This is a genomic window from Marinisporobacter balticus, from assembly GCF_004345705.1.
Classification (GTDB): domain Bacteria; phylum Bacillota; class Clostridia; order Peptostreptococcales; family Thermotaleaceae; genus Marinisporobacter; species Marinisporobacter balticus.
Genome location: NZ_SLWV01000005.1, coordinates 1 through 57,671 on the forward strand (window position 1 = coordinate 1; position 57,671 = coordinate 57,671).

General features: G+C 31.7%; 55 protein-coding genes and 1 pseudogene (1 of these 56 running past the window's edge). 10 read left to right on the plus strand and 46 right to left on the minus strand.

The genetic code is table 11. The features are described from left to right. Positions 1-1,036: 1,036 nt before the first annotated feature. Genes EV214_RS05310 through gvpO form a run of 5 tightly spaced genes read right to left on the minus strand, consistent with a single transcriptional unit; the run spans position 1,037 to position 3,763 of the window. A complete protein-coding gene (locus EV214_RS05310) occupies positions 1,037-1,276 on the minus strand; it encodes a gas vesicle protein GvpG (protein ID WP_132243475.1) in 240 nt (79 codons plus the stop codon). Between the two features lie 2 nt (positions 1,277-1,278). Beyond that, positions 1,279-1,998: a GvpL/GvpF family gas vesicle protein gene (locus EV214_RS05315; protein WP_132243477.1), complete on the minus strand. Its 720-nt coding sequence runs from the start codon at positions 1,996-1,998 to the stop codon at positions 1,279-1,281. Next, a complete protein-coding gene (locus EV214_RS05320) occupies positions 1,991-2,545 on the minus strand; it encodes a hypothetical protein (RefSeq protein WP_165916250.1) in 555 nt (184 codons plus the stop codon). The genes EV214_RS05315 and EV214_RS05320 overlap by 8 nt, the downstream gene beginning before the upstream one ends. Before the next feature lie 49 nt (positions 2,546-2,594). Continuing rightward, on the minus strand, positions 2,595-3,488 hold the full coding sequence (gene gvpN, locus EV214_RS05325) for a gas vesicle protein GvpN (protein ID WP_165916251.1): 894 nt from the start codon (positions 3,486-3,488) through the stop codon (positions 2,595-2,597). 20 nt (positions 3,489-3,508) lie between these two features. Further along, complete coding sequence (gene gvpO, locus EV214_RS05330) at positions 3,509-3,763, minus strand: gas vesicle protein GvpO (protein WP_165916252.1); 255 nt, start codon at positions 3,761-3,763, stop codon at positions 3,509-3,511. A gap of 337 nt (positions 3,764-4,100) precedes the next feature. On the opposite strand from gvpO, the gene EV214_RS05335 reads away from it, so the two are divergent. The 5 genes from EV214_RS05335 (at position 4,101) to EV214_RS05355 (ending at position 10,432) form a co-directional block, all read left to right on the plus strand. Further along, positions 4,101-4,643, plus strand: a complete 543-nt coding sequence (locus EV214_RS05335) for a hypothetical protein (RefSeq protein ID WP_132243485.1) — start codon at positions 4,101-4,103, stop codon at positions 4,641-4,643. Positions 4,644-5,506: 863 nt separating this feature from the next. Beyond that, a complete protein-coding gene (locus EV214_RS05340; RefSeq protein WP_132243487.1) occupies positions 5,507-6,184 on the plus strand; it encodes an ABC transporter ATP-binding protein in 678 nt (225 codons plus the stop codon). Further along, a complete protein-coding gene (locus EV214_RS05345) occupies positions 6,181-8,649 on the plus strand; it encodes an ABC transporter permease (protein WP_132243489.1) in 2,469 nt (822 codons plus the stop codon). The genes EV214_RS05340 and EV214_RS05345 overlap by 4 nt, the downstream gene beginning before the upstream one ends. Positions 8,650-8,741: 92 nt before the next feature. Beyond that, complete coding sequence (locus EV214_RS05350) at positions 8,742-9,419, plus strand: response regulator transcription factor (protein WP_330571268.1); 678 nt, start codon at positions 8,742-8,744, stop codon at positions 9,417-9,419. Between the two features lie 2 nt (positions 9,420-9,421). Then, positions 9,422-10,432, plus strand: a complete 1,011-nt coding sequence (locus EV214_RS05355; RefSeq protein WP_330571269.1) for a sensor histidine kinase — start codon at positions 9,422-9,424, stop codon at positions 10,430-10,432. A 508-nt stretch (positions 10,433-10,940) separates the two neighbouring features. Here the strand turns inward: EV214_RS05355 and EV214_RS05360 are convergent. The 10 genes from EV214_RS05360 to EV214_RS05405 form a co-directional block, all read right to left on the minus strand. After that, positions 10,941-11,771, minus strand: a complete 831-nt coding sequence (locus tag EV214_RS05360) for a transporter substrate-binding domain-containing protein (protein WP_132243495.1) — start codon at positions 11,769-11,771, stop codon at positions 10,941-10,943. Positions 11,772-11,822: 51 nt separating this feature from the next. After that, positions 11,823-12,488 carry an amino acid ABC transporter permease gene (locus EV214_RS05365; RefSeq protein ID WP_132243497.1) on the minus strand — a complete coding sequence of 222 codons (666 nt, stop codon included), beginning with the start codon at positions 12,486-12,488 and terminating at the stop codon, positions 11,823-11,825. Beyond that, positions 12,489-13,244 (minus strand): amino acid ABC transporter ATP-binding protein, encoded by a 756-nt coding sequence (locus EV214_RS05370; RefSeq protein ID WP_132243499.1) that lies wholly within the window; start codon positions 13,242-13,244, stop codon positions 12,489-12,491. It lies immediately after the preceding gene. A 461-nt stretch (positions 13,245-13,705) separates the two neighbouring features. Further along, the gene (locus EV214_RS05375; RefSeq protein WP_132243501.1) at positions 13,706-14,023 is read right to left on the minus strand and encodes an antibiotic biosynthesis monooxygenase; all 318 of its coding nucleotides are present in this window, start codon (positions 14,021-14,023) and stop codon (positions 13,706-13,708) included. An 84-nt stretch (positions 14,024-14,107) separates the two neighbouring features. Then, complete coding sequence (locus tag EV214_RS05380; RefSeq protein WP_132243503.1) at positions 14,108-14,932, minus strand: helix-turn-helix domain-containing protein; 825 nt, start codon at positions 14,930-14,932, stop codon at positions 14,108-14,110. Positions 14,933-15,069: 137 nt separating this feature from the next. Continuing rightward, entirely contained in the window at positions 15,070-15,945 is an 876-nt protein-coding gene (locus EV214_RS05385) for an AraC family transcriptional regulator (RefSeq protein ID WP_132243505.1), read from the minus strand. Positions 15,946-15,960: 15 nt separating this feature from the next. After that, positions 15,961-17,070: a C45 family autoproteolytic acyltransferase/hydolase gene (locus tag EV214_RS05390; RefSeq protein ID WP_132243507.1), complete on the minus strand. Its 1,110-nt coding sequence runs from the start codon at positions 17,068-17,070 to the stop codon at positions 15,961-15,963. Positions 17,071-17,210: 140 nt separating this feature from the next. Beyond that, the gene (locus EV214_RS05395; protein WP_132243509.1) at positions 17,211-17,492 is read right to left on the minus strand and encodes a PALP domain-containing protein; all 282 of its coding nucleotides are present in this window, start codon (positions 17,490-17,492) and stop codon (positions 17,211-17,213) included. A gap of 676 nt (positions 17,493-18,168) precedes the next feature. Beyond that, a complete protein-coding gene (locus EV214_RS05400; RefSeq protein ID WP_243116561.1) occupies positions 18,169-19,068 on the minus strand; it encodes a DMT family transporter in 900 nt (299 codons plus the stop codon). A 113-nt stretch (positions 19,069-19,181) separates the two neighbouring features. Further along, positions 19,182-19,607, minus strand: a complete 426-nt coding sequence (locus tag EV214_RS05405; protein ID WP_132243511.1) for an Lrp/AsnC family transcriptional regulator — start codon at positions 19,605-19,607, stop codon at positions 19,182-19,184. 441 nt (positions 19,608-20,048) lie between these two features. On the opposite strand from EV214_RS05405, the gene EV214_RS05410 reads away from it, so the two are divergent. Beyond that, a complete protein-coding gene (locus EV214_RS05410; protein WP_132243513.1) occupies positions 20,049-21,134 on the plus strand; it encodes a GerAB/ArcD/ProY family transporter in 1,086 nt (361 codons plus the stop codon). 286 nt (positions 21,135-21,420) lie between these two features. On the opposite strand, the gene EV214_RS05415 is transcribed toward EV214_RS05410, so the two are convergent. The 4 genes and pseudogenes from EV214_RS05415 to EV214_RS05425 form a co-directional block, all read right to left on the minus strand. After that, the gene (locus EV214_RS05415) at positions 21,421-21,726 is read right to left on the minus strand and encodes a hypothetical protein (RefSeq protein WP_243116562.1); all 306 of its coding nucleotides are present in this window, start codon (positions 21,724-21,726) and stop codon (positions 21,421-21,423) included. A gap of 3 nt (positions 21,727-21,729) precedes the next feature. Continuing rightward, positions 21,730-21,840: pseudogene (locus EV214_RS19635) on the minus strand (MerR family DNA-binding transcriptional regulator); the annotation flags it as partial. 212 nt (positions 21,841-22,052) lie between these two features. Beyond that, positions 22,053-22,886 carry a class I SAM-dependent methyltransferase gene (locus tag EV214_RS05420; RefSeq protein WP_132243797.1) on the minus strand — a complete coding sequence of 278 codons (834 nt, stop codon included), beginning with the start codon at positions 22,884-22,886 and terminating at the stop codon, positions 22,053-22,055. Between the two features lie 735 nt (positions 22,887-23,621). Continuing rightward, positions 23,622-24,527: a PhzF family isomerase gene (locus tag EV214_RS05425; protein WP_132243517.1), complete on the minus strand. Its 906-nt coding sequence runs from the start codon at positions 24,525-24,527 to the stop codon at positions 23,622-23,624. Positions 24,528-24,691: 164 nt separating this feature from the next. Between EV214_RS05425 and EV214_RS05430 the strand changes: the two genes are divergently transcribed. Next, positions 24,692-25,051 (plus strand): winged helix-turn-helix transcriptional regulator, encoded by a 360-nt coding sequence (locus EV214_RS05430; protein ID WP_132243519.1) that lies wholly within the window; start codon positions 24,692-24,694, stop codon positions 25,049-25,051. Between the two features lie 194 nt (positions 25,052-25,245). Here EV214_RS05430 and rlmH read toward each other — a convergent pair whose 3' ends face one another. The 14 genes from rlmH to nhaC form a co-directional block, all read right to left on the minus strand. Further along, positions 25,246-25,725 carry a 23S rRNA (pseudouridine(1915)-N(3))-methyltransferase RlmH gene (gene rlmH / locus EV214_RS05435; protein WP_132243521.1) on the minus strand — a complete coding sequence of 160 codons (480 nt, stop codon included), beginning with the start codon at positions 25,723-25,725 and terminating at the stop codon, positions 25,246-25,248. A gap of 45 nt (positions 25,726-25,770) precedes the next feature. Then, positions 25,771-25,986: a CxxH/CxxC protein gene (locus EV214_RS05440; protein WP_243116563.1), complete on the minus strand. Its 216-nt coding sequence runs from the start codon at positions 25,984-25,986 to the stop codon at positions 25,771-25,773. 36 nt (positions 25,987-26,022) lie between these two features. After that, entirely contained in the window at positions 26,023-26,829 is an 807-nt protein-coding gene (locus EV214_RS05445) for an MBL fold metallo-hydrolase (protein WP_132243523.1), read from the minus strand. 242 nt (positions 26,830-27,071) lie between these two features. Next, entirely contained in the window at positions 27,072-28,328 is a 1,257-nt protein-coding gene (locus EV214_RS05450) for a UDP-N-acetylglucosamine 1-carboxyvinyltransferase (RefSeq protein WP_132243525.1), read from the minus strand. A 297-nt stretch (positions 28,329-28,625) separates the two neighbouring features. Further along, positions 28,626-29,447, minus strand: coding sequence for a two-component system regulatory protein YycI (gene yycI, locus EV214_RS05455; protein WP_165916253.1), 822 nt, complete (start codon positions 29,445-29,447; stop codon positions 28,626-28,628). 15 nt (positions 29,448-29,462) lie between these two features. After that, the gene (gene yycH, locus EV214_RS05460; RefSeq protein WP_132243529.1) at positions 29,463-30,938 is read right to left on the minus strand and encodes a two-component system activity regulator YycH; all 1,476 of its coding nucleotides are present in this window, start codon (positions 30,936-30,938) and stop codon (positions 29,463-29,465) included. 11 nt (positions 30,939-30,949) lie between these two features. Beyond that, complete coding sequence (locus EV214_RS05465; RefSeq protein WP_132243531.1) at positions 30,950-31,444, minus strand: hypothetical protein; 495 nt, start codon at positions 31,442-31,444, stop codon at positions 30,950-30,952. 103 nt (positions 31,445-31,547) lie between these two features. After that, a complete protein-coding gene (locus EV214_RS05470; RefSeq protein WP_132243533.1) occupies positions 31,548-33,338 on the minus strand; it encodes an ATP-binding protein in 1,791 nt (596 codons plus the stop codon). A gap of 1 nt (position 33,339) precedes the next feature. Continuing rightward, complete coding sequence (yycF, locus tag EV214_RS05475; RefSeq protein WP_132243535.1) at positions 33,340-34,029, minus strand: response regulator YycF; 690 nt, start codon at positions 34,027-34,029, stop codon at positions 33,340-33,342. A gap of 151 nt (positions 34,030-34,180) precedes the next feature. Then, positions 34,181-34,987, minus strand: a complete 807-nt coding sequence (locus tag EV214_RS05480) for a peptidase MA family metallohydrolase (RefSeq protein ID WP_165916254.1) — start codon at positions 34,985-34,987, stop codon at positions 34,181-34,183. A 273-nt stretch (positions 34,988-35,260) separates the two neighbouring features. Beyond that, on the minus strand, positions 35,261-36,595 hold the full coding sequence (locus EV214_RS05485; RefSeq protein ID WP_132243539.1) for an AfsR/SARP family transcriptional regulator: 1,335 nt from the start codon (positions 36,593-36,595) through the stop codon (positions 35,261-35,263). A gap of 19 nt (positions 36,596-36,614) precedes the next feature. After that, a complete protein-coding gene (locus tag EV214_RS05490; RefSeq protein WP_132243541.1) occupies positions 36,615-38,168 on the minus strand; it encodes an amidohydrolase in 1,554 nt (517 codons plus the stop codon). A 146-nt stretch (positions 38,169-38,314) separates the two neighbouring features. Continuing rightward, positions 38,315-39,526, minus strand: a complete 1,212-nt coding sequence (locus EV214_RS05495) for a M20 family metallopeptidase (RefSeq protein ID WP_132243543.1) — start codon at positions 39,524-39,526, stop codon at positions 38,315-38,317. Between the two features lie 24 nt (positions 39,527-39,550). Further along, a complete protein-coding gene (gene nhaC / locus EV214_RS05500) occupies positions 39,551-41,005 on the minus strand; it encodes a Na+/H+ antiporter NhaC (protein ID WP_132243545.1) in 1,455 nt (484 codons plus the stop codon). 236 nt (positions 41,006-41,241) lie between these two features. Between nhaC and EV214_RS05505 the strand changes: the two genes are divergently transcribed. After that, the gene (locus tag EV214_RS05505; protein WP_243116564.1) at positions 41,242-42,597 is read left to right on the plus strand and encodes a S8 family peptidase; all 1,356 of its coding nucleotides are present in this window, start codon (positions 41,242-41,244) and stop codon (positions 42,595-42,597) included. Positions 42,598-42,637: 40 nt separating this feature from the next. Here the strand turns inward: EV214_RS05505 and EV214_RS05510 are convergent, their stop codons facing one another. Both EV214_RS05510 and EV214_RS05515 read right to left on the minus strand, forming a co-directional pair. Next, a complete protein-coding gene (locus EV214_RS05510) occupies positions 42,638-44,032 on the minus strand; it encodes a M23 family metallopeptidase (RefSeq protein WP_132243549.1) in 1,395 nt (464 codons plus the stop codon). Between the two features lie 178 nt (positions 44,033-44,210). Continuing rightward, positions 44,211-45,728 (minus strand): M1 family metallopeptidase, encoded by a 1,518-nt coding sequence (locus EV214_RS05515; RefSeq protein ID WP_132243551.1) that lies wholly within the window; start codon positions 45,726-45,728, stop codon positions 44,211-44,213. 147 nt (positions 45,729-45,875) lie between these two features. On the opposite strand from EV214_RS05515, the gene EV214_RS05520 reads away from it, so the two are divergent. Both EV214_RS05520 and EV214_RS05525 read left to right on the plus strand, forming a co-directional pair. Then, positions 45,876-46,922 carry a DnaD domain-containing protein gene (locus EV214_RS05520; RefSeq protein WP_132243553.1) on the plus strand — a complete coding sequence of 349 codons (1,047 nt, stop codon included), beginning with the start codon at positions 45,876-45,878 and terminating at the stop codon, positions 46,920-46,922. 14 nt (positions 46,923-46,936) lie between these two features. Further along, positions 46,937-47,920 carry an ATP-binding protein gene (locus EV214_RS05525; protein WP_132243555.1) on the plus strand — a complete coding sequence of 328 codons (984 nt, stop codon included), beginning with the start codon at positions 46,937-46,939 and terminating at the stop codon, positions 47,918-47,920. A gap of 71 nt (positions 47,921-47,991) precedes the next feature. On the opposite strand, the gene EV214_RS05530 is transcribed toward EV214_RS05525, so the two are convergent. The 11 genes from EV214_RS05530 to EV214_RS05580 form a co-directional block, all read right to left on the minus strand. After that, the gene (locus EV214_RS05530; RefSeq protein ID WP_132243557.1) at positions 47,992-49,083 is read right to left on the minus strand and encodes a glycerol dehydrogenase; all 1,092 of its coding nucleotides are present in this window, start codon (positions 49,081-49,083) and stop codon (positions 47,992-47,994) included. Positions 49,084-49,115: 32 nt separating this feature from the next. Beyond that, positions 49,116-50,144 carry a PocR ligand-binding domain-containing protein gene (locus EV214_RS05535; protein WP_132243559.1) on the minus strand — a complete coding sequence of 343 codons (1,029 nt, stop codon included), beginning with the start codon at positions 50,142-50,144 and terminating at the stop codon, positions 49,116-49,118. A gap of 182 nt (positions 50,145-50,326) precedes the next feature. Next, positions 50,327-50,875: a BMC domain-containing protein gene (locus tag EV214_RS05540; RefSeq protein ID WP_132243561.1), complete on the minus strand. Its 549-nt coding sequence runs from the start codon at positions 50,873-50,875 to the stop codon at positions 50,327-50,329. 30 nt (positions 50,876-50,905) lie between these two features. Further along, complete coding sequence (locus tag EV214_RS05545; protein ID WP_243116566.1) at positions 50,906-51,754, minus strand: hypothetical protein; 849 nt, start codon at positions 51,752-51,754, stop codon at positions 50,906-50,908. Between the two features lie 30 nt (positions 51,755-51,784). Then, positions 51,785-53,122: a 4Fe-4S dicluster domain-containing protein gene (locus tag EV214_RS05550; protein WP_132243563.1), complete on the minus strand. Its 1,338-nt coding sequence runs from the start codon at positions 53,120-53,122 to the stop codon at positions 51,785-51,787. Between the two features lie 16 nt (positions 53,123-53,138). Continuing rightward, on the minus strand, positions 53,139-54,539 hold the full coding sequence (locus EV214_RS05555) for an aldehyde dehydrogenase family protein (RefSeq protein WP_132243565.1): 1,401 nt from the start codon (positions 54,537-54,539) through the stop codon (positions 53,139-53,141). Between the two features lie 64 nt (positions 54,540-54,603). Continuing rightward, positions 54,604-55,581 (minus strand): cob(I)yrinic acid a,c-diamide adenosyltransferase, encoded by a 978-nt coding sequence (locus EV214_RS05560; RefSeq protein WP_132243567.1) that lies wholly within the window; start codon positions 55,579-55,581, stop codon positions 54,604-54,606. 13 nt (positions 55,582-55,594) lie between these two features. Then, entirely contained in the window at positions 55,595-55,864 is a 270-nt protein-coding gene (locus tag EV214_RS05565) for a EutN/CcmL family microcompartment protein (RefSeq protein ID WP_132243569.1), read from the minus strand. 17 nt (positions 55,865-55,881) lie between these two features. Beyond that, the gene (locus EV214_RS05570) at positions 55,882-56,682 is read right to left on the minus strand and encodes a flavoprotein (protein WP_132243571.1); all 801 of its coding nucleotides are present in this window, start codon (positions 56,680-56,682) and stop codon (positions 55,882-55,884) included. Positions 56,683-56,692: 10 nt separating this feature from the next. Further along, positions 56,693-57,514 carry an ethanolamine utilization protein EutJ gene (eutJ, locus tag EV214_RS05575; protein ID WP_132243573.1) on the minus strand — a complete coding sequence of 274 codons (822 nt, stop codon included), beginning with the start codon at positions 57,512-57,514 and terminating at the stop codon, positions 56,693-56,695. Between the two features lie 6 nt (positions 57,515-57,520). Beyond that, positions 57,521-57,671, minus strand: partial view of a phosphate propanoyltransferase gene (locus EV214_RS05580; RefSeq protein WP_132243575.1) — the final stretch only. Its footprint extends 503 nt past the window's final position; only the last 151 of its 654 coding nucleotides appear in the window; its start codon lies off the right edge, out of view; it ends in the stop codon at positions 57,521-57,523.

Genomic DNA, 57,671 nt, shown 5'->3' on the forward strand with positions numbered 1-57,671 from the left:
ATTTTATATAAAAATGAGCTCTAATGATAAAATTTATGGATTTTTAATGTATTGCATAAAAATTAAATTTTATACATTAGTTTCCGTGACTACTCATTACATTAGTAGTTGATTGCGAAATGCTCTATCCCGCATCAAATCAGCACTTACATCTATCGAAATGGCTTAGTCCCCCCGTTTTGGGTGTATATATAATGACCAACTGTGTATAACCCATAGTTAAAAAACGAAACAAAAAAAGGGGAACCTTATGCCAATTTCATCTAAACAATTAACCTTTTGTAACTTTTCTTCCGATTTTGATACATTCTTTAATCAAAATTAAAGCAATTTAATTTCCTTATTAAACCATTTTATGAATATCAGTAAATTTATGCATTTTTCTTTTTACCAATCTTATTATTCAAAATTTAGTCGCAAAAAAGATTTTACTATAGACCTTCTAATTTCTCTGTTACATATTTATTCTGAAATGCGTAATTGTTGTGGCTTTTTAACCGTTCCTGATAAATCTCAATTTTCTCGTTTTAAAACTGCTTTCTTTCACAATTTAAATGATTTATTTCATAACCTTGTTGATTACTCTGAAGATTTTTGCCAACAAACTAATCCTTTGTTATCTTCCATTCTAATTACTAATGCTACTTTATGTTATTGAATTTTTCGTACAAATATTTTTTAGGTGATTCGGGTTTTGACACTGATGAAAACTATGCCTATTTACACAATAGAAAAATAATGCCTATTATCAATTTAAACCCTCGTAACTCATCAAATTTACTTCACCCTAATTTAAATAATTTAGGCGTTCCCTGTTGTCCTAATGATACTTCTTTATCTATGGTTTAGATGGTATCACTAGAGAAAAAGGGCGTGCTGATAGATAAAATATATCTGCCCTAAAGTTAATAAAACTAGATTAAGTAGTAAATACATGCCTTTTACGTTGCGATAATCCTTTGGATTTTTATATGGATAAATTCTCACTCTATTTTGCAATTACCTACATTACATTAGTTTTTCTAATAATCCTAAATCATTCAAAAGTATCCTCTTCATCTTCAATAAGCTTCTTTTTATACTCACGAATATCCATCATTCTCTGTATTAGCTGCTTTTCTCTGTTTGTATATTCTTCAACATCTATTTCCTCCATTTCATATTTCAACCTTAATCTTAATAGTTCTTTCTTTACTTTATTTTCATCGTAATACTCTTTTTCAATATGCTCCTGTATTACTTCAAGTACTTTGATAAAACTATTTAATCCAAACATATCTACTTAATTACAAAGGTTTCTTCAATAAAATTGTATGGAGGCCATGGTCCTGTATATTTAAAAATCAGCGAATCTCTATATTTATCAAATAAAGTGTTCATAAGTTTATCAAATTCATTTTCTTTGTCTTTATCTATTAAAAAAGCACTGTTTAATACCATTCTTGGCGTATGAGCAATATTTAATTTACTCTCATATGCACTTTGGGAGAGTTTTTTATGAATTTGATCTACATAATAATCCCTTATTTTATCTACCCTTTCTTCTACTAATCTACCAACCTCTGATATTCTCAATTGACTAGATCCTTGATTTTTCATTATTTCCTCTTTTAATTTTTTGATTTTTTTATCTTCTACTTCCTGTGAAAACGCGTCCTCTGTCCAGTACACTTTTAAACCTACTTCCATTCGCTTTTCAAATCTCTCAAATAAACGGATAAGCTTATTATAATTATTCTTTAAAAAACTTTCTATTTCTTCCTCTGTTTTACATATGTTTCCAAAACTCATTGGAATTATTGGTGCTTTTTTCATAATGCTTTCGATCGTTGTTTCATGTTTTAATATTTCTTCTCCTGTAGGAAAAATTTCATCTTCTTCAATATCTTTTACTACCATAGTAATATCTTTATAATTTACTATCTCTAAATCTTTGTTTTCTAGAATTTTATCGTTGTCCTCAGTATGTTTAACTACACAAAAACAATATTTATTCATTCTTCTTATCACCTCTCGAATTTGAATTGGGAACTAATGTTACGAACAAATACGGAAAATTATACTCTATACCTTCTATCCTATAATTTTCTTTATTAAAACCTAATTTTTTTGAATATTCCTTCTCCTCATTTATTTGAATGCACACTGCTTCAATTTGGGAAAATTTAACTTTCTCTTTTAAAATATTTTTGAATTTAAATTTAATAATAGTCTTCCCATCATGCTCAATGATTTCAATTTTGGGTATTGGTTCTTTTTCTGATGCTATACTTTTGTTTTTAGATTGATTTTGTTCTTTTAAATCTAAATCTCCTACTTGAATACCAAATTTATATAATCCTTTAATATTTTCCCCAGTATTACTAGTCTTGTTTATCGCTCCCTCATATTGTCTAAAATCTTCTTCATTTTCCATCATATCCGAGCAGATATTAACTATTCCAGATATCCCTTTTATTAGACTTCCTAGAGGGGTATTTATTTTATTTTTCTGTACTTTTTTATCATCTTTATCTATTGGGGTTAAATCATTATCATTTCGCATAATATTAATCTCCTCCAACTTAATAGTTTGAGCTTTTATGTTTATCATTTTAATTATAAGTGATCTGTTCGAGTAAAACTTTTGCTTTCTTTTTCTCTTCTAAACTTACTTGGCTATTTGAACTTTCAGAAAGCAAAATATCCTCAAATATTTTTATTTCTAATTCTTTATCTTTCGATAAATTTATTTTATTCATTTTCATTATGTTAGCAATCATAATACTGGATCGAATTGTCGGATGAAATTTGCTACTAGAGCTTTCTCTGAAGTTTCTCACTACATCTACAATATATTGAGCAGTTCTTTTATCAACCTCTGTATTTTTCAGAACAATTTCTAACTCTGTATCTACATCTGGAAAATCTAAATCTATTGTGATCATTCTACTTTTTAATGCATCCTGAGCTTTATATATACCAGAATATTCTTCTGGATTACTAGTAAATATAATTCTAAAATCAGGATGTACCTTAACAAATCTTGTTTTTTCTCTATTTAGAGGTACTTCTACTACACCCTCCTCTAATATAGATAATAAAACATTATTTGCCTCAGCTCTAGATCTAGTAAATTCATCATAAATAAGTGTTGCACCTGTTTTACAAGCATTCAACAGTCTTCCATCAATCCATTTCTGATTATAGTCTATTTGATGTTTCATTACTGAATGTACATAGTTATCTTGAACAATTTTTTTCGTAACACCAAAGTTCCCGCCAATCAAGTCAGTTCTTCCAAATTCTTCATTTCCAAATATGATTTGGTATGGTTTATCCATACGTTTTGCTATATACATTGCTAGCGAAGTTTTTCCTGTACCTGATGGTCCTTTAAAGTGTATTGCATATCCTGTATTTAGATATAACATTGCTCTCTTTGCTATGTTTTTGATATACTCTGTTTCAACAAAAGGTTGTTTTAAATCTACATTTTCTAACTTCATCATAATCCTCCTATTAGTACTTATTCTATTGAACCTCTCTCCTTCAATTCTTTTCGATTATATGAAATCACTTTAAAATTATTATCCATTTTTGCTTCATAAACAGCTATAATATCCTTTCTTCCTCTTTTTCTCATATATTCATCTTCTTGAACAATTTCAAGTTCTGCATCATAACCATCCTCACTTGGCATAATAGAGGTAATTCTGCTATCTCTATCAAAAAGGTCATAAAAAAAATTCTTTAATTCTTCTATAGCTACATTTATAGACATACCTAGCTCTCCCTTCATTGTAAAAATTTACATACTTAACTACTATAAAATATGCATTAATTGCTTAAAATGTTCTAAAAATATATAAAATTAACCCCTCTTAATAAATCTGCTCACTTCTCAATACCTGCCTAAGCGGTATTTAATTTTATCTATTTTCTTATATATATATTTCTTTCATCTCATTTTATGCATATTCCATTCCTATTGTCACTTATTTAAGATGGAAACCTTTAATATTTCCCATTCCCACTAAAATTTTACTCATTACTAAGTAACATGTCCTTTATCTCTGTAATACAATATACTACCAAAAGAAGAAAGGAGGTGTTAACGTATGAACAATGATCAAATTCAAAGTAGTAATTATAAATGCAAGCCCATTCCAGATAGATTAGTAAACGCACTTGTTAAAGAAGTAATCTTCAAAGAAGTACAGGTTAAAGAGATTGAAGAAGTAATAAAAATATGTAAAAACATTAAAAGTATTGAAGGTTGTAATTTAGAGGTTTGTAGAATAAACGTTTATGATTCTGAAGATAAAAACGATTGGATTATTTTTATAGAATTTAAACTAACGATTTCTTATATGTCAAAATATGGATATTCAAGTTCTGTTAAAAAAGTCATTTACTATGAAAAAGAAGTTCCTAAACCACTTCAGGTCAAAAACTATGAAGAAAATTACGAATTCGCTGAATTGTTCCCTTGCGTTTCTATTCCTAGAGCAGAATGTCTAGCTGTTGATTTTGATAACGTTAGCTATTTTTGCCTAATTACTGCAGTAATAGAGTTTAAAGTCAGTATCACTGTAATAGCAAAAAAAGAGTTACTAGTAATGTCTTATTTGCCAGATGCCCTCAATTCCACTAAAGACTAATCTCATTTTAGTTCTACCAGTGATATTTTATTTATCGCATCAAATTCCTTACTGTATAGAAATTAAAAGCTCCACTTTGTAAAAACTTTCTGCTAGCAGAAGGCCTACTATTAATAATAATAATCTGATATTTATACTACACTACTATCTTCACATATTCATTGAAATTCAAATGCCATAATTGGTTTTAAAATTTCCTCCCTAGTTCATTTAGGCATTTCCATTGGTTCTCCCTTATGCTTCCTGATGCCCTAGGTACTTTAGATAGAGAAAAGGCTTCATCAATTATGCTGAAGCCTTTCATCTTTGAGGCGAGAGTGAGATTCTAATCCGCAGTACACTTCGCTAACGTTGCCCTCACGGCGTCGTAACGACGACCACAACTACCTCTTTTTCAGAAGCAAATCAAAACTAACTGAAAATCCCCCACAAAATAGAAAACCTCACTGTCCTTGAAGATCCAAGGAAAGTATCCAAAAAAATATCCGTCCGTATCCTCTCCAATTCCAATTAACTGGATGAACCTCTGCTACCCTCAAATCCTTAAATGAAGTTAGCGGTAAATTTGCAGTTCTTCCAGAACTATCATACAACCCTACATGAAGAATTACACTTCCATTCTTTTCTTCTTTTCACTGTATAATATGACGCGCTTTATAATGTATTCCTGTAGAAAATAATGATTTATCTAAAAATTTGTTTTTCATTACTTTTATTTAAATAAAATCCTTCTTTCCTTCTTCTATCAATTCTTGCTTTTTTAGAAAAAAATAAAAATTGTCACAAGATTGTAAGACGTATCCTTTATAATTCAAATTGTATTATAAAACTACAATCTAAAATTTAAAATGGAGATGATTTTTATGTGTATATTAAAAACAGAAAAACTAAAAAAATATTATGGAAAAGAACTGAACATGGTCAAAGCCCTTGACAGTGTAGATATTGCAATCGATGAAGGGGAGTTTGTATCTATCGTAGGAACATCTGGGAGTGGTAAAAGCACACTTTTACATATGCTTGGCGGATTGGATCAAGCAACGAGCGGAAGTGTACAGGTGGGTAACAAAGATATATTTTCAATGAATGATGAGGAACTCACCGTATTTCGCCGTAGAAATATAGGCTTCATATTTCAAAACTACAATCTTATCCCTGTATTAAATGTGTATGAAAATATTACATTACCGATAGAGCTAGATGGCGGTGTGATCGATCAAAGCTTTTTAGACAACATTATAAAAACCTTAGGTCTTGAAGGCAAACTGAATAATATGCCAAACAATCTTTCTGGTGGTCAGCAACAACGTGTTGCAATCGCAAGAGCATTAGCCACAAAACCAGTAATCATCCTTGCTGATGAACCTACCGGAAATCTTGATAGTAAAACAAGTATGGATGTTATCGGCCTTTTAAAAATGACAAGTAAAAAATTTAATCAAACCATCGTTATGATCACCCACAACGAAGAAATTGCACAACTTGCCGACAGAACGATTCGCATTGAAGATGGTAAGATCGTAGGAGGTGAACGCCAATGAGATTTGCAAATAATAATAAAGCCATCATTAATAAACTGACAAGAAAAAGTATACAATCAAATAAACTAAGAAATCTATTTGCAATTGTTGCGATATCACTCACAACCCTTTTATTCACATCCCTTTTTACCATAGGAATGGGTATGATCGAATCAATGGAACAGCAAACGATGAGACAGGTCGGCGGATATGCGCATGGTGGTTTTAAATATCTTACCAAAGAAGATTTTAACAAGATTAAAGACCACCCTCTTATCAAAGAATATGGTTATTCAATTATGTTAAATATGGCAGAAAACAAAGAATTTTTAAAGCATCATACAGAAATTAGATATGCTACGGATCAACAAGCAAAAATGTTTTTTAGTGATCCCACAACAGGCAAAATGCCCCAAAATGAAAATGAAATCGCAACCGATACAAAAGTCCTTGATTTATTAGGAATACCCCATAAAATCGGTGAAAAGCTTACCATTGAATATACGATAGGCAAAGAAAAGTTTTCTAAAAAATTTGTTTTATCTGGCTTCTGCGGACATGATAAAAGTTCCCCTGCAAGCATGATATTTGTATCTCATAAGTTCATCGATAAAAATCTTACAGATGTAACTATTGATCCAGCAAATCAGAAATATATTGGAACAGGTCTTATTTTTTTAGATATAATGTTTGAAAACAGTAAAAATATCGAAAAAAACTTAGAAAAAATACTCATCGATTGTGGTTACAGTAGTGATGAAAATGCTCAAAATTATATTCCTATAGGGGTAAACTGGGCATATCTATCCACCAACTTTGACATGGATTTGCCAACGATCATTAGTGTTTCAAGTGCAATCCTTTTAATTATCTTTACAGGATATTTGATTATTTATAATATCTTTCAAATATCTGTCATGAAAGATATTCATTTTTATGGTTTACTAAAAACTATTGGCACCACACCTAAGCAGATTAAAAAACTTGTAAAAAAGCAAGCACTTTTATTATCCATTATAGGAATTCCTCTAGGTCTTGTGATTGGTTATTTATTAGGAAATGTACTTTTACCCATTATTATGCATACATCCACTATTGAAACAACTTATATTTCCTCTAGTCCTATTATTTTTATAGGTGCTACAATTTTTTCTGTTATTACCGTATTTATCAGTTGTAGAAAACCTGGTAAAATGGCTTCAAAGGTTTCTTCTGTAGAAGCAACAAGGTATGTGGATGTTACGACGATTCATAAAAAAAAGAAACAATCTTTAAAAGGTGGAAAAATACACAACATGGCATTTTGTAACCTTTTAAGGAGCAAAAAGAAAACCATTGTGGTAGTGATCTCTATGTCCTTAAGTATTATACTCCTTAATTCTGTATTTACATTGACAAAAGGATTTGATATGGATAAATTTTTAAGCACCTTTGTAATAACAGATTTTACAGCAGGTAATGCAAACTACTTTAATATGAATCAGTTTAGATCGGAAGACGATATTCCATCAGAAAAAATGATTCAACATATAGATGCGCTTGATGGGATAGAAAATAAAGGAAGAATTTATTATAACACAAAATACACATTCGTTACCGAAAAAATAACGGGTATACAGTTATACGGATTAGAAGATTTTCCTCTATCACAGCTTAATATATTTGAGGGTGAAATAGATCTAGAAAAATTCAAAACAGGTAACTATATTATTGAAGGTGTATATTCAGACAATAACAGAAATATAAAGTATGAAACAAGCAAATATAATATAGGAGATAAAGTTAATATCTCATTTGAAAACAACACGACTAAGGAATATGTGGTAATGGCAAAAGCAGAGCTTATACATAATATGTCTGTTCGATATTATATTGGAGGTGCTTGTACACTATATCTTCCTTCAAATGAGTTTATAAAGCAAATTAAAGATCCTTTAATCATGAGTTATGTTTTTAATGTGAAGGATACATATATAAACAAAACAGAAAAATTTTTAAAAGATTATACGAATAATATTGAACCCCAGATGGACTATGAGTCCAAACAAAAATATGTAGATGATTTTAAAAACTTTCAAAACATGTTTTTGTTAGTAGGTGGTGTCCTTAGCTTTATTATTGGATTCATTGGGGTACTAAACTTTATTAATGCCATCCTTACAAGCATCATTTCAAGAAGAAGAGAATTTGCAATGCTTCAAAGTATTGGTATGACAAATAAACAACTAAATAAAATGTTAATCTTTGAAGGCGTTTTTTATGCTTTGACAACACTGATCCTCTCTATATTCTTTGGTAGCATCGTGTCCTTCACTATTGTCCAGCCTATGGCAAGCAGTATCTGGTTTTATAAATACAAATTTATCATAAGTCCAATTTTAATTGTATCACCTATTTTAATTTTGATATCCATATTCGTTCCTTTATGTGCAAATATGAGCATCAATAAACAAACAATTGTTGAAAGATTAAGAGAAATAGAATAAATATAAACATTTAGGATACGCATTATTTGTGTATCCTAACTTAGGTGGTATAATATCTATATCATAGGTGTGTAATAGGATGGTGATTTTTGATGAATATATTAATCGTAGAAGATGATAAGCTTTTAAATAAAGGGGTTGCCTATGCATTGATAAAGGATGGCTATAATGTGATCAGTGCTTTTCATTATGATGAGGGATATACTTCTTTTTTAAATAACAATATTGATTTAATCCTACTTGATATAAACCTAAAAAACAAAAGTGGATTCACCCTTTGTGAAGAAATCCGTAAAAAATCTCATGTACCTATCGTTTTTATGACAGTAAATGATACAGAACATGATATCATAAAAGGATTTCAAACAGGCTGTGATGATTATATATCAAAGCCTTTTTCTATAGCCGTTTTGAAGCAAAGAATAATTGCCATATTAAAAAGAACAAATATACACGATAAAAGTATATTTAAGTATAAGGAGATCACGATTGATTATAATATGATGGTTTTTAAAAAAGGTGAAAATTTTATAAAACTAACTAAAACAGAATATAAGTTAATTGAATTACTTACCCAAAATAAAGGTCAGGTGGTATCCCGTCAGACACTATTAGAAAAATTATGGGATGCTGATGGAAATTTCGTTGATGAGAATGCATTAAGTGTAAATATTGGAAGATTGAGACAAAAAATTGAAGATGACCCTAAAAATCCTAAATATGTTATTACAGTATTTGGTATTGGGTATACATGGGGTGAATGCTCGTGAAAATGAATGCTAAAATAGCTATGTACTTTGCTTCCATCTTCGTTTGTTGTATTTTGCTAAATTCCTATATATGGTTTGTCTACAAAGATATCGCTTTACTGAATGCAATTACAATATTTTGTACTTTGATAACAAGCTTATCCATACTATTTATATATGTTTTAAAGAAACATATGGGACATATCTTTAATCAACTTTCACAAGTTATTTCCTCTATGATAGATATGAGAGAAATTGAGGTCTTTTCTATTTTAAATGATGATATGCTCTCAAAGCTACAATCACAGATTATTAAGTTGACAAATATACTAAAAGCACAGAATACAAGAATCAAAAGGGACCGTGATGAAATAAAATCACTGATTTCTGATATTTCTCATCAGTTGAAAACACCTTTATCCAATCTAAAATTATACTATGAACTCATGCAATATCCCTCGATTTCAAAAGGAGAATATACAGAATTTAGCATGAATATACAAAGCCAAATTGAAAAGCTTAGTTTTTTATTGGAAAGTATGATTAAAATGTCACGCCTTGAAGGTGGCATCATTCAGCTCATCCAAAATAAAGCGAACTTAAATGATGTTTGCTTAACTGTAATCAAACAAGCATATGAAAAGGCAAGGAATAAAAATATAGAGATTCAATTTGACTCAGGAGAAGACATTATTTTAAATATTGACAAAAATTGGACTGCAGAAGCAATCTTTAATATCATCGATAATGCTGTAAAGTATACATCTAATAATAGCACCATCATCGTTAATACAATGAAATATGAAATATTTGCAAGAGTTGATATTACTGATAATGGCATAGGCATAGATGAAAAAGAAATCAACAACGTTTTCAAAAGATTTTATAGAGGAGAACATACCCAAGGTGAAGATGGTGTAGGCTTAGGATTATATCTTGCGCGGGAGATTATCACAAAGCAAAATGGCTATATCAAAGTAAAATCACAGATGTCACAAGGTTCTGTTTTTTCATTGTTTCTACCATTGAATTAAAGAAAAATAGGAAGCGTGTTATGGACTCTTCCTATTTTTCTGCATCCTTGCTTGAAGCATCCATCCCTTCATTGATTTCGGTTGCAGCTACACTTACGCCACCCATAGATTCATTAATTGTATGTACATTATTTATTGTATTCTCAAGCATCTTTACATCTTTTTTAGTGGTATCCCCGTTACCGAATCAATTTTTTTACTCATTCTTTCTGTGGATACAGCCGTGTTATTCATACTTTGCTCACATATATACCCGCAATAACTTGTTATAATCAATTCTAGAAAATATATTTCAATTTAAATGCCTACTGTTTAATTAATCCTTAATTTTTCTATTAAAGCTTTTTTGCTCTAATAGTTTATTAACGCTTAATGTAAAAAAAACTCATAGTATATTTTGCACTATGAGTTTTAAAAGCATGGCTATCTTAATATTTGCAACCCCTTCATGCACTCTTCCATCCCTATCGTTTAGAAGATGTTGCGCATATCTAGTAGTTTAGCAAAATTAATTAGCAATTTCACCATCTTCTGGATTTTCACTAAAATCCATACCATACCATTTATCATATATTTCTGACAATGTACCATCTTTTTTCATTTCCTGGATAGCTTTTGTAACCATTTCATTTAATTTTTCTGAATGAGTATTACCTTTTACAAATGGATATGCTTTTGCTCCAACTGCAATGTCTTCATCAACCATCCTTGCATCAATAATACCATTTTTAATCTTATATGCTGCTTCAGCTCCTGCAAAAAGCATAACCTCAACTTTTCCTTGTCGGAAAGCTTCATTTAATAGCTCCGAACTATCATATGTAACTAAATTAATATCGATTTCCTGTTCCTCAGCAATTTTTTCGAATAAGTTTCCACCATTTGAACCAGCTGAAAATCCACAAGTCATACCAGAAATATCTTTTAATTTTTTAAGATCAGTTCTATCAGAATGAACAACTAATTTTTCTGGAATATATGCGTATGGTTCTGAGAAATCATACTTATCCTGTCTTTTAGCATTAATTGTAATAGTATTTCCTACTGTATCAGCTTTACCAGAATCTAAGTATCCGAATAAAGTATTAAATTCCCCAGTAATAAATTCAACTTTAAGACCCGTTTTTTCAGAAATAGCATTCCAAATATCTACCTCATGTCCTTTATGTTCTCCATTTTCTATATAGGTATTAGGTACTGAAGAAGCACCAGATGCTACAATAATTTTAGTAGGTATGTCTGATTTTACTTCATTCGGTTCTTCATTCTTTTTACTTCCACATGCAGTCATACTAAGAATCATGCAAATAAGTAGTGATACTGTAAATATTTTTTTCATTTCTTTCCTCCTATTTTTTAATATGATTTATATAAATTTAAAATTTATATCTTAACAAAATTTTTGAATTCTTTTTTCTAATAACTTTTGAATGTTTTCTACAAAAACTACAATTACCAAATAAATCACTGTTACACATAAATATGCTTCAAAGAAACGAAGACTTAATGCAGCTTCTATTTTTGCTTTTGCCATTATATCGGCGAGCCCTACTGTAAATCCTAATGCAGATCCCTTAATAATCCCAATAAATCGATTTCCAAGAGATGGCAATGCTACAACCAATGCCTGCGGTAAAACAACACGTATCATTGTTTGATACTTTGCCATACCCATTGAATAACAAGCTTCAAGTTGTCCTATATCTACGGATTCTAAAGCTGCCCTTAAATCTTCCGCCATAAAAGAAGCTGTATTTAACGTAAGAGCAATTACAGTTGCTTGAAACGCTGTCATAGATTTTAGTGCTGGGACTACACAAGGCAAACCAAAATATAATATAAATAGCTGTGCTACAAGTGGCGTTGCTCTAAAAAATGTAATATACACACCAAAAAATTGATATACTCCCCATACTTTATAATATCTCACAATTGATATTATAATAGATAATAGTAATGTAAATGCCAAAGATACCAAAGATATTCCTATCGTTATCTTTAGTGCAGGCAAAACAATTGAAAATAAATTAATAAACCATTGAAAATCAAAATTCATTTACTTGTCCTCCACATTATTTGCAGTTACTTTATTCACAAATTTTCTTATTCGTTCATTTGTACAATTTTGAAATATTTCTTTAGGAGTTCCCATTCCTGCAATATAGCCATTCTCTAAGAAAATCATTTTATCAGCAACTTCTTTTGCAAACTTCATTTCATGCGTTACAATCAACATTGTTTTATTATTTTCTGCTGCCAGCTGTTTAATTACAGCTAACACCTCTTCAACTAATTCAGGGTCTAAGGAAGACGTAGGCTCATCAAATAAAATTACATTTGCATTTACAGCCATTGCTCTTGCAATCCCTATTCTTTGTTGCTGACCTCCTGACATTTCTTTTGGATATGCATCTCTTTTTTCTAAAAGACCTACTTTTTTAAGTAAATCAATAGCTATTTCTTCAGCTTCTTCTTTACTTTTCTTTTGAACTGTTATCATAGGTTCCATAACATTTTGAATAGCAGTTTTATTTTTAAGCAAATTGTAATTTTGAAAAACCATGGCTGTTTTCTGCCTTAATACATGAATATCTTTCTTTGAAGCTGTCTTAGCATCTACAGTAAAACCATCAATTGTGATTTTGCCTTCCGTAGGTTTAACTAAAAAATTAAGACAACGAAGAAATGTAGACTTACCCGTACCTGACGGACCAATTAATGCTACAACTTCACCTTTGCTTACTTCAATATTAATATCTTTTAAAATAATAAGTTCTCCAAATTGCATTTTTAAGTGTTCAATCTTAATCATCTTACTATATCACCTAACTTTCTATTTAAAACTAGAGTCTATCAGTACTTATGATTTCGTCGGATATAATAGAATAGCAACAGTCCAAAGCATAAATTATAATGTTCAGCCCAAAATTTCTTGAAATCCAACTTTTGAAAAAAATCAAATTTGACTATTGGTTTTTATTAATTAGTCTATTATTCAACAAATATCTTCAAATATCTTCAAATATTTCCAGATATCATTATATCATTAATAATCCTAATAGATTATTGTATTATTAAATACTTCGTACTTCAACTATAGATATTTTTTATATACTATTCATAAAAAAAACACAATACTTCTATGCTTCATTTAACTTAGCACATAAGATATTGTGGATTCATTTCCTAATTTAAGCGTCATTAATAAGTCGTTTGCGGTACGGTTCTCCTTTAGTTCCTAAATACATAACGCTCATAAATAATTTATTAATCTTATCTATTCCACTTTTTCACTTGGTTTAAGTATTTTATCTTCACGGTCTTAGGGTTTAATGATTTCCTAAAATTTTCAGTAATAGGCATTTTCATCATCATTTTTGATGCTTCCTTAGATTCTTCTATAGACTTCCAATGTTGTATCATCATCCATTGACTATGTTCATTGACTTTAACAAGTTCTGTATCAATAAATCCATTTTGTTTTGAATGAAACTTCTCCTCAAGGTATTCAACATTCTTAATAAATTCTTCATCCGTAATCCCAGAAACAACTTCAAATTCTACAATTTCAGTACATACATTCTTATTCATAATAATATTCCCTCCACTAAACATAGTATTTTTTTATTTAATTTTACTTAATCTACGCCTTAGTGAATAGTAAAAACGCGACAATCAATAATATTTAATTATTTGTTTGATAGAACTATTTTGATTTAAAAATTCTGTTGGCGTACTGCCTGTAAATGATTTAAAATCTTTTATGAAATGCGTTTGGTCATAATAGTTATTATTGTATGCCAGTGAAGTAAAGCTATTATTATTGCTTTTTTTGAAGTAATTTACAGTTTCTTGAAATCTATTGATTCGATAAAATAACTTTGGGCTAATTCCTATATATTTATTAAATATTCTCTCAATCTGCCGCTGATTTATTCCATATTGCTTACAAAAATCATTGATACTCAAATCATTTATATTTTGATTGAATGCATCAAACACCTCATATATTTCTTTTCTTGGTATACGCGAAACATCCACTATCTTTACAACCTCAGTTTCAATAATCTTAATTATCGTATGAATGGAATCGGTGATATTGATTTTATCTACTATATTTTCTGTAAACCCTTTTATAATCAAATCTATCTCAACTGTCTCATCTTTAAACTCTGATATTGGTATTTTTAAAATTGGAAAAAGCCCAGTTGGGAAAAATGAAATACCCAATACCCTTAATACACCGCTTTGATTTATCAAATAGTATTTATTACTAATTCCATTAAAATGAAATCCTCTTGGTACTACTTTAGTTTTTTCATCTTTCGAATATCTAATTGGAGAAGAAAAATTTAAAATCAAATCAATATTACTTACTGGTAAAAGTTTGTGATTAACGTCAACTGATGATTTGGTTTCAGTTACCCAGTAATATTTTATAAGCCTTTTTAACATAGGATGTCTTACTGGATACCTTATGGTTTGTAATAAATTCAACATAATATCACCTCCAATTGTTAAAATAATAATCTTTTATCAATTAATTGAGAATTTAATCATCTAAAAGCGTAATACTATTTTTGCTTATAATAGCATTAGAAAATGCATTCATTTTGATACTATTACACTTCATTGAATTATTTAATGGGAATATAAATATCAAACTCTGAACTATCATGATTAGGACCAAGAAACCTTTCGTCATAGAATTCAAAATCATCTCTTAAATCCACCTCATATTTTGAATATATAATCCATGTACCCCATATGTATTGATAAGTCATTCTCAAGAATTCTACGCTTCCTCTATGTGTAAATATAGCATACTTTCCTCCAGCCAATGCTTTTGCTATCATACCCGGAGGTATTGTATCGTAATTCTCAACTTCTACTCCTACAATCTCATTAAATTCAGCATCCTCATTAAACTCATACATATTGTAATTAGGATTTACTTCACAAATACCATAACCTCTAAGCTGCGGGGTACGGCTTTCGATTTCTAATATTCGAGGGTTAAAATCATTCCACATCTTAGGAATCAAATTATTATTAATAGTAGCTTTACTACGCATTCCGATAATTTTTATATCCAAAACCTCTTTTATCATAGGTTGTACTGTCACTCTATTCATTAAATGCTTTAATCCCATTGTAGTCATCTTTTTTTTACTTCCGATAACTGTTTCAATACGATTCTTTCTATATTCCCTTGGTGTCACTTTATATAACTTTTTAAATGCTCTGCTGAATGCCTCTTGTGAATCAAATCTGTAAGTAAGTGCAATATCAAGTATTCTTCTGTCTGTATATACTATATCGTATGCAGCACTTGTTAAGCGTCTTAATCTGATATAATTACCTACTGTCTCTCCTAATACCGCTTCAAATATCCTATGAAAATGGAAGTAAGAGTAGCCGGCTACACCTGCTACTGCTTCAACCTTTATATCTTCACATAAATTCTGTTCGATAAAATTTATAGCCTTTTCTAATTGATCATAGTAATTCATCTATTCACCAACTTCTTAAATATACTCCCAAAAACTAGATGGAGATTTTTCCTTTTCTATTTTTGCAATATATTCCGTTTTATTTGCAATTTCATTCATTCTAAACATATGCCATTCATTTAATGCAGTAGATCCAAAGCACACCTCAATTGTTCCTTCATTCAAATCAAATATCATCCCTCTGAGTGTTCCAAAAAATTCATCGTAGAAGTGGCAGCATAATCCTTCTGGATATTTGCTAGACAATAGTTTCTTTAAATCCTTTGCACCTATTTTATTCTTACTATTCATAGTATCATGGATTAATTCATATCTTGAAATAGAGTTTTTCATACTTTTAGGTTCATAATGTTTTAGTTCAGGTAAATGAATATGATTGGTGGAACATATGAACTTTTCATCTGTGTTCGCATCTATTTTTCTTATTGCTTTCTCCCCATTAAAACTCTCAATCAAAGCAGCATTTCCATGCTTATCAGCGACAAGCATATTTATATTATAGGCAATTGGTATCTCTTTTGCTAATTCAATAGCTTCGTTAACATTTTTGCAATTCTCCAAAATAGACCTTATAACAGCCCAAAATTGTAACCCTAGGATAGCTGGCTTCCTTGCAAATTGAAAGTTTCCAACTGGCATACCAGCTGAAGTTTGGCTGACGGCAAGACCATGCTCATTCATCCCGTCTCCTCGTCCGAACTGCATGATAGATGATCCTATATGTGCATACCGTCCTTTAATTCGGGTAGAACAAATTATAAGTTCTTCCATTTCATCACTAAATTCATAATTTCTTGCCATTAAAATGTGGCCATTTTCTGTCTTTGATGGCAAAACTGCCATTTGACTACAGCCTGGCTTAAGATAGGTCATTAAATAGTATATTACTTGCCCTTGAGGAATCTTTGTAGCCTCAGCAAATCCTAAAATTTCTTCATTAATACCTGGGCAAAACTTGTCAAACATCTGAAACATTTGTTTTTCCTCTTCTCTTGTAAAAACGCCTTCGGAAAATTTGCTTCTTTCTTTAAGCATTGGAATATCACAGCATAGATTGCCTAATATTTCTCCAACTTCATAATTCGTTCCTTCAATATAGATGTAATGTCCTCTTAATTCTTTCATGGGTATTCCTCCAATCTCATAAGTTATACTCTAAATATAACAAATTTTCTTAGAGAATTTTTGATACATTCTGCTATATTGAATTATCCGAAGAATGAACCCCTTATATTTTTCTGAATTACATCCATATTTAGTTTTTCTTACAAATATTTACTAACCGCATAAGATCTTCCTAATACTTTAAAAGCATTGAGCCCAAATCTATAGGATTCATCCTTCACCCATATTCTGCTTACGCCTAATTTCTTATAAAGTTCATTTAATCTTTGAAGTGGTATTACCTTATACTCCCAAAAACTTTTATGAAAACGCCTAACCTTATCAACTACTTCTTTATCAAAAAATTCTACAGATGTTTTCTTATTATTTATTTCCCTCGCATTTTCAAATGCAATATATTTGATTGCATTTGTGTCTCTCATACCTATCACCTCCTAAACAATATTTTATTCTAAAATTGCAATAACCTCTATTTCAACTCTAGTATCTTTAGGTAATCTAGATACTTCCACGCAACATCAGAAGATAGTGAATATATCTGCTTCGATATAGACCCAAGTTTTCTCGGAGCTTCTTCAAAAATCATTATTCATAAGAAATATGTAGACCCTTTTTTAAGATCAAAATCAAATTCAGCTATTATATTGAAAAATTTCGAAAACATGCAAATGATACGCCAAAAGAATTTCAAAGTTACTGGATTACTTTATGTAAATATATTGATTAGTGAAATCGCCTTTGCAAAATTGTGTTTAATCGCTTTGAGTAAACTTAGTTATTATGGTCAGAAGCAATACCTTGTGTTCTCATTTTGAACAAGGTGCGAGTGTTTTTTCCGCTTAACAAGAATATTAAATATAGAAATAGCAATTATATGAATATAAAAAACCATGAACAAATTTTTTCATGGTCTTTATCTACTTTATATATTTTGTTAGGAAACATATCTCCAAAAACCTCCGTTACTTATGCTACGGTTCACCATATCGCTGTAACTGAGATTTTTATTTAGTAGAAATTGCTTCATTAAAATTTTTTCAGGATATATATCTCCAGAACCATCCCTTCGATATACCATAGGAATAATATTTATTATAATTAAAAAAACATAATCGCCACACCCGAAAGGGTAATAAGCGTCCCCATCACTTCTCTAAATGCAATTTTTTCTTTCTTAATGAAGAACGCATATGGAATAAGTATAATTGGCGTAATGGATATGAGTGTGGATGATACTCCCGGATTGATTTTCTGTATGGCATATAGCGACAAAGATATCCCGAGAAACGGACCAAAGAATGAACCTACCGTAAGTGTTACCAGAGCATCTTTTCTCTTGAACGATTCAAAATATTTTGACCAATAATCCTTGATGGTAAAAAGTACTGTAAATCCAATTATGCCGGCAATCAGTCGAATCTGAGTGGATGAAAATGGATCATAGCTCGCCATGCCAAATTTTCCAATAATATACCCTGCAGCTTGTCCTAATGCGCCTCCAAATGCAAACAACACACCTTTTACAGGATGCGAAAAACTCACTTTCTTGCTGTCCTTCTCAGCCACAAGAATAACAACTGCAATTCCTCCAAGTGTCAGAAACATGCCCAGAATCTGCAGACCTGTCATTCGTTCTCCTAGGAATAAGAATGCCATCAAACCACTGAGAGGTGGTACACTGGCATATATCAACATGGAAATTCTTGACCCGATCAGCACAAATGCTTCAAATAACAACAGATCTCCAATAACAATACCAACCAAGCCTGAAATCATCAACCAAATCCATTCTGATGCATTGGCATCAGTCGGTAAAATATGCCCTCTAGTAAACCATGTGAATGCAGACAAGAATAAAAGGCCAATAAATAATCGCGACAAATTCAGGTTCATTGACCCGATTTTTTTTGCGCTGTGTTCAAACGAAGTTGCAGTTATCGCCCAGCAAAAAGCTGTTGACAAAGCTGCAATTTCTCCCATATAGTTTTGAAATATCATAACCATCCTCCTCGTTTCACATATCAAACTGCATGCGTCTCAAAAAATCAGAAATCTCCATATGAACAGGCATGTCTAAGGTTAAACCTCATCCATATCAAACCGCATAGACCCTAAGACTTAAAAATAAAAACTGTATTTGTTGCAACTACGCTTTCAATCCGCAAAATCTCATCGACAAATGTTGTGATGTTTTCTTGCGAGTGACACATGACATGCAGTAAGATACACCATTCACCAGATATCCTGAAATATTCTTCAATCATAAGCTGATTCGGCACAGCATCATAAATTGCGCGAATAACATTCTTATAAGACATATTCATGACCTTTACATACACAAAAACCCGAATGTTGAATCCAAACGCATCATAATTCACCAATGTTGAATATCCTTCAATAATACCTGCCTGCTCCATGGCAACAATTCGCGATCTGACAGCTGGTCGTGACAATTTAACTACCTGAGCAATCTTCTCATGCGATATGCGTCCATCGTTCTTCAACAGCTTTAATATATTATAATCTATCGAATCCATTAGTACCTCCTCTCTATAGTTTCATTATATACATTTTGATTCTATTTTCATAGTGCCTACAAACTCTTTGATCGATCTGCAATTAAAAATATAATTTATTAGTTAATTTATATCCTTTTCAAAAACGATTCGTAAGTGAAACTTCTGAAATCGCGTAGTGAAAAATAAATACCCAGTGATACATTATAACACTAGTTTGCAAGTAAATTAAGCTACATCTTTCCCATAAAGAAAAGATAGCATAGCTTTAGCAACACCAAAATAAATTTTAGTGCTTTTGAGTGAATTTGTGAAACCCGACAACGTACGTATCCCCTCCTCGACCTCTTTGGATACTGTGTTGAATTAGTATATATATTTAACTTTGTGGTAATAATATTTTTTATACAATACAATATATTCTAAATTACCTCTTTGTATGTAGTTTGGAGGAAGCAAAACATGAAAAAGTCTATAACTGGATATCAGCTTTTTATAATGATGGTTCTTTTACCTTATGGAAGTGCTGTTCTTCATAGCACAGCACCTGAAACTAAACAAGACGCATGGATAGTAATACTTTTTTATTCATTATCAGGCATAATTATTCAGCTAATTTATACAACTTTATATAATTTTTATCCAAATGATACGCTAGTAACCTACATGCCTAAAATTTACGGGAAATATTTCGGTAATATTATAAGTGTTTCTTATATAACATTATACGCTTATATGGCATCAAGAAATTTAAGAGACATTCAAGAAATAATATACCTATCTTCATTAGATTCAACTCCAATTATTGTTACTGGTATATTCTTAATGGTATTAGTGCTTTGGGGAGTTTCTAATGGACTTTCAAATATGTCAAATTTTACTCAATTATTTTTTCCTATAATAATCCTTGCACCTATTGTTGTATGGATACTATCAATTTTGACGCCAGATTATATAAATTTATACAGGCTAAAACCTATTTTATCACAGGGCTTTATTAATTTAATAGTAGAAAGTTGGCATCTTATAGGATTTCCATATGGTGAAACCATGGTGTTTGCCATGATTTTTCCTTTTGTTTTTAAACATAATAATATAAAAAAAATAGCCATAGCATCTATTATTTTTGAAGGTATAATATTATCGATAAATTCTATATTATTTGTAACTACTATAGGCATTGAAAGTTCTACAAATCAAGTGATTCCATTTTTACAAGTAGTAAGAAATATAAAAATAGATTTTATAATGGGTATTGATATTATACTTTTGATAATATTGGTGTTAGGAGGATTCTTTAAAGTTTTTATGTTTACATATTGTGCCATTCTTGGGGCATCTCAACTGCTAAGGTTTAAATATTTAAAAACACTCTATGTTACTACTGGAATGGTCATATTGATTTTGTCTATGAGTATAGCCGAAAATTATTTACAACATGTGAAAATAGGCACAGAAGTATCAAAATATATATTTGTACCATTTGCTACCTTTGTGCCTGCTTTTACTTTGTTAACATGTTCTATAAAAAATAGTAATGCAACCTAAAAAGTAGTTTTCATATAGAAGTAACCCTATGTGTTAGGATAGTTGTCATACGTAGTTGAGTTATACTATACTAAAGACAACAGATTCCAACGAGATGAAAATAAAATGGTAAAAGCAACACTTAAATTCTGTAAGCTAGCTTATTTGCTATAGTATTGTATTTATTGTCATAGATTATCCTACCCCACCACTCCAATGCTTCGTATGCATTTCTTCTGAAAAATCAATAGGCGCAATACTATTTCCAATACTAATAGATAGCTTATCATCTAAAGAAGAAGTGAGGTTATAATGGAGGGTTAGAAATTCTATTTTGTAATTCTTTTATCACTTTTCTTGCTTTTTCTATATGTTTATCTAAAAACTTTATGTATTCATTTGTTTGGCAAATCGTTTCTTCATCCTTATAGATTGATTTGAAAAATTCAGAAGGAATTTTATAATGTGTATTCTTAAAGAACTCATGTATTGATTGAATACTAAATCTTACTTTTCGCAATATGTAAATAATCATTATCTTCTCATATTCATAGACTGAGTAAATATTCTTATTACTATTTTTAACAGGTATCACTATTCTTGAAAATTTCATTTCATCAATATGCCTCTCAGAAAAAATTCTATATCCTTTCATATTTCTAGGTACCTTTGAAATTAAGTTGAGTTCTTCATAAAGTCTTACAGTATTAGGATGAATACCTAAGATTTTTTGCTACTTCACTTTTAAATTACTTAATAGGGAGAAAAACTCTTTTCATTTTGAAAGCTAATATAAAACCTAAGAGCCTTCGTCCCCCCAAATTCTCATTAGAGAGTCAACATCTACCACGTCCAATGTTGTTAATAATAATCTGTCTGTTTCAGCTATTATCAAAATAAATACCTCCTAAGTATTAATTATCATTTCATTTGCCTACTCTATTTTTCTAATACAATACATATTGTTTTAGATTCGTCAGAATATGGTTTTCCTGTCACATCTGAATATATATCAATCTTTTTAAAGCCAACCTTTTTTACCTCTTCAATAATAGTTTCCTTAGTATATACTTTAAACCAATTTCTAATTACTTCAACTTTACCATCTTTATCAATTATTGTATACTGATCCAATCTCACATTTCCTGCATAAATAAGGTGCGATTCTAAACAGATATGTTTGTCAGATTTCCAAAAACCACTTTCCTCACTTAAATACCATGAATTGCTTTCTTTCTTGTTTTCAAACTCCTTTTGAGTAAAGATATCAAATATAAATTTGCCCTCTGGTTTTAAAGCGTTATAAATCTTCTTTAATAAAACCGCCCTACTAGTATCTGATAATACTACAAAATCACAATAGATTAATATCACTAGGTCGAATACATTTTTATATTGAATATCCATATAGTTTTTATAGATGTAGTCTATATCATGGTTTCTTACCCTTGCTTTCTCCTTAGCATAGTGAATTGATCTATTCGAGAAATCAATTCCAGTAATTTTATATCCTTTTTTATATAATCTCTCAGCATACAAACCAGGACCACAACCCAAGTCTAAAAGATTCTTATTTGTTGATGATGGTGCTATTTCGCTAATCCACTCTACTGATTTATCTATAAAATCATGACATCTACTGGCTGCTTCCCATTTAGGATGCAAATGAGCTTCTAACATCACCTTAGAAATATGTTCATCATCCCAAAATTTACTTGTGCTCTGTACATATAAATCTGGTTTCTTTAAATATTTGAATAATTCATCTAACATTTTCACTCACTTTCCCTTCATAATATACTAGTTGTTATTTTTAATATTGTATAATTAAACTAATTTTAAATCTGTAATCACACCTCTTACTATTTCATAATGCCACGAATCTATTCTATTCCATCCATCAATTGATATATTTTCTCTTTGGACTAGCTTCTTTAAATAACTTCAAAATTTTATTATAAGGATTAAAAAGTATTTTTGCATAGGATAAATCCCACAGCTCAATATTAATATATTTCCTATTATCTTCTTCCTCCTAATTTATTTTTTATAACAATATGACTATGTAAATTTTGAATAAAAAAGAGCCCTAGACTTTAATCTACGGCTCCTTAAAAACAGGTATACACTATGCCGAGAGATAAAAGACTAAAATCCAAATTGAAATCTAGGTACAACAAATTGCTGTTAGTCAATAACAGTATTGTTCGCCTATTAAATTCAACTTAAGATTTTATCCTTCATCTCCGAGCTTCACTTATGTTATTTGACTTGTTAACATCAAATGTTGCCGGACAGCATTCCACCCTTCATAATCGTATTGTTATATGAACATCTTATATTAAATGGATACTTATGTCAATAATTTCTTATATGAAGATTTAAATTTATACTTTATTATATTACTTGTTATGTTTTTGTAGTAATTAACATTAAAACATATTTGAAAAGGATTTTTCTATATTTATTTATAAAATTGACTTATTATTTATTTTAATGTGCCTAATTCTATAATAATAATTCAGACTTAAATATTATTACAGCATTTCCTAATACCTTAACTTCTATAGGTTCTTTATCTGCTATTTTTACTTCAACTTCTATAATACCTGGTCGCTTCATAGCTTCACCTTGCTTAGCCTTAAATTTAAATAAAGAGTCATTGTGCTTAACAATATTATGATGAACAAGATATGCCCCCAAAGGACCATTTGCATTTCCAGTTACAGGGTCTTCATTGATGCCTATTGCAGGTGCAAACATTCTACCATGTATTAAAATATCACTATCCTGCGAATTCATTGTAAAAACATAATACCCATTGCACTTAATAATTCTACTTAATTTAGAAAGTGCATCATAGTTTGGTTTCATTTTGTTTAAAGTTTCAATACTTTTTATGCCAATCATAACTTTAGAATGACCTGTCGAAACAATCTGCACCTGAAGATTTTCTAGCAAGTCATCGTTACTTATATTAAGTGCTGATAGAAGAGTTTTTTTATTTGCTCCATCAATAATACTCCCAAACTCAATTTTACCTTGTGTCATAACAATTTTATAATCATCATTTTCCTTTACTATATCAACAGGTAAAATTCCAGCACCTGTCTTATGATAAACTCTTGAAGAATCAAGTTTATTTTCAACAGCACGAGCATGATGCGCTGCAATAGTAGCATGCCCACAGATTGGAACTTCATTTGTTGGAGTAAAAAAGCGTATATAAACATCATACTCATCACTGTCTGAAGAAAAAATAAAAGCTGTCTCAGAATTATTAAGTTCCTTAGCTATTCTCTGCATATCATCAGCAGTTAATCCATCAGCATTTGTTATTACTCCAGCTGGATTTCCTGTGAACTTTTCCTTTGTAAATGCGTCTATTTGATATAGATTATATTTTTTTGTCATGATTTTCCTCCTAAATTTATTACAAATCTATAGATTATAATTCATTTTCTTTTTTGTATAAATTTATATCTAGATATTATATAATAAATTATAGTTTCATTTGAATTCAAATACAAGTATGCACTTTTTACTCAGATACTTACTATTTAGAAAGAGGGTAACCTATGAATAAAGACATGGCTAAAAAATTCCCAAACCAAAATAAAAGGCAAAAAGATTTTAAGTGTTCGATAGGATTTGCAATGACTGTAATTGGAAGTAAATGGAGATCAATAATCTTATGGCACATATTGAAGGATTATCCCATAAGATATGGTAAACTAAAAAGGTCTGTACCAAATATAAGTCATAAAGTATTATCTCAAGAATTGAAAAATTTAGAGAAGGATAGCCTTATTGAAAGAATTGCCTACGCTACAATCCCACCTAAGGTAGAGTATATACCTACAGAGAGAGGTAAATCCTTAGAAAATGTATTGACTGAACTTTGTCTTTGGGGTAAAAAATATGTGGATTCACATTAGAATTATATCAATTTAGACACTAAGAGTCTCCCCTAAAGAGTTTTATCATGTTTCAATAACCGTATCATAACCTAAGTAGGTTTGCTTAATCTATAATCTCATTTTTCTAGTTCTATAAAAATATAAACAGAAATAATAACATATAATATTCCCTACGACCGACTATTTACAACGTTTCTAATATAAAATCGCAGTCATTTGTGGTACGGTTCACCCTTCATAATCCTAAATCCTCTATACACTTGCTCCAATAAAATGACACGCATCAACTGGTGTGGAAATGTCATTGGAGAAAAAGAAAGTTTAAAATCTGATCGAATTCTTACTTCTTCTGATAACCCAAGGGAACCTCCAATAATAAAGGATATATTGCTGTTTCCTTGTACCCCTAAACTTTGCAGTTTATCAGAAAAATCCTCTGATGATAACATCTTTCCTTGTATGTCTAATGCAACTACATACATGCCTTCTTTTACATACTTTAAAATTTTCTCTCCTTCTGCATCTTTAATCTGTTCCATTTGTTTTTGACTTAGATTTTCTGGTGCCTTTTCATCTACTACCTCGATGATACTAAGTTTGCAGTATCTAGAAAGCCTCTTTTTATATTCATTAATGGCACTTACCAAATACTTTTCTTTAATCTTTCCTACACCGATAATCGTTATATTCAAAAAAATCACTCCTTTCATAAAAACAGACGAGGATTTCCTCGTCTATCATACCACTAAATATTTTGGGGGTACTTCACAAAAATCACAGCTATTTGGACTAATCCAATCTGTAAAAGAAACTTTATCTAATTCATAAATATCTGGTGGTTGCTCATAAACCTCTATAAATTCATCTATTGCTTCCGACAGATGTTCGCTACACACTACATACATATTTCTCACCCCAAACCGGTTTTCTTTTATTTTATCATTTATACTCAATCTTATACATCCACTATGCGTGGTTTTCAAAAGTTATTACTTCTTGATATGATATACCTTACTTATCCGATCTCTATAGGTCAAATCTACATTTATATCTACGCCCACTTTTATATTTCGTGATGCTAACACACTTTTAATCGTTTCAAAAGCCAACTCAGGAAAATTATTTTCTCTACTTAAATGTCCTAACAAAACATTCGTAATGGGTATATCCATCGCCATCATTTCTGCAATAATTTCTCCTGCCATTTCATTTGAAAGGTGTCCCTGTTCTCCCATGATTCTTTTCTTTAGATACCAAGGATAGCTTCCCATCTTTAGTATTTCTACGTCATGGTTTGATTCGATCATGAGTAAATCTGATCCTGTTATCTCTTTTTTCACAGTATCATCTACGTATCCAGTATCTGTCACAATACTGATCTTTGCATCTCCCCCATAAAAAGAAAATGCAACAGGCTCACTTGCATCATGCGATATACTATAAGGTTTTATTTTCATATCTTCTATATGGAAAGTTTCTCCCGTTTGAAAATATCTTATGTTTTCTTCATCCACTTTTCCAATTTTACATTTCATCTCTCTCCAAGTATTATTATTTGCATATATAGGAATATTAAATCGTCTTGATAAAATACCAATTCCCTTAATATGGTCACTATGTTCATGAGTAACCAAAATGCCACGCACATTTTTGATCTCTTCTCCAATGTCCACCATAGCCCCTGTAATTCTTTTGCCTGATAATCCTGCATCTAATAATAAACTTGTCTTTTCACTAGCAATATATTGACAATTTCCGCTACTTCCACTCGCTAGCGAGCAAAACCTAAGTGTCATACTTTTCCTCCTGTTTTTTTTCATTTCTATCTTTATATATAGGATCAAAGCTACTCATTTCTTAAACTAAATTTCAACAAATAGCTTTCAATTTTTTATTCTTCGAACCCTTCTTATAAATATTTTACATGCGTGTTATCCATATTATTTTTTTAATATATACCTTCCTATTACCATATCTTTTTCTCCTATTATATCTTATTCTCCGCAATAGTAAAAGGCAGGTTCACACACCTGCCTTATTATTCAACCCTTTTAATTTTTGCACCTAAGCTTAAAAGCTTTTTTTCTATCGATTCATAGCCTCTATCTATGTAATGGATATTATCTATTTGTGTTACTCCGTCGGCCATAAGACCTGCAATCACCAAAGCAGCACCTGCTCTTAAATCTGTAGCAGCAACTTCTGTTCCCGATAATCTTTCCACTCCCTGAATAATAGCTACGTTTCCTTCCACCTTAATCTGTGCACCCATTCTTTTTAATTCATCTACATATTTAAATCTTCCTTCATATATCGTCTCTGTAATAATGCTTGTCCCTTCTGCTTGTGTTAAAAGTGCTGAGATCGGTTGTTGTAAATCTGTAGGAAATCCTGGATATACTAGGGTTTTTATATTGGCTTTTTTTAATTTTTCTTTGCCTACAACTCTTAAAGATTCTCCATATTCTTCAATTTCTAATCCCATTTCTCTCAATTTTGCTGTAATAGGCTCAAGATGTTTTGGAATGATGTTATCAATAATCACATCTCCACCCGTACTAGCAGCCATAATCATAAAAGTTCCTGCCTCTATTTGATCAGGAATTACACTATAAGTACATCCGTGCATTTCATCTACCCCATGTATTTTAATCACATCTGTTCCTGCTCCTCTTACATCTGCTCCCATAGCATTCAAAAAATTCGCTACATCCACAATATGAGGCTCTTTCGCAGCATTTTCTATAATGGTTTTTCCGGTTGCACGACAAGCCGCCATCATAATATTTATCGTTGCACCTACACTTGCCACATCTAAGTATATTTCTGCACCTTTTAACTCTTCTGCTTCAACATGAATAATGCCATGCTCTATTTGTACCTTCGCACCTAATGCTTCAAACCCTTTTATATGCTGATCAATAGGTCTTGATCCAATATTACATCCTCCCGGAAAAGACACTCTTGCTTTTTTGAATCTTCCAAGTGATGCCCCTAATAAATAATAAGAAGCTCTTAACTCTTTTGCCATCTCATAAGAAGCAAAGCAATCTTCTATTTTACTCGTATCTGCTTTCATCAATTTCTGTTCATGATCAAAGGATACATTGCCACCTAATTGCGTTAATATTCTTTTTAGTACATGCACATCTTCAATATTTGGTAAATTTTCTATAATACATTTATCTCCGGCTAAAATGGTAGCAGGAATAATTGCTACAGCAGCATTTTTAAATCCACTTACATTTATTTTCCCCTTGAGCTTACATCCACCTTCTATCAAAAGTTTACCCATATAATATTTCCAGCCTTTCAGTAAATATTTTGCATCTTACTATTCAAAATTTATAATTTAATGATATCGATCACATTATATAATATATAAACCTCGTTTTATTATATCACCAATATAATTGTTTGATAAGCCTTTGATGATAAGAAAATACTTACATTTATAAAATTTACACTTGATTCAGTTCAAAACCTTCTACTTCTAGATCAAAATTTGGATATATTTTAAATAATTGTAAAAAAAATAAAAGTAGAAGGTTTTTTTATCATCTTCTACTTTTTTTATATTATTCCTTCTTTTTTAGTAATTCTCATAAGCTGCAACAAACTTTGTTTGTCCATCTTCTAAAAGAATACGCCATGCCGGAAATGCTGTACCCGATTTTATGTTTTCAGAATTGGTAAGACTTATATGGGATGGATCAAACCAATATCCTAATGCCACATCCTTAATCACCACTTCTTCATCTGACGTATTCAAAAAATACATACATTTAAGGAGGGCTTTTGTAGCAGGAATAATTTCCTTTTTATTTGAATCCGTATCCAATGGCTTTAACCACATTCTTTCAAATTTTTTAATGCCTAACCTGTTAACAGTTACCTGCATATAACTATATTCTAAAAAACGATCTTGATATTTTTGTTTGAATAAAACATGATATCCATCTATGTCTTGGGTAGTTTCCCAATAGTCCACATCATTTGTCATAAATCCATATTTACTTATAAAAGCTTCTGCTTCATCTTTTGCCTTTTTTTCGTTTAAATCTTGAATGATCATGTTCTCATTATCATTCTCATATCGAATAATTTTATTATTTATAACAGAAAGATCAATCTGCGTATCTTCTTCTTTATTAAATATTTTTTCTAATTTTTCTTCTTCATAAATTTCATATTCCACATTTAATACAGATAATTCCAAAACCGTTCTTGGCACTTCTGCCTTTACTTTTATATTGTTTTCCTCTAAAATCATAAGTACATCTTGTATATTCTCTTCTTTTACCATGGAAGAGATATTACTTTCAAACATATCCTTTTCTATATTATAAATAAGAAAAACATTGGTAATCACAAGGGCAATAATGAGAATATTTTTTGCCTTTCCCCAATCCACAGTCTTCACCATCCGTTACATTTTCGATCTGCTGAGTATTCTTCCATTATGGGCATCAAAATAATAAATCACTTGATCTGTTTTAATAATCCACATAGAAATCAATTTATTTGGTTCTTGTACAGGGTTATCATAATAGCCAATATCTATCTCTTTCATGCGCCCTAAGACTTTTTCTAAAATCTCTTGTTTATTTATTTTTTTATTTTCTTTTATATTGCTTGAAAAATCATTTTTTATCAATTCAAAATTCATATCTATGACTTGTCGTGCAGATAAAGTCATCGCATCTTCTTTGCGCTCTAAAAACTTTATGCCAATTTCTTCTTTCTTCAAGAGTCTTTTATAAGAGATTACTTGTTCTCCTAGCAAATCTACTTCAATAGGTGTATCAATTATTTTTTGCTCTGCTTCACTACTGCAATAGACAGGCACACCATTTAATCTATATCCAAAGAAAAATTTATATCCTTTTTGATTGTTTTTTTCAATTGGTTTAATTGACTTTAAATAAGCATCTGTATTTGCCCACCCCCCATGTTCACTTACAAATAGAAGGGCAACTTTCATAGCATCTTCAACCTTAATATTTTTTGAAGCTTTTTGATTATCTATATCTTCTACATAATGAAGTACACCTACATCATTAATTTTCAAAGCCTTTTGTCCATATCCATATAGATAGGTCACCGCACCACTTGTCTCTCTTATTTTTCTTATGAAATCAAGGTTTTCTCCAAAAAAATCACCTGCAAAATCTTCTACTTGCACTTCATCCATTGGATCGATTTCTTCAATAACTTGCATTTCCTCGATATTATCTTTTCGCTCAATGGGCATTAATCCTTCATTGTCTATACCATATAAATCTTTAAATGCATAATACGCATCATAGCCATTTTTTTCAATATCCATTATAATTTTAGAAAACTTATTTTTCATATCTATCCCTTGGACTAGATAAAAGTTTTCTTCTCCATCTGCCATGTAAACAGAATTGTCTCCCGTTAGAGAAACTAAAATGCGATCAAATCCCTGGATTTTGCCATAGATTCCTTCTGTTTTCCCTTCTATTGCTTCTCTTAGTATTTCTACTGGCATAGTATATCCAAATTTCATTTCTATTGACCGAAAATCCCTTGCTTTCATCCACGCATCTTTGTCAATCCGCTCTATTAAAACCTTCTTCTTAAAATATTCATTTTTAAATATTTTAAGGGTTTCTTGCCATAGCCCATAATTATCAGAATAGAATACTGTATGGAGACCGCCTCCAAAGTTAATCCGAAAGCTTTGAGGGTTTAAAATATCCACAATTGTATCTTTTATATCTATATTGCTTTCCACTTCAAGCGTTTCTATTTGTCTTATATCAGGCATAACTTTTTTCAAAGAAATACGCTCCCATAATTGCTGATTTAACGCAATACTTAATATAAAAAGACTTACTAATAACCATGTTTTAAATTGTTCTTTACTAAATTTTTTCATGCACACACACCCTAATAATCATTTGTTTGTAGGATGTCATCACTTATGTTTATAACTTCAATGTTCTCTAATGTCTTCTTCAACGCTTCTTTTTTATCTTTTACTGTAAAGTATTTGATCATAGGCTTTTGTTCTTTCCCATCTTGCTTCGCTATGTCAAATACAATCCTATATTTGCCTGGAGATAAATCTTTCAATTGCGTACTATAAAAATTTAAACTTTCTCCTGTATCTACTTTTTCTGGTCCGAATATCAATGCTTCTTCTTTAGCTTCTTTATAAACACTTAATGAAACAGATATACCCTCTTGTATTTGCACAGAAATGAGCAAACTATCTTGAACAACAATCTCTTCTTTCGGACTAATAATCTCTATTGGCTCTTTGTTGGCATCTATAGAATATATATAACTTGGGAATGGTCTATAATCTGCATAACTTAAAGATGCAGAGGCTGTCCCTAGTATTACTAGTACTAACGCACTAGCAATGATCTTTTTTTTCATGATAATTCCTCCCAGTTGATACACTTATCCTTTATAATACCCACATTATATCCTATTTTTGTTACAAACATATTACACCCGTTTTAAAATAACATTACACCACTTATCCTTTTAATGGTAATCGCATCATTACTTCTGTGCCTTCTCCCTCTTTACTTCTTATATTTATGGTTCCTCCATGTGCTTTTATAATCTGCTGCGCAATAGAAAGCCCCAATCCTGTTCCCCCTAATTCTCTAGATCTCGCCTTATCCACACGATAAAATCGCTCAAACAATCTTGGAATATCTTTCTCCGGTATACCCATACCGTTGTCTATAATACGAAAAACTCCTGTATTTTCTTCTTTTTCTACAGCAACATTGATACTCCCACCTTCTGGTGTATATTTTATCGCATTACTCAATACATTTATCATCACTTGTTCTATTTTATCTGGATCTGCAAAACCTATAATACTTTTTTCAAATGTTTTAAAATTCAACTTTTGTTTTTTATTCTTTGCATTAATACTTATTTTTAGAACAGAATCTTCAATAATTTTGACCAAATCTGTTTCTTTATTTTTCCAATTCACGCGTTGATAGTCTAGTCTAGAGAGTTGCAGTAAATCCCGAACCAATCGATCCATTCTATCTGCTTCACTCTTTACTACATTTAAGAAATGTGTCGCTACATCTCTTTGTTCTAAAGCCCCATCAAGAAGTGTTTCTGTATAACTTTTAATACTTGTAAGGGGCGTTTTTAATTCATGGGATACATTTGCAACAAATTCTTTTCTCATATTATCAAGCTTTTGTCCTTCAGTAATATCTTGGATTACCATAACAATTCCCGATTTTTCGCCTTTTTCATCCTTGAATGGCGCATAATTTACATGCAGTATGGAATCTCTAAAGGAAATATTTTCACTACCCATGCCATCTTTCGTGTTTTTCTCAATATAACCAAGGGTTAATTTCTCATTAAAACCCTTAATCATATCATCATAAAGCATGCTTTTTAAAACTTTTTCTGATAAGTCAAGCATTGCCATAGCAGCAGGATTAGCATGAATAATTTTCCCTTCATTATTTACAGCAATCAGTCCATCTGCCATGTAGCTTAAAATGGTTTCTAGCTTACTTTTTTCACTAGAAATCTCTGAAAGTGTAATATTTAATTTCTCCCTTACATAGTTAAACATTTCAGCTAATTGACCAATCTCATCATCTGATTTCACTTCAATCACTTGATTAAAATCTCCCTTTGCCATTTTAGCAGCTTTCACCGTAACATCTATAATAGGTTCTGTGATACTTCTAGCAATCCAAAGACCTAAAATCACAGCTATAACAAGGGCTAAAAGGGTCGCTTGTATCAATATCCATTTTGACTTATCTAATGTTTTATATATATCCGATAAATCTGCTCGAATATACAAAATTCCCTTTATGATATTCTGCTCATTTTTTATTGGAAAAGCCATATTTTTTGTAGTGATTTGCCGCATATTGCTGTTGATACTAATATCTTTTTCACGCTCTTCTCCATTCCTTGCCTTCGTTAGTAATGTATAATCTAATACCTCTATCGCATTATCGTTGGTCCCACTGTTTTTACTTCTCGCAATAATTTTAAAATCTCTATTTATAATAAATATTTCTTCTTTTAATCCCGTAGGCCATTGATTTATATTTTTTTGGATCTCTTCTTTGCTATTGCTTAAATTTTGAAATTTTGCGATGGTTTGAATAAGCACTTCGCGTCTCCCTAGGTTTGTAAGATTCTCACTCACCATATCCAAATAGTAATCTTGAAACGCCTGAATAATAAATACCCCCACAATAATCATCGCAATATATACGGGTACGAAGTATATAGTAATAAATTTCCATCTTATACTCTTAAACATACTAAACCTTTCTGAAGTAGTATCCTACACCTCTTTTGGTTAGGACATATTTCGGGTTACTTGAATGATCTTCAATTTTTTCTCTTAATCTTCTCACAGTTACATCCACTGTTCTGATATCCCCATAATATTCATATCCCCATACTTCTTCTAATAATTGCTCTCTTGTAAAGACCTGGTTTTCTTGTGTAGCTAAATACTTTAACAGTTCAAATTCTCTTAAAGTTAACTCAATGACTGTATCTCTCTTTTTTACTTCATATTTATTCAAGTCAATATTTAATTCTCCAGAGCAAATGACCGTGTTCTTATTATTTGTATTATTTGTTACCACTCTTCTAATGTTTGCTTTTACCCTTGCTAAAAGTTCTCTCATGCTAAAGGGTTTTGTTATATAGTCATCTGCCCCTAGTTCTAATCCTAATATTTTATCTACTTCTTCTTCCTTTGCTGTAAGCATAATAATCGGCATATTAAAATTTTCTCTTATTTTTTTACATACTTGAAATCCATCCATTTTGGGTAGCATGACATCTAGTAAAATGATCTCTGGTTCAACTTGATAGGCCTTTTGTACTGCCTCTTCTCCATCAGAGGCTACACTTACTTCATATCCTTCTTTCTCCAAGTTAAACTTTAATATTTCCGAAATTGATCTTTCATCGTCTACCACTAATACTTTTCTACCCATACACCTTTCACCTCATCATTGTATTGGCTATCTCTTTTATGATTATATCATATAAAATTTGAAGTTATTTGTATATAACAAAATAATATGCATATATTACATTTATAGGAACTGCTTGTATAAGCAGTTCCTATAAACATTTTTCATAAATTTATTGTATGTCCATCTCAAACACTTCTTTACTATCCGTAGCTATGCTTTTTCCTTCTCCTAAGTCACTTAAAAGCCCATTTATATAATCAAAGCCTTGCGTCTCTACCATTTCTTTTACAATCTCAAAAGAACGTTTATAAGCTAGCATTTGATCTAATTCATGAAAACTTTTGGTAAGCTCTTTGACTGTATAGGGATTTCCTTCAAATGACAATTCTTCTCCCCAAACATATCCTGTTTGCATGTATTCTTGATAAAGGGCGATTCCTTCTGTAAGCCACAGCGGATAGTTTCCATTGGCTAAATCATCTACCAATACATGTGTAAATTCATGAACCATTGGCCCTTCATTCATAAAAATGTCTTCTATATGTTCATTTTCAGTAATCCATAATCTGGGAGATAGTATTTGAATCGTTGAAGCAAAGTATACTCCCATAGGTGGCTTCTCTTGCTTAAGCGATGCATTTTCCATTAGTTTATCTGGATTGTTGTAAACAATAACGGTTGTTTTATTCTTTGGATAATAATCAAACATTTTACATACTTCTATATAGTATTGTTCAGAAGCTTTCGCTACAAGATCTATAATTTCTTTATCTTCTATATCATATCTTATTCGGAAATGTTCTGTTTCTTTTACAGGATAATCCTTTGTTTTATAAAGGATCCATTCATGCTGCATCTTTGCCAAGAGAGGGTAAGCATGAACTTTTAATGTTCTATAGTATGTTACCCCAGTAAGCATTATAAAAACTATGATCAATAAAGCAAAACTTCTTTTTCTATTTAATAGGCTTTTCACGTATATCCCCTCCATTTCATTTAGTATTGATAACATGCTCACTTACCCCAGTGAAAATCTTATCCACACTAAATAAAGTCTCCCTAGCATTCTATAGGAAACCCCTACTGAATCAAGTTCGACTTTTATAAGTTTATATGTAAATATATTAATATTATAACACGATATTATGTAAACCTCATTGGTAATATTAGGCACCTTTGGTTATTCAATACGGATTGAAAAAAACGACTTGTATTTGTTCCTTTTTATTTGATCGTTTCACATTTTATATCACTCTGTTATATTCATATATTTTTTCAATTCTTCAATTTTTTTATTTTTTTTATTGCCACATAGTATAATCTCTATTGGCATATTTTGATTTTTAAATAAATAATACTTTAAACACTCAAATGAATCCGCATCCATGTAATGAAAGTCTTCAATTAAAATAATAATAGAACTAATTTTCAATAATTCATTTATTAAGTGCTCTATTCCATTAAAAATTCTATTTTTTTCTGTTTTTACACTTAAATAATCTTTTACCACTAAATTTTCATCAATACGCAATACCCCTGACTGTATTCTTAAAATATCCTGCCAATAATAATCTTCTAGTTGTTTTAAATCTTTTTTATGATAACGAAAAATAATTTTCTCCACTAAATTTGAAATCCAATAATACTCTATATTATTTAGCGGATAACAAGGGTTATTTATGATCGTCTTTTCCTTTTCTTTGCTTAAACTTTCTCTTATTCTTTTAAACTTCTCCTTTGAATAAAGAATAATTTGAAAGTTTGTATTTATTTTATGTTCAATTAATTTTTCTTCTAAAGTATTAAATTTATTAAATTCTACGTTTGTCTCTTTTATTTTCTCATAAAGTTTTTTAGTATGTTCCATAGGTCCAATATTTAGTTCTTCTCTTAGGATTGTACAACATCTTTCATATTGATTTAAAGCGGCTTTTCTATCTCCTATTTTTATATAAACCTTTATTAATTGTACATAAATCTCTTCTTTTAGCGGATTGATCATAATCATTTCTTCTAATAAATTAATTGCTTTATCATATTCAGCATTTGCTTCATATAAATAAGTTAGCTTGTACAATATATCAATATATTTTCTTTGAAATTTTTCTCTTTCATAAAATACCCAATCATTAAACTCTATGCTTTTTTTCAAATAAAAGCCTTCAAGAAATTCACCTTTATAAAGCTTCTTTAACCTTTCCAAATTCCCCTTATAACGATGCAGATTTTTTTCATCTATCTGATTAAAAATATCATTTATTTCAAAGATGTCCATATAAAAATTTGCTTCTGGATTAATCATACAAATATCTTTCTTGCTAAGCAGAATGTCTTTTCCATTTTCATCTTGTTTTATCACTTTTCTGAGCGTCCAAAGGTTATATCTTAGATTGTAGCGAGCAGAATTTATATTGCTTGAATCCCAAAAATATGCTGCTAATTTATCTCGACTCAACTTCTTTCCCTTATTTACAGCTAAATAACAGAAAAGTCCAATCGCTTTATCGCTTAACTTTTCTAATATATGCTTATTTTCCCAATCTATTTTCAAATTGCCAAGTACATATATTTCTAGTTTCGCCAATTATTATCACCCTCTACATCTAATCTCTAATATGACTTTCATACAAAACATTACCCTCTTTTATTGTAGCGAGTACATGAATATCTTTTATCTTTTGATGATCTATTTTTAAAGGATCATCACTCAAAATCACAAGATCCGCATATTTACCCTTCTTAATACTTCCTTTTAAACGCTCTTCAAATACAGCATATGCACCAATTATTGTAAACATCTTCAGTGCATCCATTGGACAAATACGATGCTCTAAAACTGGATGATTCACTGCTGTATGAATTCCAAGCAATGGATTTATTTCAGTTACATCACTCTCAGAACCTCCAGCTATAATTACACCTTCATCTAAAATAGTTTTAAAAGGATTTGCTCTTTTTCTTCGTTGTTCTCCTAATCTTTTATCATACATCTGTCCTGGACTTCCCCAATAATATTCATATGCAGGTTGCATAGATAAAATCAATCCTAAATTTTTAGCCCTTTTTATATGTTCAATACTCGGTAGCTCACAATGTTCAATTCTATTTCTATGATCTTTTCTTGGATAAATACTTTGTGCATATTCATGGGCTTTTAAAATTTGTTCGATCGCCCGCTCGCCAATAGCATGTGTACTAACTTGTAAATTATTTTCATAAGTTTTTAAAATAAAGCCATTTATTTCATCTTGTGAAAAATAAAGTTTCCCATTTGTAGATAAATCATCTGAATAGGGTTCTAACAAAGCAGCTGTCCTAGAACCGAATGATCCGTCTAAAAATATTTCTCCACCTATTCTTTTTAATCCTTTATCTAAAACTTTATTTACATTTACCGTTTGATAAAAAAGAGTAACATCGATAGGAAAGCTCCCTTCGTTTTCATAAACAACTTCAGCATCCTTAGCGTGAAAGGTAAACCCCCCTTCCATTGCATTCAAAGAAGTAACACCCTTTCTTATTGCATTTTCTAATGCCTTATTTATACCTTTTAATCTCATTCTATTGGAAAACCTGTTTAAAATTTGTCTTCTTACAATAACATTTGCTCTTCCTGTCAAAACCCCTGAAGGGGTCTGATTTTTATTTCTTATAATGCCATCTGTATTGTAGGGGATTTTTAGCATATGCAAAGCTAATGAATTAACGATACTCGTATGATATTCTACTCTGCTAATCCAGACAGGATGATTCGGTGCACATACATCAAGTTCATATCTATTTGGCAATCTTTTTTCTTTGATCTTAGACTCATCTAATCGTATTGCTCTAATAAATTCTCCCTTTGGTATCTTTGTCGTTTCTTCTTCTATAAGTTTTAATATCTCCTCAATACTATTTGCCCTGCTTAAATCCAAACTTAAAATATTCAATCCTGTTTGCACCAAATGTACATGACTATCATAAAATCCTGGAACCAAAGTCTTCCCTTTTAAATCAATAACTTCTATGGATTGTTCCAAATACTTTTCATACTCTTCTCCAATGCCTAAATCAAAAACTTTTCCATCTTTTATAACAACCCAATCTACCATACATTTATCTTCTAACGTTATGATATTTCCATTATATAAAAGCAAATCAATTTTTACTATCATATACCATCCTTCTTCCACGACTCTATTCTAATTATGTATTTCACGCATTGCTTTTATTGTAACATTCTTTAAAATAGAAATGCAATTCTAAATTGCCAAAATTAAACCCCCTATACCTTATATTTAAGGATGGAGGTTTAATTATCCTAATTCACTGTAAGCGCATTTACTAAAAATTCATATACAATGTTCGCTGTCTTGACAACCGTATCTATTTCTACATATTCATTTGCTGTATGATAATTAGCCCCATTAGGACCAAATACAAAAGTTGGTACCTTTAATCTCGCCCCTAGATAATTAAAATCTCCAATGCTAGAAAAATATGATATTTCTGGTTTTCTATTACAGATTTTATGCACACTTCCTAAAATCATATCCACATAAGCATTTTCTTTGTTCACAATATAAGGCTGAAATCCCTGACTTTCGTCACTCGGTGCATCTCTAAATTTTATTTTCACCTCTGATTTGATATTTGCTCTTTTCACCGCTTCATACAATTCTTTCTTTATATATTCTTTATCCTCACCCATTACTATATGTCTAAAAACAGTAAAGAATGCTGTATCTGCTACACTGCAAGCTTGACCTCCCCCGCCTGATTCTATAATACATATAGAACCTTTTCCTAATTCAGGGTCCTCTATCATATCAGATTCTTTCAATTCTAACATAACCTTAGCACAATCAACAATCGCACTATTTCCCATTTCAGGATTTGCTGCATGGGCAGCTTTTCCTTTGAATTCAACGGTATAATTATATCCGCCTCTCGCACCTAGACACAAACATGGAAAATCTATATTGCAAAATCCACTACTTGGCTCTGTCACAATCGCTGCATCAATATCTTTAACAATTCCATCTTCAATAAGCGCATTTGTTCCTAAGCCATATGGTCCTTCTTCATCTGAAACAAAAGAATAAAGAATTTCTCCGTTAAAATCTTCTACAATATTTTTAAACGCTTCAATGGCCAATAATAAAGCTACAACACCAGACTTCATATCTAATGCTCCAAGCCCATAGAGTCGGTCTCCTTCTATCGTTGCTTTTAAAGGATCTTTTTCCCATCCTTCACAAATGTTTACTGTATCTAGATGTCCATTTAATAAAATGCAAGGTCCTTTTTCTCTTCCTTTTATGCTTCCAATAACGTTTGTTCCTTTAAATTTTGTAACCTTGTTTTCCTCATATCTATGAAACGCTGGCTTCAAATCTCTTTCTTCTAACCACGCATAGGTAAACTTCATTATTTCTTCTTCATGAAAATAAGGACTATGAATTTCTATAAGTTTTGTTAATAATTCAGTGGTTCTATCGCGATTAATATAATTTTGTAATTTTTTGTTCATCATTTTCACTCCTTGCATACTTTCTTATGTCGATTGATTTGTTTTTGCCTCTTCATTACTATATGTATTCATTGATGGGATATCTCCTTCTTTAAACATAAATTTCCCTGTGAAACCATAGATAATAGCTATTATAGGTGTTAAGAATGCTAGAAATACATAAGGCATATATTCAACCGTTGCTACTCCTAATACACCTGTAAAATATACACCACACAACCCCCAAGGTACAAGAGGCGATGTTACTGTCGCTGAATCCTCACAGGTTCTAGAACAAACTTGTGGTAATAACTTTTGTTTTTTATAAGCAGGCACTAACATTCTACCTGGTATAATAAGCGCCATATATTGACTAGCAGAGAAAAGATTTACTACAATACTAGATAAAACATGTGTTGTAATCAATCCTCCAGTATTACTTACAATATGAGAAATTTTTTCTAATAATACTTCAAGCATTCTTGTTTTTTCTAATATTCCTCCCATACTTAAGGCAATAAATCCTAATGATATGGTCCACATCATGCTCTGTAATCCACCACGACTAAGCAACGCATCGATTTCTTTAATGCCAGTCGCTGAAGCAAAACCATCATTCATAAAAGAAAACATTTCCCCAAAACCATATCCTTGGAAAGCCATTGCAAATGCTGCGCCTAAAATTGAAGCAATTACCATAACAGCAAGTCCCGAGAATTTTTTTATTGCCAAAATTACTACTATAATGGGTGGAATTAAAGTGACCGGACTAATCCAATAATTACTCTCTAATCCACTTAAAATAATATTGATCTGACTCGTATCAATACTACCACTTTTAAACTTCATACCAATCACACCATAAATAATAAGCGAAAGTATAAATGCTGGACCTGTAGTATAAACCATGCTTCTAATATGATCAAATAAATTTGCTTCTGCAACACCTGCCGCTAAATTTGTCGAATCAGAAAGAGGGGACATCTTGTCTCCAAATATTGATCCAGAAACAACTGCGCCAGCTGTAATTGCAGGAGGAATGTTAAGTCCCATACCTATTCCCATAAATGCCACTCCAAAAGTTGCGCCCGTTGTCCAACTACTCCCTGTAGAAATAGAAGCAATTGAACATACAAAAGCTACCGTAACAAGAAAAATAGATGGTGATAAGATCTTTAGTCCATAATAAATTAATGTTGGTATTGTTCCTGCTGGAATCCATGTTGCAATCAATACACCCACTAACATTAATATAAGCATAGGTACCATGGCTATGTTACATCCGTATAAAATCCCTTCTTGTATGTCATCCCAGGTAAATCCATACCTAAGCGCTACAATAGACGCTACTACTGATGCTAAAATCAAGGTAATATGTGTTACCCAATTTTGATGCAAAACAAAAATCTGTACATACATCGCCACACAAAGAAATCCAATTACAAAAATTGCCCCGCCAAATGTAGGTTTCTTCTCCTTTATATTGTTTTCTTTTACCATAAATATTCCCCTCCCTATTTGAATTTATATTCATAATATCAATTATATATATCATTCAATGTTTTAAAAAATGTTTATTTAAACAATATTTTTTAAATTTTCTAAACATTATTTCAATTTTTTTAAACATTCTCTCGATCTGCTGCTTCCTCTTCAAAATCTTCTTACTTTGATGAACACTTCTTTTATCTTTGGCATACATTGATAGTGAAAATAGATTATATGGAGTGAGCATGATGAATATAAGAAAAGTTAGAGCCCAGTTCGTTCATCCCGTAGTAGTAGCGCGAATGTCTGCAGGAACAAAAGAATATATTCCAGCTATCATATATAGTAACGGCACTTGTGATCATATCAAAGATTGTATCCTTGATGCTGGTGGAAAAATAAAATACCATATCCCACTCATCAATGCCATCGTAGCAGACATACCTGCAAAGGAAATTGATCATGTCGCAGCCCACAACATGATTCAATTTATAAATCACGATGCAAAAGTATTTAAATGTATGGATAACGCTTCATTAGCTGTAGCTGGCCATTTAGTACATGACATAGGTTATACTGGTAAAGACGTAGGGATTGCCGTACTAGATACAGGCGTGTATCCTCATGATGATTTAGTAAAACCAGCGAACAGAATCATCGCCTTTAAAGATTTTGTAAATAATAAAACATATCCTTATGATGATGATGGTCATGGAACCCATGTTGCAGGAATCGCTGCTGGAAATGGCTATGCAAATCGAAAATATAAGGGCATTGCACCAGATGCAAATATTATTGGTGTAAAGGTTTTAGACGAAACAGGTAGTGGATCTACATCTGATATACTTGCAGGACTTCAGTGGGTGATTGATAACAAAGATAAGTACAATATAAAGATTGTAAATATGTCTTTGGGTTCTCCAGCCGATAAAACTTATCGAGAAGACCCATTAGCAAAAGGTGCTGCTGAAGCAGTAAAGAATGGATTAACCGTAATCGTCGCGGCAGGGAATAATGGCCCTAATCCTCGTTCTATTACAAGCCCTGGGATTAGTCCATCCGTTATTACTGTTGGTGCAGTAGATGATAACCGTACCACCTCTTATGAAGATGATTTTGTAGCTGATTTTTCAAGTCGAGGTCCAACCCCTGCTGGGCTAGCTAAGCCAAACGTAGTCGCACCTGGCGTAGATATTATGTCTTTATCTAACAAAGGGCACGCTGCTTACGTAAGCCATTCTGGTACTTCTATGGCTACCCCTATGGTTTCAGGAACAGCGGCTTTACTTTATCAAAAAGAACCTAACCTATCTCCATTAGCCGTAAACACAAGGTTATCTAATACTGCTATAAATATTGGTGACAGTATATATACAGAAGGTGCTGGTATTCTAAATATAAAAGGCGTATTAGATATAGGTGATGAAACTGTTCCAAGACCGGATGATCATAATAAAGATGACGACAATAATGTTTCACTTCCTCCAAGAAGACCTAGACGCCCAAACAGACCTAATAACAGTAATAGACCTAAAAAGGATTGGTCTTTTCTAAGTAATCTTTTAGATCCTAGTCTATTACCGCTTCTCTTATTGTTCCTGTAAAATAAAAAAGCCTAGCTTCAGGCTAGGCTTTTTTTCTTTTTTAGTATCTTACATAATTCAATGGATTTACAGGTACACCATTTTTTCTTACTTCAAAATGGAGATGAGGTCCTGTACTTCTACCTGTATTTCCTACCTCAGCAATCTTTTGTCCTTTAAATACATTCTGTCCTTTTGATACCAAAAGCTTACTACAATGTGCATAATAAGTCTGTGTATTCGCGCCATGATCAATAATCAAACATTTTCCATATCCATTTTTATAGCCTGAGAAGATTATTTTTCCTCCATCTGCTGCTTTTATAGGTGTTCCTATTGGTCCAGCAAGGTCTATTCCTGTATGCTTTCTTCCCCATCGCCATCCAAACCTAGAAGAAAGCCTTCCTCTTGTTGGGTTGTCAAGTGTTCCTGTTCCCTTCTTTGGTGGCGGATTCTTTGTTCCCTTTAATACAACCTGCTTTGTAGGATTTTCAATGATTGATTCTTCTAGAATGTTTTTTGAAAATTCAATACCATTGTATTTTACTACTTCTGCTAGTATTTCCCTTTGCCCATCTTTTCCGTTTACCTTGATCTTCTTTTCACCTTTATATAAAGCAGATGTTTCTTCAAACTCTATTTCATAAGGAATTTTTTCTTCATAGTTTACTTTTTCAACCGTTGCAACGGTCAAAAGTGGTTTCGGTACAACAAGGCTAATCTTTTGATCAATTTGCAATTTATCAGGACTTACATCTGGATTTGCTTTTAGCAAATCATCTACATTTAATTTATATTTCTTTGCAATCGTCCAAAAGCTTTCCCCTTGTTGCACTTCATGAATTTTTTCTTCTTCTGTTCCTTGTAAAATAATTTTCACTGCATCCTGCTCTATTTTTAGGTTGTTGATATCTTCTTCCACTTCCTCTACAACTACATTCTCAACAAAATAAATCTTTTCAAAGTTTTTTTCTTCGTCTATGTAATTCTTTTTTATTTCTTCTAAAACTTTATTCGCTTCTGCTTTTGTAGTTACTGCCGTAATTATTTTTTTATCTGCTTTAATGCCATATCCTTTTACTTTAATGTTCAGCTTTTTCTGTAGGATCTTTCCGATTTGTGCGGGTTTTGATAATTCTTCATCCGTTGCCCTTGTTCTCTCAAAATCTATTGCATCATGAAATAGAACATCCGTATTATATTTGGCACGCAATCTTTTTTGCATACTTTCCACAATATTTGTAAAGTCTTCTTTATCTCTTACGATCCCCACAACTGTATTATCTATTTTTACAGTATAGGCTGCTTGATAACTATATGCAAAGGTGCTTATTCCTATTAAAATTACTGCTGCAATCAATCCTATATATATTTTACCTTTACCATCTTTATTTAGTTTTTCATAATATTTAAAAAACCCTTTTTTTATCTCCTCAAGCGATCCATCTGCTTTCATCTTTTGAGGCTCCCTTCCTATTTCGATCTTTCTCGTATGATAATTTTTTATTATTAAAGTCTCGAATTCTTTATATGCCTTCTAGCTTTTCTATTATATCATACTTTCAAAATCTATCAACCTTCGTTTGGAATTAGCAATTTTTCATCTCTTTATAGTTTGTGTATAATATTGGATATTATTCCTTTTCATACCTCAGCCATTGCTTAAAGCTTCCTCTCAAATCTCTATTGGCTACTTTCTCACATACATGGATGAAATCTTCTGTATTTGCATTCTTATACTTATACTTGTCAAAATAAACCTTCATTGCTTGAAAGAAAAGTTCATCCCCTAATTGTTTTCTTAAATCTTTTATAAACATAGCACCTCTATAATAGACTAACACTTGATATTCTTGTGAATCTTCGAACTTATTAATGCTCCTGCAAACGTGATATTCTTTAAGATTTTTCCCCTCTATATAAGCGTTATAGTATCTTAGAATCAGATTCTTATAGATTTCATCTCTTGTTTCAGCATTATATTTTTTTTCATAATATAGTAATGTTGAATACTCTGTCAACGCTTCATCTAGCCACGGTTCGTTAACTTCATCATTTCCTACAATACCGTACCACCACTGGTGTGCTGCTTCATGAGCAATGACATACTCTAAGATTTGTTTATTTTCTTCTTTATACAAGGATTGATCAATAAAAACCAAATTAGGATATTCCATACCACCAATAAAAAAATCTGAAGCAACAACAGAAAATTGTTTATATGGATATTTTCCATATAGATTGCTAAATATTTTTATAGAATCTTTTGCCGTATCTAATGCCAAATCTCCAAATTGACCATCAAAATAATAAGAATGTATCTTTATTCCATCTATTTCACCATCTACCATTTTAAATTTGTCACTAGCAATCATAGCAAAATCTCTTATTTTCTCCCCTTCTATTGTCCATCTTATTTTCCCTTCTATGCTTTCTTTCTTAATACAATCTCCTGAATAGGCAAGAATATATTCCTGTGGCATTAAAATCTCTACTCTATAATTTGCCACATCACTGTAAAACGGATCACCAATGGCATAGTAAGGATCTAAATTCCACCCTTTCCAATCGAATACAGAAAGGATTGGATACCAATTTGCAATGTTGATCGTATTCTCTCCATATCCAAATCGTCCACAGGATGGGGGAACCTTTACAGAGAAATCTATATTTAAATCTATTTTCTTTCCTGGCTCTAACGACTTATTTAAATGAACTTTCAAAATACTCTCGCCTATGCCCATAACCACATAATTTAACGCTTCACCATTTTCTTGTATAGAATGAATATCAATATATCCTGGCTCAAATCCTTTTGGATAAGCATGCTCCATTTCATTTTTTTCAAAAGGTGTTGTATCTTCATGCTTAAATGCATTTGGATATAAATGAAAATATAATGCATTAAATGAAATATTTTCATCGTTTCTATATGTTATCTTTTCCTTTGCTGTTATAATTCTTTCTACGGGATCAAAATCTGCAGCAATATTATAGACATTCATCCTGTTAGATTTTTCTAATTTTTCTCCCTGCAATACAGTCTGCACAGTTTCAATCACCCTTAGCTTTGCACCAATAACAGATAATGTTAAAATACAACTTACAATTGTAATCACCAATATTTTTCTTCTAGAACAAATCTTTATCAAAACATGCACCTCCTTCGCCCTAATTTATCTGCTTATACTATCTATATTTTTCATTCTTCCTAATATGTACATATTTTTAAGCCCTTCTAAACTTAACCCATCAATTATGATATAATAGACTCATGAAAGTATTAGGGAGGGAAAGCTTTGCATTTTATTAAGCAAACTGAAGATTTTGATCTAGGGGATACCCCTATAGAAAATATATTTATAAATGATTTTATGCCTATGGCCAATGGTACCTATGTAAAGGTGTATTTGTTAGGTTATAAATATGCAAATGATAAAGATGTGTCCCTTTCTGTAGATCATCAAACAATCGCTAAGCATCTCATGATCCCCTTATCTGATGTTTTCGATGCATGGGATTTTTGGGAGCAAAAGGGGATTGTCAAAAAACATTTTATCGATCCAGAGGACAAGACAAAGTACACAGTTGAGTTCTTAAGTTTAAAACAATTATATATCCATAATAATTTCAAGGTCCTAAATGTTTCTAATGAAGATGAAGAGACGTCTAGCACCTATAGCTGTTCTCCAACCGATCTTATTGAAGCAAATAAGGTTCCTGAAATAAAAGAAATGTTTTATCATATTAACCAACTTATCAGAAGAAGTTTAGTTCCGAATCAAATGATGGAAATCCTTGAATGGATTTATAATTATAATATGGATCCAGATCTTATTGTCCGCGCTTTTATGTATGCTATAGAACAGAAAAAAATAAAAAATATAAAATATATAGGTGCTATTATCAGAAACTGGTATGATCATGGCATTACAACGATGGACAAGTTGGATGATTATCTAGAAAAAACAGATGTTCGTTATATACAATATAGAAAAATATTTAAAGCCTTAGGTTTTCATTTCAGAGAGCCTTCTGAAGCGGAAAAAAAGAGTATCGATACATGGATTAATGAATGGAATTTTAGTATAGATATGATATTAAAGGCCTGTGAAAATTCAAAAAAAACATCCAACCCAAACATCAACTATATTCATAGTATCTTAAATGCCTGGAAAAATGACAACATTCAATCTGTCGAGGATGTAGAAAATAAAGAAAAAACAAAAAAAGCAGCCCCTCAAAAGCAAACGAAGTCAGCCACTACAAGATTTCATAATTTTGAGCAAAGAACCGCTAAATACTCAAAAGATGAGTTAGAAAAATTATTTAGAAAGAACAAATAAGGTAGGTGTCTAGGTTGCATAAGAAATATATAAAAGAAATCCTCTTAGAATATGAAAAATCAAGAGACTTTGAAAAAAAACAATTAGATAAAAGAAAATCAGAAGTTTATGAAGTGATTCCTAAGATAAAAGAAATTGATACAGAAATAGGAAAAACAGGTATATTGATATCAAAAGCCATATTGGGAAATACATCAAATTATGAGGATGCTGTATCTAATATCCATAAAAAGATGGAACGGCTCAAACAAGAAAAAGCTATTTTGCTTACAGAAAACAATGTTCCTATCCATTATCTACATCTAAATTATCAATGTTCTAATTGTAAAGATACTGGATTTGTAAATTCAGGAAAAAAATGCAACTGCTTTAAACAAAAAATAATCAACCGCACTTATGCCATGTCCAATCTGAACAAAATATTGAAAAAAGAAAATTTTCACAACTTTAATATTGAACTCTTTTCAGATCAACCCTTTGAAGATGAACATTTAACCCCTCGACAGAATATGCTCCATATCTTAAATGTCTCTGAAGGGTTTGTTATAAACTTTAATGCAAGACCTACTGAAAATCTTCTGTTTTATGGAACAACTGGACTCGGAAAAACATTTTTGTGCAATTGCATTGCCAAATCCTTATTAGATAAAGGAAAAATTGTTGTGTATCAAACAGCCTTTAAGATTTTAGAAATCCTAGAAGACTATAAATTTAATAAAAAAAGAACGAGTGATACAGAAGAAGTCTATCATCTTCTATTTGATAGTGATTTATTGATTATTGATGACTTAGGTACAGAGCTTACCAATACTTTTACAAATACAGAGTTTTTTAATATCATCAATACAAGACTCATTCAAAACAAAAAAATTATTATCTCTACCAATCTATCTCCCGATGAACTTGCAAACACCTATAGTGATCGGATTTTTTCACGCATTGTAGGTTCCTTTACGAAGCATCGGTTTTATGGGAAAGATTTAAGGTGGGAATCATAAAGTCTATCATTTCTTGCTAAATAAAAAAGTTGAGCGCTAACACAAAACGGCTTGCTCTCAACTTTTTTATATTATAAATATCTTTTTCCTATTGCATCTGCTGTTAAAATAGCTGCATAAACACTTTCTGCTGTAACTTCAAATGGCATATTATAGATCGTTTCACCTTCAGCACATGAAGCTTTTGCAACCTCCATTATTTCTTTAGGTTTAACTTCTTTTACACCCATTTGTCCTAAAGTTATTGGAAGCTCTATAGATTTGCAGAATTGAATCACTTCTTCTATTTCTTCCATAGAACAGTTTTCCATTACAAGTTGCACAAGTGTTCCGAAAGCAACTTTTTCTCCATGATATAAGTGATGACACTCTTTAAGTACTGTAAATCCATTATGAATCGCATGGGCGGCAGCAAGTCCCCCACTTTCGAAACCTATCCCACTTAAATAAGTATTGGCTTCTATAATATTTTCAACAGCAGGCGTTACCACTTTATTTTCAAGTGCCAATTTTGCTTTTAGACCCTCTTCTAAAAGCGTTTCATAGCAAAGCTGTGCTAATGCATAAGCTGATTTTGCAGGAAGAAGTCCCGCCATGTTTGTAGCCTTAGAAATATCACACGCTCTTGCTTCAAAATAGGTTGCTAAAGCATCTCCCATACCTGCTACCAATAATCTTGCAGGTGCTTTTGCAATAATATCTGTATCCATTAATACCATTTCCGGGTTTTTAGGAAGTACTAGATATTGATCAAAAACACCTTCTGGTGTATATAAAACAGATAATGCACTACATGGCGCGTCTGTAGATGCAATCGTAGGCACAATCACCACTGGCATTTTTTCATAATAAGAAACTGCTTTTGCTGTATCTAATAATTTTCCTCCACCAATACCAATGACTGCATCACACCCATTTGATTTACAGATTTCAATTAATCTGTTGATTTCTTCTTTTGAACATTCCTTATTGAATATTTCAAAAACTAATTTTTTACTTTGATCTTTAAAACTTTCTTCTACGATATGCTTTATTCTTTTCATTCCACCTTCTGTGGCTAAAACAAGAAAAGTTGTTCCTAAATTAGCAGTGTGTGCATAGAGTTTTTTCAGCTCACCATTTCCCTGTATGTATTTACTTGGAGACATAATAATTTTTGCCATAAAAATTTCCTCCCTTTAATTCTATTGCAACATCATACAATTAAATCTACCATGTTTTCAACTGTAAAAGCCAACGCTTGTATATTTGCATTAATTTCCTGTATTGCTGCAACTTGTTGTTCTACCCCTATAAGAGATTCTTTTCCTTTTTCAACAGTACCGTCTACAGTTTTTATAATATTTTCAGTAAAATCATTTATTTTATCTACAGTTTCCTTAGACTCATCTGCTAACTTTTGAATTTCTTTTGCAACAACACCAAACCCAACCCCTACATGTCCTGCTCTAGCTGCTTCGATAGAAGCATTTAATCCTAATAATTTTGTTCTGTTAGATATTTTCTTTATAAAATCAAGAAAATTATTAATTTCTCTTGATACTGTATTAATTGTTTGTATTTCATTATTCAAATCATTTTGGTTTTCTGTAACCTGTACAGACGATCCTGCCATCTCATCGATTGCTTTGACAATCTGATGAATATTTTCATCCAAATCTTCTGTAGCCTTTTTTATTCTCAATCGATTATACCCCATCTGTGAAATAGTATTTGCAACTAAAAAAAGTAAGTCGGCTGCTTTTTCAACCTTTCTTTTGCTTAAAATTTCTACTTCCTCAAGCGCTTCAACATATATATTGGGATCTATTTCTAATTCAAATGCAATTCTTCTTATTTTCTCTAAATCCGGTTTTTCTGTTAAAACCTGTCCTCCAAGGATAGCGCCAATCTGTCTTCCCTCTACAATGATCGGCGCTGCAAAATCTACCAATCCAGCATGGCACCCATATATATAAGGTTTTCCTGTATCTGCTGATATTTTTCCGCCGCTTACATCACATTCTTTACATCTCCTAAGTCCTTCACTGCTTTTTCTTGTAAGATCCATGCAAAATTTTCTAAAATTGCTCGGTTGAGATATTGGGTTTCCTTCCATATCTACTGATATGCTTGCTACCCCTACCGATTCTGCAAAATCATCCTGAAATCGTTGGAGAAAATCTAAATCAATAATTTCAGATAATCTTATTTTTGAGAAATCTAAGGTTTCCTTCTTTAACATAAAATCCCTCCCTTAAAAGTTCTCAATCGTACTCCTCAACATTCTGCTCTTTTGATGAGTATCTTACGAAAGATAGAACTATTTACTATCTTTAATTCTATAAAAACTAAGGAAAACCTTTTTTTTTACAATTTTCTATCCATTTTTTACTTTTTTCATTATAATCTTCCATTCTATATTATTTATAAAAGTTTAGGAATCAAATCTGCACTTGGTGATGCGATAACCACCGTACTAATGATATCTCCAGTTTCTTCTAATTTATGCTCACAAGTCTTTACTGCTGATTTAACAGCACCGATTTCTCCTGTAAGTAGTATAAACCCTTTTCCGCCAAGGCCTCTCGCTACCCTTATTTCTAACAATTGTACATTGGCAGCCTTTAGTGCAATATCTCCTGCCATAATAGATGTGATGGCAGACATTGTTTCAATAATCCCTAAGGAAGAAATTCTTTCAATATTTGTAGTAGCTGTAAGTGCAGGAAATATATCTTCATGCACATTCGCTATGACATAACTATCTATTATAAAGTTCCCTCCAATATGTTCTCCAGTTTTTACAGCATTCTTAACAGCTCCCACATCTCCACATAATATTGTGATATATTTCCCAGGGCATAAGGGCGATGATAAAACCAGTTCAACATTTGCAGATTTTAACATATGATCCGTCGCTTCTATACCCTTTGCAATACTTTTAAATTCTAATAGTCCAATTGATTTTTTCATTGTACTCTCCTCTTTCAAAATGTAGAATATTTACATGAATATAAATATAACGAAGCTACACAAAAATATCGTTGTTGCTGGAGGATCTATATGCGTATCACAACAGCTATTAAGTGTTCTTCCAACAATTTCACCAACAACACATGCAATCACTGCAAATGCAGCACCTATAAACATATTCCCAGTAGCCATTGTTGCATATCCTGCAACTAAAGTAATATGATGTGTTGTAGGGAATTCAAATCCCATTTGCACAAATATTAATAAAGCTGCACTAATACAAAAACCGATTATGTTAATTTGTGTAATACTTACAATGTAAGAAATTACCAACCCTAGTCCTAGTGACCATACAATACTGAATCCTAATGTTTTTGAGTCGGGAAAAAAACTTCTTTTTTCCATCTCTGATGTAGCTGCTATTTCAGTTTTCCCAATAATCCCTGTACTCCCAAATATAATTCTTGCAATTACGCATAGTATAAATACAGTAAATCCAGGAGTGTCTGTTGGTAATGCAATTGAAACAAAAAAGAAGTTTATTAAATATCCTAATATTCCAAATATTCCACCTATAAGTAAAACGCCAACGTCTTTTGTTTTTAGAAGTGGTGTTAATATATCCATTCCACTTTCTAAATAATGTTTTTTATTTGCTGCATAAGCCGCTGCAGCAACCCCTCCTGCAAATGCAATATGAGGACCGAACAATGTCCCAAACGCCACATTTCCAACTATATCTACATTTCCTCCACAAGCCGACACAGCAATTCCAATCAATCCCATAACTCCCACAAAAATAAATGCTGGCAATGCACCTATTAATGCCCCAAAAACGCCTCCACCAAATGCAGCTAATATGACTTCTACCGTAATCATAGATTCTCCCCCTTATATATTATTTTATTACTAATTATCCGCCCTACAGATAAGAATACTTTTATCCGTAATATTTTTTACAATCCCATTTATACTTGCATGAATCTTTGCACCTAGTTTATTATCTGGGATTTCTCCAATTAACTGTCCCTTCGTAACTTGATCTCCTACATTTACTATCGGTTCTACTGGTGCCCCTATATGTTGTGATCTAGCTATAACAACAGCTTTAAATTCTTTTTTGATCTGTTCCGTTAGTGGTGCATCTACATCATATTTTTCTATTCCTAGTCTTGCTTTTAATTTATTTACTGGAAACTTTCTGTATTCTCTAAAAGGTTTCGTTTCCTTTGGTACATTATTATTTGGATTTTTTATGCCATTCCCACTTAATTGACCTTTTAAAAACTTATTTAACTTCCAAGGCTGAAGTCCCATAATACATACCTGTTCACAAAGACCACATTCGCTACATAAAAATGCATCCGTTATTTTTGAATTGCTTTCACAAGTACTATTGTAGCTTGCTAATCTCATAAGTTTATCTGGAGATAATTTATGTCCTAATAGGTTTCTCGGACACACATCTGTACACAAAGAACAATGACAACAAGCAGCTCTTGCTTGTTTTAACATACGTTCTATCTTTTTACTTTTCGATAATATCAAAGAATGATTCTCTGGTAGAACGATTAAGCCCTTTGTGTTCTTTTTGATTGGTTGATGAATATCTTCTACAATCTTTCCCATCATGGGGCCACCATCTATTACCTTAAACTTATCTACTATAGCACCCCCTGCTAATTCAATAGCATCAGCAACAGAAATACCAATAGGTACTTTTATGGTAATAGGATTTTTCACAGCACCTGTTACCGTTAAATACTTATCTGTAACAGAAATCTTATGCATCGCATTATATACATTTAATAAAGTTTCTACATTTATTACAATCACACCCACATTTAAAGGGATACCCCCTTCTGGTACAATTCTCTTTAGTACTTCGTATACAGTAATTTGTTCGTCTCCAGCAGGATAAAAATTGTCCAGTGTAAATAATTCTAGTTTTTCATATTTATTGCTATCTTTATCTAAGTTCTCCACTGCATTTTTATACTTTTTCTTTAATGCAATGATTCCTTTTTTTGCACCTGTTTCTAAAACGATTTTGTCTAAGGCTATCAGTATTTCATCACTTTTTTGAGCCATAAGTTGTTGATCTACTTTCAGTAATGGCTCACACTCTGCACCATTTACAATAATATATTCTGCCTTTGTATTTAGTTTTACATGGGTTGGGAAACCAGCACCTCCTGCACCGATTATCCCAGCCTCTTTTATTAAATCAATAAAGTTTTCTTCCATATTTTATCCCTCAATTCTATTTAATTGAGAATCCATCAGACAATACACATCGTCTCTTCCTCGTAAAAGTTCTTGCAGAAGTTAATCCTTCTCCAGTAGGGCCTGCAATTGTAAAGGTTGAATGACCTTCTGCCCCAAATCCTATCCCCGCATATGAAGGCGCATTTTTAACAAAAATAGTCGTTTGGACAGCTTTTGCAAATCTAGTTAGATTATCTACATTTTTAGAATGCATAATGGCTGTATGTCTATTTCCATGCTCTACTTTCACCCCTAATTCGATTGCTTTATCTATATCTTTTACTCTTACAATAGGAAGAATCGGCATCATCAATTCTTCAATAACAAATGGATGGTCTTTCTCTACTTCTGCAAAAATAACTTTAATACTAGAATTAATAACGATTCCAATCTGCTTCATAATATAATCTGCATTTTTTCCAACAAACTCTTTTTTGATCATACCTTTTTCATTCAGCACTAAATTTTCTAATTTATGTAGCAACTCTTGGTCTTTTATTTCAAATCCATAATAGTTTCTCATGCAAGACTTTAACTGATCTGCTACACAATCTACTACAATTACTTCTTTTTCAGCTGTACATGGTAGGTTGTTATCAAAGCTACATCCATCGATAATATCTTTTGCTGCTTTTTCAATATCTGCCGTTTCATCAACTAATGCAGGTGGATTCCCAGCTCCTGCACCAATTGCTTTTTTCCCAGAAGATAAAGCAATTTTTACAATGCCGGGTCCTCCAGTAGCACAAATCATATTAATTTTTTCATGCTTAAGCATTATATTGGTACTTTCAATCGTTGGCTCTTTTACAGTAACAACAAGATTTTTAGGCCCATTCACCTTTTCAATTGCTTTATTTATAGTTTCTACTGCTAAAACAGAAACTCTTTTCCCTCCTGGATGAGGAGAAAACACAACAGCATTTCCTGCTGCAAGCATCCCTATCGCATTACATATAATCGTCTCTGTTGGATTTGTAGAAGGTGCTATAGCGCCTATTACTCCGAAAGGAGACATTTCATACAAAGTCAATCCTCCATCACCGGTACTCACTTCTGGTTTTAAATCTTCTACACCAGGCGTTTTTTCTATAGCAAGTTTATGCTTTAAAATCTTATGCTCAAATCTACCCATTCCTGTTTCTTCAGCACCCATTTTTGCAAAATCTTCAACATTTCTGCTCAATTCTTCTCTCATTGCTTGAATGATCTCACTTCTTCTAGTCAAGCTACATTTTTCAAATTCTTTCTGAGCGAACCATGCGGCATCAATCGCATCGTCCATATTATGAAACACGCCAAATTTATTATCATCCTTATGATTATTGCTTTGATCTAGAATTTCTTCTAATACATTTCTTACAATTTTTTCTATCATTGAAGCATCTATGTTCATGCTCTAATCTCCCCCTTCTTTAAAATTTTTAGAAGTAGCATTCCATCTATATTTTATATGCAAATTATTTCTCCATCTCGAATACTCTTAATGCATGAAAAGCAATCATCATATCTTCATCAACACTTCCTCCACTCACACCGATACCACCAATAATTCTTCTTCCACATCTTAATGGATACCCTCCACCGAAAATGACCATTTTATCCCCATTTTGTATCCCATACAGTGGTTGCCCTGGTTGAGCGAGTTTTCCAATCTCATGGGTAGGAAGCTTAATGGAATTGGCAGTATATGCTTTGTTTATAGAAAGATCTATGCTAACCAAAAGAGACTCCTTCATTCTATGAAGAAGTACTAGATTTCCCCCTTCATCAACCATTGAAAAGACAATGGGAACACCCATTGATAAAGCTTTTGCTTCTGCTGCTTCTGCCATTTTTTTTGCGATACAAAGATCTATACGATTATTCTTTTCGTAATTCTTTAATTTTTCCATTACCCGATTTTTCACTTCTTGTATCCATTCACTATTTTCTTCCACTCTTGCCAATGCAAACAATAGATCCGATAAACGATTTACATATTTAAAAATGTCCTCCCTTATTTCTTCTTTCTTTAAAAGCTTTATAATGTTTCTTTCTGCACGCCTTATAATGGTTCTTGCTACATGCAATGTAGCTGAAGCTGTAGTTTTTCCAGGTATAATGAATTCTTTTAAGGGCCCTGTCTTTTCAGTATACGCATCTATGATTCTTTCACAATTTTCAATATCTTCTTTTCCAATCTTTTCTTTGATATACTTTTCACCTTGTTCATCGCAGGCAATCTCTGCTCCTAAAGCAAATAGTTTCTTTTGTACATCTTTTAGTATGATCTGTATCTCTTCATTTTTACAAAGAGAGTATGCAACACCCATCATAGCATTTGCTTCATCTAATGTTCCGTAGCAATCCACTCTAAGATTATCTTTCCATACTCTACTTCCACCTAATAAACCCGTTTGTCCTGTATCTCCTGTTTTTGTATAAATATTAGCCATCATCTTCACTTCCTTAGCCCGTAACTTCTACATGCTCCACGATTCCTACGATGGAAGCATCTATCGGTGTGTCATTATTTCCAAAAACTTTCCTAGCAGAACTACCCGTTGCAATTAATACTACCTCTCCAGCTCCTGCACCTACAGCATCTATTACAACTTGAGAATTCCCTGTAGGGTGTTCATTCGTATCAATTGGCTGTACCAACAATATTTTTTCTCCTTTTAAAGATTCCACTTTGTGTGTGGCTACAACCACACCTATTACTTTTGCTAAATACATATTCCCCCACCTTACTTTCACTGAATAATAATTTTGACTCCTAGGGTTCTTGCTGTATCTTTTGCAATTTCTGTAATAATCGTTTTAGATGATACCATTAAATCTTTGTTTCCATCGACGGCATCTACAAGCCCTGCCCGCGTCAATACTTTCTTTTTATACATAACTTGTTCTTTCGTATGATGATTTTTTTTATTCGTATGCTCTTTTGTTCTTTTCATAACTTCATCATATATCTCATTTCCAGAAACCAACTTTATACCATAACTCTCAAGCAACGTTAAATGGTGGTTTAATGTATTGATGTATGCTGTTTGTGCCTTTCCCATTCCTATACGAATTCTCTCCTCATTTGATGGATCACACGCATTTTTTGCCGCAACAATAGGAATATCCATCATCAAACACTGAGATACAATATTAGTAATCAGTGTATCTGATATACCATGAGCAATCTTAGTTGCTGTATTCATCGTAAGTACTGGAAATATAACTTTATCTATATCTGAATAATAAAACTTCATTTCTTTTGGATCTCTTTCAACATGTATTTCAACTTCATCTGATCCGATCCTATCTTTAATAATCTCTTTTGTTAAAACGCTTTCAGCACTCCTAGAGATCAATAGTCTAAGTTTCCACCCATCTGCTTTTAGTTTTTTTATTTGTTCTATACTTTCATTAAATCCTATAGATCCTCCTGTAAATATTACTAAAGCTTTTTTAGGCATATTTTCTAATCTCCGTAAAACTTCATTCACAATTTCTGTTGTAAATACCTCTATCATTGTTTCTTCAATTATCTTTCTAATATCCAACCAGATCACCTCATCTATTGCAGTGTAGCGCTATCCCTAAAGGTGTTACCAATAATGGTTCTACAGGTTTTATGGTATCGATTCCTATTTCTTTCTTAAACACATTTTCAAATTCATTAAAACAACAAGCGCCCCCTACCACATATATCTTTTCTATAGCGTATCCATCTATATTTCTTCTTACAATAGAAGCCATCTTTTGTACTACAGGCTTAATAATTTGAAATACATCTTTTTGTTTGGCGACATCTTTTTTAATTTTTTCAGCATCTTCAAAAGAAATTTTATGAAACCCTGCCAATACTAAACTCATATGGGTTCCCCCCGTAGCTTCATCTGCTGTGTATATTACTTTTCCATATTTTAAAATACTTATCCCTGTAGTACCTCCCCCTACATCTACAACAGCTCCATCTGTAATTCCTAATACACTTGCAGCAGCAGTAGGTTCATCTACTATATTTACTACATCCATGTCAGCAGATTCTACTACATTTGCTATGGCCTTTACATTGCCCTCTAATATTCCAGGAGGAATAGCAGTAGCTGCTTTTGTCAAACTTGTTCCTAATATATTTTCTACTTGGTTCTTCAAATCATTCACAATCCTTGTAGCTCCTACATAATCTACTACGATCCCATCTTTTACTACAGAAGCACCATAAGATGCTCCTGCTACAGGATTTCCTTTTTCATCAACAACCGATAGAACAATATTCGCTGTGCCAAGATCTACACCTACTCTTAAATCTCCTTCATAAGGATTAAATGTTTTTTCTCTTACAAGTCTCGCAAATTCATTGATCATCTGATTTGTTTTTGTTAAATCCATAGATGACTACTCCTTATTCTTCAAAATTCTTACTTTATCTCCATTTTTTATATCACTAGAATTTGCTTCATCCATGTCTATATGCATTTCTAGACTATATCGATCAGATACACGGACTAATACATTTCCAAAAACTGTTTTTCTTATTCCTTCTGTT

Bases quoted from the DNA above. Each gene is read 5' to 3' on its own strand.
- EV214_RS05310 (WP_132243475.1), bottom strand. From the start codon at position 1,276: ATGTTTGGATTAAATAGTTTTATCAAAGTACTTGAAGTAATACAGGAG.
- EV214_RS05315 (WP_132243477.1), bottom strand. From the start codon at position 1,998: ATGAATAAATATTGTTTTTGTGTAGTTAAACATACTGAGGACAACGAT.
- EV214_RS05320 (WP_165916250.1), bottom strand. From the start codon at position 2,545: ATGCGAAATGATAATGATTTAACCCCAATAGATAAAGATGATAAAAAA.
- gvpN (WP_165916251.1), bottom strand. From the start codon at position 3,488: ATGAAGTTAGAAAATGTAGATTTAAAACAACCTTTTGTTGAAACAGAG.
- gvpO (WP_165916252.1), bottom strand. From the start codon at position 3,763: ATGTCTATAAATGTAGCTATAGAAGAATTAAAGAATTTTTTTTATGAC.
- EV214_RS05335 (WP_132243485.1), top strand. From the start codon at position 4,101: ATGAACAATGATCAAATTCAAAGTAGTAATTATAAATGCAAGCCCATT.
- EV214_RS05340 (WP_132243487.1), top strand. From the start codon at position 5,507: ATGTGTATATTAAAAACAGAAAAACTAAAAAAATATTATGGAAAAGAA.
- EV214_RS05345 (WP_132243489.1), top strand. From the start codon at position 6,181: ATGAGATTTGCAAATAATAATAAAGCCATCATTAATAAACTGACAAGA.
- EV214_RS05350 (WP_330571268.1), top strand. From the start codon at position 8,742: ATGAATATATTAATCGTAGAAGATGATAAGCTTTTAAATAAAGGGGTT.
- EV214_RS05355 (WP_330571269.1), top strand. From the start codon at position 9,422: ATGAATGCTAAAATAGCTATGTACTTTGCTTCCATCTTCGTTTGTTGT.
- EV214_RS05360 (WP_132243495.1), bottom strand. From the start codon at position 11,771: ATGAAAAAAATATTTACAGTATCACTACTTATTTGCATGATTCTTAGT.
- EV214_RS05365 (WP_132243497.1), bottom strand. From the start codon at position 12,488: ATGAATTTTGATTTTCAATGGTTTATTAATTTATTTTCAATTGTTTTG.
- EV214_RS05370 (WP_132243499.1), bottom strand. From the start codon at position 13,244: ATGATTAAGATTGAACACTTAAAAATGCAATTTGGAGAACTTATTATT.
- EV214_RS05375 (WP_132243501.1), bottom strand. From the start codon at position 14,023: ATGAATAAGAATGTATGTACTGAAATTGTAGAATTTGAAGTTGTTTCT.
- EV214_RS05380 (WP_132243503.1), bottom strand. From the start codon at position 14,932: ATGTTGAATTTATTACAAACCATAAGGTATCCAGTAAGACATCCTATG.
- EV214_RS05385 (WP_132243505.1), bottom strand. From the start codon at position 15,945: ATGAATTACTATGATCAATTAGAAAAGGCTATAAATTTTATCGAACAG.
- EV214_RS05390 (WP_132243507.1), bottom strand. From the start codon at position 17,070: ATGAAAGAATTAAGAGGACATTACATCTATATTGAAGGAACGAATTAT.
- EV214_RS05395 (WP_132243509.1), bottom strand. From the start codon at position 17,492: ATGAGAGACACAAATGCAATCAAATATATTGCATTTGAAAATGCGAGG.
- EV214_RS05400 (WP_243116561.1), bottom strand. From the start codon at position 19,068: ATGATATTTCAAAACTATATGGGAGAAATTGCAGCTTTGTCAACAGCT.
- EV214_RS05405 (WP_132243511.1), bottom strand. From the start codon at position 19,607: ATGGATTCGATAGATTATAATATATTAAAGCTGTTGAAGAACGATGGA.
- EV214_RS05410 (WP_132243513.1), top strand. From the start codon at position 20,049: ATGAAAAAGTCTATAACTGGATATCAGCTTTTTATAATGATGGTTCTT.
- EV214_RS05415 (WP_243116562.1), bottom strand. From the start codon at position 21,726: ATGAAATTTTCAAGAATAGTGATACCTGTTAAAAATAGTAATAAGAAT.
- EV214_RS05420 (WP_132243797.1), bottom strand. From the start codon at position 22,886: ATGTTAGATGAATTATTCAAATATTTAAAGAAACCAGATTTATATGTA.
- EV214_RS05425 (WP_132243517.1), bottom strand. From the start codon at position 24,527: ATGACAAAAAAATATAATCTATATCAAATAGACGCATTTACAAAGGAA.
- EV214_RS05430 (WP_132243519.1), top strand. From the start codon at position 24,692: ATGAATAAAGACATGGCTAAAAAATTCCCAAACCAAAATAAAAGGCAA.
- EV214_RS05445 (WP_132243523.1), bottom strand. From the start codon at position 26,829: ATGACACTTAGGTTTTGCTCGCTAGCGAGTGGAAGTAGCGGAAATTGT.
- EV214_RS05450 (WP_132243525.1), bottom strand. From the start codon at position 28,328: ATGGGTAAACTTTTGATAGAAGGTGGATGTAAGCTCAAGGGGAAAATA.
- yycH (WP_132243529.1), bottom strand. From the start codon at position 30,938: ATGAAAAAATTTAGTAAAGAACAATTTAAAACATGGTTATTAGTAAGT.
- EV214_RS05465 (WP_132243531.1), bottom strand. From the start codon at position 31,444: ATGAAAAAAAAGATCATTGCTAGTGCGTTAGTACTAGTAATACTAGGG.
- EV214_RS05470 (WP_132243533.1), bottom strand. From the start codon at position 33,338: ATGTTTAAGAGTATAAGATGGAAATTTATTACTATATACTTCGTACCC.
- yycF (WP_132243535.1), bottom strand. From the start codon at position 34,029: ATGGGTAGAAAAGTATTAGTGGTAGACGATGAAAGATCAATTTCGGAA.
- EV214_RS05490 (WP_132243541.1), bottom strand. From the start codon at position 38,168: ATGATAGTAAAAATTGATTTGCTTTTATATAATGGAAATATCATAACG.
- EV214_RS05495 (WP_132243543.1), bottom strand. From the start codon at position 39,526: ATGAACAAAAAATTACAAAATTATATTAATCGCGATAGAACCACTGAA.
- nhaC (WP_132243545.1), bottom strand. From the start codon at position 41,005: ATGGTAAAAGAAAACAATATAAAGGAGAAGAAACCTACATTTGGCGGG.
- EV214_RS05505 (WP_243116564.1), top strand. From the start codon at position 41,242: ATGAATATAAGAAAAGTTAGAGCCCAGTTCGTTCATCCCGTAGTAGTA.
- EV214_RS05510 (WP_132243549.1), bottom strand. From the start codon at position 44,032: ATGAAAGCAGATGGATCGCTTGAGGAGATAAAAAAAGGGTTTTTTAAA.
- EV214_RS05530 (WP_132243557.1), bottom strand. From the start codon at position 49,083: ATGGCAAAAATTATTATGTCTCCAAGTAAATACATACAGGGAAATGGT.
- EV214_RS05535 (WP_132243559.1), bottom strand. From the start codon at position 50,144: ATGTTAAAGAAGGAAACCTTAGATTTCTCAAAAATAAGATTATCTGAA.
- EV214_RS05540 (WP_132243561.1), bottom strand. From the start codon at position 50,875: ATGAAAAAATCAATTGGACTATTAGAATTTAAAAGTATTGCAAAGGGT.
- EV214_RS05545 (WP_243116566.1), bottom strand. From the start codon at position 51,754: ATGATTACGGTAGAAGTCATATTAGCTGCATTTGGTGGAGGCGTTTTT.
- EV214_RS05550 (WP_132243563.1), bottom strand. From the start codon at position 53,122: ATGGAAGAAAACTTTATTGATTTAATAAAAGAGGCTGGGATAATCGGT.
- EV214_RS05555 (WP_132243565.1), bottom strand. From the start codon at position 54,539: ATGAACATAGATGCTTCAATGATAGAAAAAATTGTAAGAAATGTATTA.
- EV214_RS05560 (WP_132243567.1), bottom strand. From the start codon at position 55,581: ATGGCTAATATTTATACAAAAACAGGAGATACAGGACAAACGGGTTTA.
- EV214_RS05565 (WP_132243569.1), bottom strand. From the start codon at position 55,864: ATGTATTTAGCAAAAGTAATAGGTGTGGTTGTAGCCACACACAAAGTG.
- eutJ (WP_132243573.1), bottom strand. From the start codon at position 57,514: ATGGATTTAACAAAAACAAATCAGATGATCAATGAATTTGCGAGACTT.